Annotated in this window: 54 protein-coding genes, 5 tRNA genes and 1 other annotated feature; of the genes, 42 read left to right on the forward strand and 17 right to left on the reverse strand. The window is 51.3% G+C overall.

Going from position 1 to position 57,393, the window contains the following annotated elements; genetic code table 11:
• The first annotated feature begins 72 nt into the window (after positions 1–72).
• From ACS5WU_RS11835 to ACS5WU_RS11920, 18 genes are all read left to right on the forward strand, one after another.
• On the forward strand, positions 73–855 hold the full coding sequence (locus ACS5WU_RS11835; protein WP_046441927.1) for an SDR family NAD(P)-dependent oxidoreductase: 783 nt from the start codon (positions 73–75) through the stop codon (positions 853–855).
• A 517-nt stretch (positions 856–1,372) separates the two neighbouring features.
• Complete coding sequence (locus ACS5WU_RS11840) at positions 1,373–2,155, forward strand: SDR family NAD(P)-dependent oxidoreductase (RefSeq protein ID WP_059109038.1); 783 nt, start codon at positions 1,373–1,375, stop codon at positions 2,153–2,155.
• Between the two features lie 275 nt (positions 2,156–2,430).
• Positions 2,431–3,516: an autoinducer 2 ABC transporter substrate-binding protein gene (locus ACS5WU_RS11845; RefSeq protein ID WP_046441924.1), complete on the forward strand. Its 1,086-nt coding sequence runs from the start codon at positions 2,431–2,433 to the stop codon at positions 3,514–3,516.
• 86 nt (positions 3,517–3,602) lie between these two features.
• A complete protein-coding gene (locus ACS5WU_RS11850; protein WP_302762013.1) occupies positions 3,603–5,114 on the forward strand; it encodes a sugar ABC transporter ATP-binding protein in 1,512 nt (503 codons plus the stop codon).
• Positions 5,115–5,132: 18 nt separating this feature from the next.
• Positions 5,133–6,152, forward strand: a complete 1,020-nt coding sequence (locus tag ACS5WU_RS11855; RefSeq protein WP_302762011.1) for an ABC transporter permease — start codon at positions 5,133–5,135, stop codon at positions 6,150–6,152.
• A 12-nt stretch (positions 6,153–6,164) separates the two neighbouring features.
• Positions 6,165–7,163 (forward strand): ABC transporter permease, encoded by a 999-nt coding sequence (locus tag ACS5WU_RS11860; RefSeq protein ID WP_302762009.1) that lies wholly within the window; start codon positions 6,165–6,167, stop codon positions 7,161–7,163.
• Positions 7,164–7,330: 167 nt separating this feature from the next.
• Complete coding sequence (locus ACS5WU_RS11865) at positions 7,331–8,389, forward strand: LacI family DNA-binding transcriptional regulator (RefSeq protein ID WP_302762007.1); 1,059 nt, start codon at positions 7,331–7,333, stop codon at positions 8,387–8,389.
• A gap of 133 nt (positions 8,390–8,522) precedes the next feature.
• Positions 8,523–9,548, forward strand: coding sequence for an ABC transporter permease (locus ACS5WU_RS11870; RefSeq protein WP_320606728.1), 1,026 nt, complete (start codon positions 8,523–8,525; stop codon positions 9,546–9,548).
• A gap of 18 nt (positions 9,549–9,566) precedes the next feature.
• Positions 9,567–11,057, forward strand: a complete 1,491-nt coding sequence (locus ACS5WU_RS11875) for a sugar ABC transporter ATP-binding protein (RefSeq protein WP_046441915.1) — start codon at positions 9,567–9,569, stop codon at positions 11,055–11,057.
• A gap of 57 nt (positions 11,058–11,114) precedes the next feature.
• On the forward strand, positions 11,115–12,167 hold the full coding sequence (locus ACS5WU_RS11880) for a substrate-binding domain-containing protein (RefSeq protein ID WP_302761581.1): 1,053 nt from the start codon (positions 11,115–11,117) through the stop codon (positions 12,165–12,167).
• Positions 12,168–12,236: 69 nt separating this feature from the next.
• The gene (locus ACS5WU_RS11885) at positions 12,237–13,631 is read left to right on the forward strand and encodes an L-arabinose isomerase family protein (protein ID WP_046441913.1); all 1,395 of its coding nucleotides are present in this window, start codon (positions 12,237–12,239) and stop codon (positions 13,629–13,631) included.
• A gap of 24 nt (positions 13,632–13,655) precedes the next feature.
• Positions 13,656–14,159, forward strand: a complete 504-nt coding sequence (locus ACS5WU_RS11890) for a secondary thiamine-phosphate synthase enzyme YjbQ (RefSeq protein ID WP_046441911.1) — start codon at positions 13,656–13,658, stop codon at positions 14,157–14,159.
• Between the two features lie 3 nt (positions 14,160–14,162).
• Entirely contained in the window at positions 14,163–14,867 is a 705-nt protein-coding gene (locus ACS5WU_RS11895) for a triose-phosphate isomerase (RefSeq protein ID WP_046441910.1), read from the forward strand.
• On the forward strand, positions 14,864–15,361 hold the full coding sequence (locus ACS5WU_RS11900; protein WP_046441909.1) for a secondary thiamine-phosphate synthase enzyme YjbQ: 498 nt from the start codon (positions 14,864–14,866) through the stop codon (positions 15,359–15,361). The genes ACS5WU_RS11895 and ACS5WU_RS11900 overlap by 4 nt, the downstream gene beginning before the upstream one ends.
• 41 nt (positions 15,362–15,402) lie before the next feature.
• On the forward strand, positions 15,403–16,851 hold the full coding sequence (locus tag ACS5WU_RS11905) for a xylulokinase (protein ID WP_302761578.1): 1,449 nt from the start codon (positions 15,403–15,405) through the stop codon (positions 16,849–16,851).
• 11 nt (positions 16,852–16,862) lie between these two features.
• Positions 16,863–17,888 carry an amidohydrolase family protein gene (locus ACS5WU_RS11910; protein WP_465089174.1) on the forward strand — a complete coding sequence of 342 codons (1,026 nt, stop codon included), beginning with the start codon at positions 16,863–16,865 and terminating at the stop codon, positions 17,886–17,888.
• Positions 17,889–17,903: 15 nt separating this feature from the next.
• Positions 17,904–18,938 carry a DUF4432 family protein gene (locus ACS5WU_RS11915; RefSeq protein ID WP_059109027.1) on the forward strand — a complete coding sequence of 345 codons (1,035 nt, stop codon included), beginning with the start codon at positions 17,904–17,906 and terminating at the stop codon, positions 18,936–18,938.
• A 10-nt stretch (positions 18,939–18,948) separates the two neighbouring features.
• The gene (locus ACS5WU_RS11920) at positions 18,949–19,542 is read left to right on the forward strand and encodes an SIS domain-containing protein (RefSeq protein ID WP_465089175.1); all 594 of its coding nucleotides are present in this window, start codon (positions 18,949–18,951) and stop codon (positions 19,540–19,542) included.
• A gap of 49 nt (positions 19,543–19,591) precedes the next feature.
• Here ACS5WU_RS11920 and ACS5WU_RS11925 read toward each other — a convergent pair whose 3' ends face one another.
• Positions 19,592–19,951 (reverse strand): MmcQ/YjbR family DNA-binding protein, encoded by a 360-nt coding sequence (locus ACS5WU_RS11925; protein WP_046444594.1) that lies wholly within the window; start codon positions 19,949–19,951, stop codon positions 19,592–19,594.
• A gap of 256 nt (positions 19,952–20,207) precedes the next feature.
• On the opposite strand from ACS5WU_RS11925, the gene ACS5WU_RS11930 reads away from it, so the two are divergent.
• Together ACS5WU_RS11930 and ACS5WU_RS11935 are read left to right on the forward strand one after the other, a co-directional pair.
• The gene (locus tag ACS5WU_RS11930) at positions 20,208–21,530 is read left to right on the forward strand and encodes a putative DNA modification/repair radical SAM protein (RefSeq protein ID WP_302759877.1); all 1,323 of its coding nucleotides are present in this window, start codon (positions 20,208–20,210) and stop codon (positions 21,528–21,530) included.
• A gap of 14 nt (positions 21,531–21,544) precedes the next feature.
• Positions 21,545–22,357: a TIGR03915 family putative DNA repair protein gene (locus ACS5WU_RS11935; protein WP_302759878.1), complete on the forward strand. Its 813-nt coding sequence runs from the start codon at positions 21,545–21,547 to the stop codon at positions 22,355–22,357.
• Between the two features lie 2 nt (positions 22,358–22,359).
• Here ACS5WU_RS11935 and ACS5WU_RS11940 read toward each other — a convergent pair whose 3' ends face one another.
• Together ACS5WU_RS11940 and dinB are read right to left on the reverse strand one after the other, a co-directional pair.
• Positions 22,360–23,592, reverse strand: coding sequence for a cation:proton antiporter (locus ACS5WU_RS11940; protein WP_059109023.1), 1,233 nt, complete (start codon positions 23,590–23,592; stop codon positions 22,360–22,362).
• Positions 23,593–23,792: 200 nt separating this feature from the next.
• Positions 23,793–25,037 carry a DNA polymerase IV gene (gene dinB, locus ACS5WU_RS11945; protein WP_302759879.1) on the reverse strand — a complete coding sequence of 415 codons (1,245 nt, stop codon included), beginning with the start codon at positions 25,035–25,037 and terminating at the stop codon, positions 23,793–23,795.
• Between the two features lie 174 nt (positions 25,038–25,211).
• On the opposite strand from dinB, the gene cysK reads away from it, so the two are divergent.
• Both cysK and ACS5WU_RS11955 read left to right on the forward strand, forming a co-directional pair.
• The gene (gene cysK / locus ACS5WU_RS11950) at positions 25,212–26,141 is read left to right on the forward strand and encodes a cysteine synthase A (protein ID WP_046444590.1); all 930 of its coding nucleotides are present in this window, start codon (positions 25,212–25,214) and stop codon (positions 26,139–26,141) included.
• A 246-nt stretch (positions 26,142–26,387) separates the two neighbouring features.
• Positions 26,388–27,638, forward strand: coding sequence for a [Fe-Fe] hydrogenase large subunit C-terminal domain-containing protein (locus ACS5WU_RS11955; RefSeq protein ID WP_302759880.1), 1,251 nt, complete (start codon positions 26,388–26,390; stop codon positions 27,636–27,638).
• 49 nt (positions 27,639–27,687) lie between these two features.
• Here the strand turns inward: ACS5WU_RS11955 and murC are convergent, their stop codons facing one another.
• On the reverse strand, positions 27,688–29,070 hold the full coding sequence (gene murC, locus ACS5WU_RS11960; RefSeq protein ID WP_046444588.1) for a UDP-N-acetylmuramate--L-alanine ligase: 1,383 nt from the start codon (positions 29,068–29,070) through the stop codon (positions 27,688–27,690).
• Between the two features lie 172 nt (positions 29,071–29,242).
• On the opposite strand from murC, the gene ACS5WU_RS11965 reads away from it, so the two are divergent.
• From ACS5WU_RS11965 to ACS5WU_RS11990, 6 genes are all read left to right on the forward strand, one after another.
• Positions 29,243–29,926, forward strand: coding sequence for a M48 family metallopeptidase (locus tag ACS5WU_RS11965; RefSeq protein WP_052740607.1), 684 nt, complete (start codon positions 29,243–29,245; stop codon positions 29,924–29,926).
• Between the two features lie 100 nt (positions 29,927–30,026).
• A tRNA-Leu gene (locus tag ACS5WU_RS11970) sits at positions 30,027–30,110 on the forward strand.
• A gap of 14 nt (positions 30,111–30,124) precedes the next feature.
• Positions 30,125–30,199, forward strand: a tRNA-Gly gene (locus ACS5WU_RS11975).
• 70 nt (positions 30,200–30,269) lie between these two features.
• Positions 30,270–30,343, forward strand: a tRNA-Gly gene (locus ACS5WU_RS11980).
• Between the two features lie 175 nt (positions 30,344–30,518).
• Positions 30,519–30,592 (forward strand) — tRNA-Gly (locus ACS5WU_RS11985).
• 118 nt (positions 30,593–30,710) lie between these two features.
• Positions 30,711–30,787, forward strand: a tRNA-Lys gene (locus ACS5WU_RS11990).
• 179 nt (positions 30,788–30,966) lie between these two features.
• On the opposite strand, the gene ACS5WU_RS11995 is transcribed toward ACS5WU_RS11990, so the two are convergent.
• A complete protein-coding gene (locus ACS5WU_RS11995; protein WP_465089176.1) occupies positions 30,967–31,116 on the reverse strand; it encodes a hypothetical protein in 150 nt (49 codons plus the stop codon).
• 27 nt (positions 31,117–31,143) lie between these two features.
• Positions 31,144–31,821, reverse strand: a complete 678-nt coding sequence (locus ACS5WU_RS12000) for a hypothetical protein (RefSeq protein ID WP_302759882.1) — start codon at positions 31,819–31,821, stop codon at positions 31,144–31,146.
• A 282-nt stretch (positions 31,822–32,103) separates the two neighbouring features.
• Between ACS5WU_RS12000 and ACS5WU_RS12005 the strand changes: the two genes are divergently transcribed.
• The 3 genes from ACS5WU_RS12005 to ACS5WU_RS12015 all read left to right on the forward strand — a co-directional run bounded on the left by ACS5WU_RS12005 (position 32,104) and on the right by ACS5WU_RS12015 (position 34,117).
• On the forward strand, positions 32,104–32,736 hold the full coding sequence (locus tag ACS5WU_RS12005) for a TetR/AcrR family transcriptional regulator (protein ID WP_046444586.1): 633 nt from the start codon (positions 32,104–32,106) through the stop codon (positions 32,734–32,736).
• A gap of 2 nt (positions 32,737–32,738) precedes the next feature.
• Complete coding sequence (locus ACS5WU_RS12010) at positions 32,739–33,824, forward strand: radical SAM/SPASM domain-containing protein (protein WP_302759883.1); 1,086 nt, start codon at positions 32,739–32,741, stop codon at positions 33,822–33,824.
• Between the two features lie 92 nt (positions 33,825–33,916).
• A complete protein-coding gene (locus tag ACS5WU_RS12015) occupies positions 33,917–34,117 on the forward strand; it encodes a hypothetical protein (protein WP_059108439.1) in 201 nt (66 codons plus the stop codon).
• Positions 34,118–34,275: 158 nt separating this feature from the next.
• Here ACS5WU_RS12015 and ACS5WU_RS12020 read toward each other — a convergent pair whose 3' ends face one another.
• Positions 34,276–34,551 (reverse strand): GNAT family N-acetyltransferase, encoded by a 276-nt coding sequence (locus ACS5WU_RS12020; protein WP_046444583.1) that lies wholly within the window; start codon positions 34,549–34,551, stop codon positions 34,276–34,278.
• Between the two features lie 131 nt (positions 34,552–34,682).
• Here ACS5WU_RS12020 and ACS5WU_RS12025 point away from each other — a divergent pair, with 131 nt between their 5' ends.
• Complete coding sequence (locus ACS5WU_RS12025; protein ID WP_046444582.1) at positions 34,683–35,132, forward strand: GatB/YqeY domain-containing protein; 450 nt, start codon at positions 34,683–34,685, stop codon at positions 35,130–35,132.
• A gap of 49 nt (positions 35,133–35,181) precedes the next feature.
• On the opposite strand, the gene ACS5WU_RS12030 is transcribed toward ACS5WU_RS12025, so the two are convergent.
• Complete coding sequence (locus tag ACS5WU_RS12030) at positions 35,182–35,649, reverse strand: hypothetical protein (RefSeq protein ID WP_046444581.1); 468 nt, start codon at positions 35,647–35,649, stop codon at positions 35,182–35,184.
• Positions 35,650–35,711: 62 nt separating this feature from the next.
• Positions 35,712–36,113 carry a DUF2185 domain-containing protein gene (locus ACS5WU_RS12035; protein WP_052740605.1) on the reverse strand — a complete coding sequence of 134 codons (402 nt, stop codon included), beginning with the start codon at positions 36,111–36,113 and terminating at the stop codon, positions 35,712–35,714.
• Positions 36,114–36,295: 182 nt separating this feature from the next.
• Here ACS5WU_RS12035 and ACS5WU_RS12040 point away from each other — a divergent pair, with 182 nt between their 5' ends.
• The 3 genes from ACS5WU_RS12040 to ACS5WU_RS12050 all read left to right on the forward strand — a co-directional run bounded on the left by ACS5WU_RS12040 (position 36,296) and on the right by ACS5WU_RS12050 (position 41,651).
• A complete protein-coding gene (locus tag ACS5WU_RS12040) occupies positions 36,296–36,991 on the forward strand; it encodes a glucosaminidase domain-containing protein (protein ID WP_082103570.1) in 696 nt (231 codons plus the stop codon).
• Positions 36,992–37,286: 295 nt separating this feature from the next.
• A complete protein-coding gene (locus tag ACS5WU_RS12045; RefSeq protein WP_302759884.1) occupies positions 37,287–39,941 on the forward strand; it encodes a calcium-translocating P-type ATPase, PMCA-type in 2,655 nt (884 codons plus the stop codon).
• Positions 39,942–40,259: 318 nt separating this feature from the next.
• A complete protein-coding gene (locus ACS5WU_RS12050; protein WP_302759885.1) occupies positions 40,260–41,651 on the forward strand; it encodes a sensor domain-containing diguanylate cyclase in 1,392 nt (463 codons plus the stop codon).
• A 31-nt stretch (positions 41,652–41,682) separates the two neighbouring features.
• Here ACS5WU_RS12050 and ACS5WU_RS12055 read toward each other — a convergent pair whose 3' ends face one another.
• From ACS5WU_RS12055 to ACS5WU_RS12090, 8 genes are all read right to left on the reverse strand, one after another.
• Positions 41,683–42,309, reverse strand: coding sequence for a CpXC domain-containing protein (locus tag ACS5WU_RS12055; RefSeq protein WP_302759886.1), 627 nt, complete (start codon positions 42,307–42,309; stop codon positions 41,683–41,685).
• A 167-nt stretch (positions 42,310–42,476) separates the two neighbouring features.
• Entirely contained in the window at positions 42,477–42,962 is a 486-nt protein-coding gene (locus tag ACS5WU_RS12060) for a prolyl-tRNA synthetase associated domain-containing protein (protein ID WP_046444576.1), read from the reverse strand.
• Positions 42,963–43,094: 132 nt separating this feature from the next.
• Complete coding sequence (locus ACS5WU_RS12065) at positions 43,095–43,766, reverse strand: ABC transporter ATP-binding protein (RefSeq protein ID WP_302759888.1); 672 nt, start codon at positions 43,764–43,766, stop codon at positions 43,095–43,097.
• Between the two features lie 3 nt (positions 43,767–43,769).
• Positions 43,770–44,387 (reverse strand): hypothetical protein, encoded by a 618-nt coding sequence (locus ACS5WU_RS12070; RefSeq protein WP_302759889.1) that lies wholly within the window; start codon positions 44,385–44,387, stop codon positions 43,770–43,772.
• 26 nt (positions 44,388–44,413) lie between these two features.
• Positions 44,414–45,619: an ABC transporter permease gene (locus ACS5WU_RS12075; protein ID WP_302759890.1), complete on the reverse strand. Its 1,206-nt coding sequence runs from the start codon at positions 45,617–45,619 to the stop codon at positions 44,414–44,416.
• Between the two features lie 4 nt (positions 45,620–45,623).
• Positions 45,624–46,988 carry an RND family efflux transporter gene (locus ACS5WU_RS12080; protein ID WP_302759891.1) on the reverse strand — a complete coding sequence of 455 codons (1,365 nt, stop codon included), beginning with the start codon at positions 46,986–46,988 and terminating at the stop codon, positions 45,624–45,626.
• Positions 46,989–47,183: 195 nt separating this feature from the next.
• Positions 47,184–48,410 (reverse strand): sensor histidine kinase, encoded by a 1,227-nt coding sequence (locus ACS5WU_RS12085; protein ID WP_302759900.1) that lies wholly within the window; start codon positions 48,408–48,410, stop codon positions 47,184–47,186.
• Positions 48,411–48,435: 25 nt separating this feature from the next.
• On the reverse strand, positions 48,436–49,149 hold the full coding sequence (locus tag ACS5WU_RS12090) for a response regulator transcription factor (RefSeq protein ID WP_302759892.1): 714 nt from the start codon (positions 49,147–49,149) through the stop codon (positions 48,436–48,438).
• Between the two features lie 205 nt (positions 49,150–49,354).
• Positions 49,355–49,606, forward strand: a binding site (T-box leader).
• Between the two features lie 351 nt (positions 49,607–49,957).
• On the opposite strand from ACS5WU_RS12090, the gene trpE reads away from it, so the two are divergent.
• From trpE to ACS5WU_RS12125, 7 genes are all read left to right on the forward strand, one after another.
• The gene (gene trpE, locus ACS5WU_RS12095; protein WP_302759893.1) at positions 49,958–51,424 is read left to right on the forward strand and encodes an anthranilate synthase component I; all 1,467 of its coding nucleotides are present in this window, start codon (positions 49,958–49,960) and stop codon (positions 51,422–51,424) included.
• Positions 51,421–53,064 (forward strand): bifunctional anthranilate synthase component II/anthranilate phosphoribosyltransferase, encoded by a 1,644-nt coding sequence (locus ACS5WU_RS12100; RefSeq protein ID WP_059108451.1) that lies wholly within the window; start codon positions 51,421–51,423, stop codon positions 53,062–53,064. Before trpE ends, ACS5WU_RS12100 begins: the two co-directional genes overlap by 4 nt.
• A 38-nt stretch (positions 53,065–53,102) precedes the next feature.
• Positions 53,103–53,882, forward strand: coding sequence for an indole-3-glycerol phosphate synthase TrpC (trpC, locus tag ACS5WU_RS12105; protein ID WP_302759901.1), 780 nt, complete (start codon positions 53,103–53,105; stop codon positions 53,880–53,882).
• The gene (locus ACS5WU_RS12110) at positions 53,879–54,490 is read left to right on the forward strand and encodes a phosphoribosylanthranilate isomerase (protein WP_302759894.1); all 612 of its coding nucleotides are present in this window, start codon (positions 53,879–53,881) and stop codon (positions 54,488–54,490) included. The genes trpC and ACS5WU_RS12110 overlap by 4 nt, the downstream gene beginning before the upstream one ends.
• Positions 54,487–55,674, forward strand: coding sequence for a tryptophan synthase subunit beta (trpB, locus tag ACS5WU_RS12115; protein WP_302759895.1), 1,188 nt, complete (start codon positions 54,487–54,489; stop codon positions 55,672–55,674). Before ACS5WU_RS12110 ends, trpB begins: the two co-directional genes overlap by 4 nt.
• Entirely contained in the window at positions 55,667–56,446 is a 780-nt protein-coding gene (trpA, locus tag ACS5WU_RS12120) for a tryptophan synthase subunit alpha (protein WP_046444567.1), read from the forward strand. The genes trpB and trpA overlap by 8 nt, the downstream gene beginning before the upstream one ends.
• 82 nt (positions 56,447–56,528) lie before the next feature.
• Complete coding sequence (locus ACS5WU_RS12125; RefSeq protein WP_046444566.1) at positions 56,529–57,248, forward strand: SDR family oxidoreductase; 720 nt, start codon at positions 56,529–56,531, stop codon at positions 57,246–57,248.
• The last annotated feature ends 145 nt before the right edge of the window (positions 57,249–57,393 follow it).

Consider the following 57,393-nt stretch of genomic DNA (forward strand, 5'->3'; position numbering starts at 1 on the left):
TACGAAGTTCCCGTGCGAGGAGCCTGTCGCCTGCTGGAAGTATTGAGCGCGGCATGAAAAGGAGAGAGCGAAATGGATTTATTGAAAGGTAAAATAGCGCTCGTGACCGGCGGCGGACAGGGCATCGGACGGGGCATTGCCGTAGAATTTGCGCGTGAGGGCGCGAACGTAGTGGTTGCAGACCTCAATGAAGACAACGCAAAGGATGCCTGCGGGGAGCTGAAGCGCGATTTTGACGTAAAGACGCTTGCCGTAAAAGCGGATGTTTCAAAGGATGAAGACATTGAAACAATGCTGGAAAGGACAGTCGAAGCGTTTGGCAGGCTCGATATACTGGTAAACGCCGCGGGAATCGATATCCCGATGCCTATTTTGGAAATGCCGGTGGATATATGGGATAAAACGATGGACATCAATGTACGCAGTATTTTCCTGGCGACAAAAGGCGCGGTGGAGATCATGCGGAAGCAGGGGGGCGGCGTGATTATCAACCTTGGCTCGTGCTGTTCCAAAACGGGTGAAAAGGACAACAGCGCGTACTGCGCCTCCAAGGGAGCGGTAAAGCTCTTCACGGATTGCTGCTCCAAGGAATTTGCGCAATATGGAATACGTGTGAACGCAATGTGTCCGGCGACCATCGATACGCCGATGATCGAAAATTCTCTTCGGACGCGTGCGGCTGTGGAGGGGAAGGATCCCAAAGCTTTCGAGCAGGAGCTTCTTGATAAAATTCCGCTTGGAAGGCGGGGCAAAGTGACTGAAACAGGCCGCTTGGCTGTGTTTTTAGCCTCGGAGGAATCCTCCTTCATGACAGGACAGGCAATCAACATTACGGGTGGATACGAGGTGCACTGAGCTGGCTTAATCAATGCAATGCAGGGCAGGCCGAAGCAGGTAAAATACGGCCTGCCCTTTGCTGTGTAAAAAGAGAAGAATGATATTTTGGCATTCGAAGATGAAAAAGATTTGCTCCGGGCGATAGTGCTGTGAAATAAATTTCACGATAATCAAAAAAACAAAACGGTCACTGGAAATAAATTTCGGTATTTGAATTTTTGTGCAAAAGCGGTTGACTTTACTCCTGTTATGCTTTATTTTGAGAGGGAAGAACAAAACAACCTTTTCTGTTTCGATTCGTTAAAAGTGAATATGTGTGTGTTGCCGGTTTGCTTGCCGGGAATTTTCTGCGAATGAAAAAGTTTACCTTTTCGTTCAGCTTGTTTTTTGTGGAATGAACGCCAATTCTGGCGTTTTTTTTATGCCTTTTTGTTCGCCCGGAAAGGTAAACTTTTTACATCTGTATTTATCATTTCAAATCATGCGCCCTGCCCATACATAGCGGCAGGAGCGGCATGGAGAACAGGAGGAAAAAATGTTACTGGAAAACAAAGTAGTAGTGGTGACCGGCTCCACAAAAGGGATCGGCAAGGGAATTGCGCTAAAAGTGGCGGAAGAGGGTGGAATCCCTGTGATCAGCGGGTTTGAAGCCGAGCTGTTAAACGACGTCCTGCCCGGGGAATTTTCAAAACTGGGATATCCGGACCTGCTGTACGTGAAGTGCGATGTGACGAAAGCAGACGAGGTAGAGAACCTGATGAAACAGGCGTATGACAAATACGGCAGGATCGACGCGCTCGCCGCGAATGCAGGGATAACGGATATGTGCCATTTTGAAGAGATGACGCCCGAGCGCTGGGACAGGATGATCGGCATTAACCTGCGGGGCGTATTCCTTGCAGACCGTGCGGTATATCCCTATCTCAAAAAGAACGGCGGCGGGAAGATTGTCAACACCGGTTCAGACTGTGCGCTTGAGGGCTGGGAATACCTGAGCTCTTATTCCGCGGCAAAATTTGGCGTGAGGGGACTTACGCAGTCGCTCGCAAAGGAACTTGGACGGGAAAATATCACGGTCAACTGTGTGTGCCCGGGCATCATAGAAACTGATATCTGGGTGCAGACGGATGAGATGCTGGGACAGATATCCGGAAAGAAAAAGGGCGAGGAATGGGATGCTGCCGTCGCCAAAATACCGCTTGGGCGCGGTGGCAGGCCAGAGGACATCGGTAACGGCGTCGTACTGCTGCTTTCCAAATATGCGGATTACATCACGGGTTGCTCGCTCGCGGTTGGCGGGGGAAGCTCAATTCACTAGCAGGTAACGATTTTATGTGATATCGCGCACGTTGCTACAAAGCCTGTTACAAGCATTGCCTTTGGGGACGCGGCGTACAAAGCCTGGAACCCATATATGGCACGCCGCGCTGCTTCCGGGCGCAGAACGAAGAACGAACAGAGGCAACGAGTTACGCCCGAATATCCCGTAATGGGCTTTATCTGCACTTGGGACGGCACATATAATTTCTACTGTTTCCTTAAAATTAAAACTCCAGGAAACGTGAAAAAACCAATGATAAAAGGAGAGGACAAATGAAAAAAATAACGGTAACTCTGATCGCGGTTATGATCGTGGTCGCAATGGTACTCACTGGCTGCGCAGGCAGCGGCACAACGGCAACCCAGGAAACTGCCGGAACGGACGCGTCTTCAGATGCGGGCGCACAGGAAACCGCTTCGCAGGCGGCTTCGGGCGGCGGGGACGAGCAATTCGAAATCGTACTGATTGCCAAGACGGAGGGGATTGCCTGGTTTGACGACATGAGGAAGGGCGTAGAGGAGTTTGGAAAGGACCATCCGAATGTAACGGTTTCACAGATTGCGCCGGAGGGCGGTGATCCTGCAAAGCAGGCTGCGATGATGGAAGACTGCATTGCGCGTGGCGTGGACGCGATCTGCGTCGTGCCAAATGATCCGGAGTCGCTGATACCGGCGATTGAAAAAGCAAAGGAGAACGGCATTATCGTGATCTCCCACGAGGCGCAGGCGCTGGACGGCGTGGTCGACTGGGATATGGAAGCCTTCAACAACGACGACTTTGGCGCGCTCTATGGGGAAAACCTTGCAAAAGCAATGGGCGGAAAGGGTAAATACGCCGGTACGGTTGGCGCGCTTACCATGCAAACACACAACCAGTGGTACAATGCGGCGGTGGAATACATCAAAGAAAACTATCCGGATATGGAGCTCGTTTCCGAACAGCCTTACGAGGACCAGGTGGACGCGACGGTGGCGTATAACGTGGCGCAGGAGCTTTTAAAAGCGCATCCGGATCTCGGGGGATATCTTGGCATGACGGTGGAGGCCGGGATATCGATGGCGAAGCTGCTCGAAGAAACCAACAATACAAATGTGAAGATTTCCTGTCTGGCGATGCCGTCGGCAAGCGGGGACTATATCAAAGACGGCTGGATTACGTCCGGCCAGTGCTGGAGGCCTGCGGACGCAGGGTATGTAGCGCTCAACATCGCCTACAAAATGCTTAACGGTGAGGAAATCAAAGACGGTATCGATCTTGAAAAGGATGGCTACGAGGACTGTAAAATCGAGGGCGGGATCCTGTATGGAAATGCACCGCTGGTATTTACGGCAGATAACATTGACCAGTATTCCTTCTAACTTGTCTTAGTGGTGAGGGGCCGGGAATGGGATACCCCGGCCTTATCCCACACAATACACATCTTATGCTTTGGGAGGTATCAGAAATGAGCTCAGAAATTCTGGCTGCGAACCATATTTGCAAATCCTTTGGCGGCGTGCAAGCGCTGCGGGATGTAAGCCTTTCGGTTTCGCCAGCGGAAATCCATTGCCTTGTCGGGGAAAACGGCTCCGGGAAATCCACTCTTGTCAAGGTGATTTCAGGCGTACATGCGCCGGACAGCGGGGAAATCATACTCAACGGAAACAAATACTCAAAAATGTCTGTCAGGGGATCGATCCGCGAAGGAGTGCAGGTGATCTACCAGGATCTTTCATTATTTGCACACATGAACGTTGCGGAAAATATTGCAACCAATAAACTGATCAGCCAAAACAGGAGGCTGGTGAGTTGGAACGATATCTATCAAATCGCAGAGGAGCAGCTTGCCCGTATCAATGTATCGATGGACCTGAAATCCTCTGTGGAAAAATTATCTATATCCAATATGCAGCTTGTCGCAATTTGCAGGGCGCTGAGCCTTGACGCAAAAATTCTTTTTATGGATGAGCCGACAACGGCGCTGACCAAAAAAGAGGTGGATAAGCTGCTTTCCATTGTAATGGATTTAAAGAAAAACGGGATGTCGGTTGTGTTTATCAGCCATAAGCTGGACGAGGTTATGGAGGTGGCTGATAACGTAACGATTTTCAGGGATGGAAACAAGGTGGGCGACTTTTCCGGGCGGGAGCTTAACGAAAAGAAGCTCAGTTATTATATGACGGGAAGGAACATCGAGTATTCGCGTTATCAAAGGAGTACAAAGGACGACGGGCCGGTGCTCGAGATAAAAGAACTCACACGCAAACCCAACTACGAAAAGATAAGCCTTACAGTCAGAAAAGGCGATATTGTAGGCATTACCGGGCTTTTGGGCTCGGGAAGGACAGAGCTTGCGCTCACGCTCTTTGGGCTGAACCCGCAGGACAGCGGAACGATGCTGCTGAACGGAAAAGAGTACAGGCCGGCTTCGCCCACGCAGGCCGTGGAAGCAGGTGTTTCCATGCTGCCTGAGGATCGGCAGACGCAGGGCGCATATCTTGAGAAAAGCATCAGTGATAATATCTGCGCCGCCGTCCTGAAAAAGATTTCAGGCAGGATGGGGATATTGCAGCGGGGAAAACAGGAAAAGATCGCGCAGGACGCGCTTACAAGGCTCAATGTAAAGGCAAGCGGCATCCATGCAAACGTGGGAGAGCTTTCAGGCGGAAACCAGCAAAAGGTGGTGCTTGGCAAATGGATCGAGACGCAGCCGCAGGTGCTGATCCTCGACTCGCCAACGGTTGGCGTGGATATCGGCTCTAAATCTGAAATTTATGAATATATCCAGCTGCTTGCAAAACAGGGGCTTGCGCTGATTCTCATTTCAGATGAAATTCCGGAGCTGCTTGCAAACTGCAACAGGCTGCTTGTGCTGCGTGAAGGAAAAATTGCAGGGGAACTGTCCAGCAGCGACCTTGAATCAAAAGAAGCTTCGGAAACAATCAGGGGTTATATGTCGGAGGGGAAAAATGCGTGAAATGGGGAGGCGTTATAGATGAATACTGTCAAATCCTGGTTCGGTAAAACACAGTTTTATATTCTGGTTATTATTATTTGTTATTGCGTTGTCGTTGCGTGTACCAATCCTGCGTTTGCAACCGTGCAGAATGCGTTTGACATCGTGCGTTCCTCCGCTGTGATGATGATACTCGCCATGGGCGTGCTGATCGTGCTGATTTCAGGGGGAATCGACGTGTCGTTTGCGATTGTCGCTGTTTTCTCTGCGTATGCTTCAATCATGATGATACGCAGCACGGGTGCGGATCATATCGTGGTGGCATTTTTGGTCGCAATCGGCGTGGGCGCGCTTCTCGGCTTGTTTAACGCCGTAGTAATCCACTTTTTCCGGTTGCCGACCTTTATTACGACGCTTGGCACGCAGAGCATGTTTATTGGATTGATGGCGGTCATGCTTGGCACGGAGGTGATCAATACCCCGCAAATGCCCTCCTGCTTTGTGGCGTTTGGCAAAGCGCAGCTCGTGACGGCGCAGCTGGAGAACGGGCAGCAATACGGGCTTTCCGTTTTTATCATTCCGGTTGTGGTCATTGTTTTCCTTACATGGTTTATCCTGCAGCGGACAACGATAGGCAGGAGTATTGTCGCAGTGGGAAACTCGCAGGAAGCTGCAAAGCGCGCAGGCTACAGCCTGCTGAAAACACACCTGTTTATTTATATACTGGTCGGCGTATTTGCCGCGGTGGCAGGCGTGATCTATGTTTCAGAGGTAGCGTGGGCATCCCCGCTGACAAACAACCTTGTGGGAGGAACAGAGCTGCTTACGATTGCGGCTGTCGTAATTGGAGGCGCGAAGCTTTCCGGCGGCGAAGGCTCGGTGTTTGGAGCGGTTCTGGGAGTACTGCTGATACGGCTGTTTCATACGACGCTGATTTTCCTGGGGCTTACGACCTCGTGGAATCAGCTGTTTACCGGAATCGTACTGCTTGGGTGTATTATCGTTACATCGCTGCACACGCGCCGCACACGCAAGAAGCTGCTGCTTTTTGATGAATGAGGAGGGGAAGAAATGACTGGTAAAAAATCGTTAAAAGGTTTTGTGGCAAAGGATATCAACCTTACCATCCTGATCGTTGCAATCGCCGGGATTATCATTGTGCTGTCAGCAATCCTTGGCAATAAATTTTTATCGCCGATGAACTTTCAGTCTATGGCGTACCAGATACCGGAATTCGGATTCATCGCCCTTGCCATGATGATTTGCATGCTTACGGGAGGAATCGACCTTTCAGTCGTCTCTGTAGCGACTATGTCGAGCGTGCTTGCGGCAATGATAATGACAGGGATTACGGAAAACGGGGGAGACGCGGGTTACGCGATCGGTATGGCTGTATTGGCCGCCCTTGGCGTTTCCCTGCTGTGCGGGCTATTTAACGGCATATTGATTGCAAAGTGCTCGGTTCTTCCGATCCTTGCAACGCTTTCCACAATGATCCTGTATACGGGAATCGCAATGGCAATTACGGATGGCGCGGGGATTACAGGCTTTCCAAAGGAATTCATAAAATTTGGAAGCGCAAAGGTATTCGATATCCCTGTCATCTTTATCCTGTTTCTTGCGGCGGCGGTGCTCATAGCGTTGATGCTGAGGCGTACGAAGCTGGGCAGAAGCCTTTACCTGTATGGAGAAAACAGTACAGTATCGCTTTTTTCAGGAATCAGGAACGAAAGGCTGGTCGTGATTACTTATACGCTATCCGGCCTGCTGTGCGGTATCGCGTCCATCATCATGATGTCGCGGGTAAACTCAGCCCGGGTGGGTTACGGAGACACGTATCAGCTGCAGGCGATCCTTGTGTGCGCGCTTGGCGGCGTCAGCCCGGACGGCGGCAAGGGAAAGGTGATAGGCGTTGTGATCGCTATCCTCGTCTTGCAGATTTTACAAAGCGGGTTTACGCTGCTCAATTTTGCGCCGTTTGTCAAAAGCCTTATCTGGGGAAGCGTACTGATCGTGATTATGATCACCAATTACCTGATCGAAACAAAAAAGGCGGCAGCCGCGGCATAAGCCGTGGCTGAGGAAAGTAAGGGAGGCCGTGCCGATGTGGTGCGGCTTTTTTTGTGAAAAATAAATATTTTTCACAAAAACCTATTGACATAAAGCGTATGAAATGATAAGTTAGATACAAAGTTACCCACGAGTGCAAATTAAATAATTGGATTTGGGATATACCTATGGAAGAGATAAGAAAACCAGCCGCCACGCTTAAGGACGTTGCAATGCGTTCGGGCTATGCGTTGAGAACTGTAAAAAAGGTTATGAACGGCGACAACAGCGTCAGGGATAAAACCCGCGAGGCTGTGCTGGCTGCGGCAAGGGAACTCAATTATAAGAAAAACCGGCTGGCAAGCGCGCTGGTACGGCAGAAAAGCGTAAAAATCGCAATCGTTTATTCCAAGGTATCCAAGGCTTATTTTCCGGAGGTGCAGGAAGGTTTCCGCAACTTTGCGGAAGAATATCAGGATTTTGGGCTTTCCATTGAATTTTTTGAAATACTCGAAAAGGGATGGCGGCACCAGTGCAGCGTTCTTGCAGGGCTGTGCGAAAGGGAGGACATCGACGGCGTTATTATGCAGCCAACCAGCACTACAAAGCTTAATGATATGATACGCGAGTTGACCAGCCACGGTAAGCCGGTAATCACCTTTGGAGCGGACGCTCCGGCGAGCGAGCGCATCTGCTATGTTGGCCCGGACGCTTACAGGGCGGGTCGCATTGGGGGGCAGTTGCTTGCAAATTATATTGGAAAAAAGGGCAATGTATGCGTGGTGATGCAGACAATCGAGCATATGCAGACAATTTACCGTAAGCATGGCTTTACCGATTACCTGCAGGAGCACTGCCCGAAGATCAATATATCTGAGCTTACGATACCGGACGATTCCGACGTATACAGCGAGATGGTAAGCCAGCTTCTGGAAGGGAACCCGGACCTTAACGGGATATTCTGTACAGATGCGAACACCTACCTTGTGGGGGAGCTGATGCGCAAGGCGGGAAGACAGGATATCAAACTCGTGGGCTTTGATTTATCGTATGAGGCCATAGAGCTTATGCGCCAGGAATATGTCGACGTGATCATCGACCAGAAACCAAAGCTGTTTTCTTATGTGGCACTGGAAACGATGTTCAAATATGTTTATAACAACGAGCAACCGGAAAAGAAGATCATTTACACAGATTTATCAATTCTCACAAGCGAATGCTTTAGTCTGACAGGGATACGTTTATAATTGGATAACCTGAAAACAACGCTGATTAAAAATTACCAAAAAATGCACTCGAGCGCAAAATAAGTTTCTGCAGGCAGTACAGACTCAGGCTGCCTAAATTATAAGAAAGGGGAATATGGCACAGGGGATCAGTATGCCATATAAAAAAGGAATCATGAGCAGGCAAGGAGCAGAAAACACATTACAAATTAAAAAAAGCGGCTTTAAAAAATGTATGGAGGCAAGGGAATTTACACTGGCTATCCTGTTGCTGGTGATCATCGTATTGCTCTCTGTTACAACAAGGGATTTTGCCAACCCGGCTAACGTCAGGGTGCTGCTTCTGGGTATGTCGTCGGATCTTATTATCGCCGTACCGATGGGAATATCTCTCATTGCGGGGAATATCGACTTTTCTGTCGGCTCCACGATGGGCCTTGCAAGCGTGCTTGGCGGTATGATCATAAACGCGACGGGAAATGCGTTGGTCGGTATCGTTGCGGCGCTCCTCATTGGCGCGGTGCTTGGCATTATCAATGCGGTCATGATCTGCCATCTCCACGTTACGCCGCTTGTGGCGACGCTGGGCACATGGATGGCCTATAAAGGGCTGCAGAAGGTAATCGCTGCAAATGCCATTGCAAACTTTCCAACGGACTTTTTCACGCTTGGGCGCACGGAGCTTAACCTTTTTGGCGTGAGTATACCAATCAGCATTATCTATATGCTCGCGGTGTTCGTCGTAGGGATATTCGTGCTGAAGAAGGTCAACTTCTTCCATAACGCTTACTTTATAGGAAGCAACAAGGATTCCGCGCGGCTGGCGGGCATCAACATTACGAAATTCACTTATATCTCCTATATGATTACAGGCATCCTTGCGGTGTTTGCCGGAATGGTACTCGTTTCAAGGCTGGGTACAGCCAGCCAGACGATCGGCTCGGGCCTTGAGTTCCGCATTGTAGTAGCGCTTCTTGTGGGCGGGCTTTCGATGGACGGCGGCGAAGGATCGATGATTGGCATTGGAATGGGCGTCCTGCTGATGCAGATCATAAGCAACGCGCTGGTACTGACAGGGATTAATCCAAACTATTCGGAGGTCATCATCGGCGCGATCCTGGTACTGTCGGTAGGAATCGACCAGATCAATAAGAGGCGGCGCGCAAAAGCGCGCGCATAACGGCGGGCGGTGAAAACTATGGCAAATGCAATCGAACTTGTAGATGTAAAAAAAGGATTTGCGGGCGTGCAGGCCCTGAAGGGCGTGAGCTTTGCGATCAAAAAAGGAAGCGTACACGCAATCATCGGCGAGAACGGCGCAGGAAAATCCACGCTGATGAAGATACTTTCCGGCGCGCAATGCGCGGATTCCGGGGAGATATTCGTGGATGGTAAAAAGGCGAACATCGCAAACCCAATCGTAGCGACAGAGCTTGGCATTGGCATCGTGTACCAGGAACTGAGTAACTTCATGCACCTTGACGTGGCAAGCAACGTGCTCTCACACGGGCTTCCACAAAGGCACGGCATGATCAAATACGATGAAATGTACAAAAAAGCGCGGGAAATACTCGACAATATAGGCCTTTCACACATCAGCGAAAAGGACACGATGAGCAACCTGAGCCTTGGCGCGCAGCAGATGTGCGAAATCGCAGGGATTATTTCCAAAAACGCGGATATCGTGATACTCGACGAACCGACCTCGGCGCTTACGGAGACAGAGACAAAGAAGCTCTTTGAGATCATTGCGGATATCAAATCACGCGGGGTAACGGTAATTTATATTTCGCATAAGCTGGACGAGATACTGTACCTTGCAGACGAGATCACCGTACTAAAGGACGGGGAGCACGTAATTACCTTTGAAAAAACGCCGCAGACCACCAAGGAAGAGCTGGTGCGGTACATGGTTGGCCGCGACGTGGAATACGACTATAAGGTCGGGACGAGCGAGATCGGCGAGGTCGTGCTGCGTACGGACAAGCTCAACCGCGGCAAAATGGTGCGGGATATCGACCTTGAGCTGCGGCGCGGGGAGATACTTGGCATCGCAGGGCTGGAAGGCTCGGGCAGGACGGAGCTATTGGAAACGCTGTTTGGGTGTTACCGGGCAGAGAGCGGGGAAGTAGAGATCGAAGGCAAAAAGCGCACGGTCAAAAACCCAATGGAAGCCAAGAAATATAAAATGGCGTATATCACCAAGGAACGCAAAATACTGGGCTTGTTTCTGGGGCTGAGCGTGAATAGCAACATCGCGGCGGCGAGCACAGAACAGTTCAGCAGGCATGGAATGGTGCAATATCAGGACATCAGGGAAAACACGGAAAAGTATGTTGACGCGATGTCCATCAAGATCAGCGACGCCAATCAAAACGTGATGGACCTTTCGGGCGGGAACCAGCAAAAGGTACTGCTCGCCATGTGGATGACCACGAACCCGGACATCATCATGATTGACGAACCAACACGTGGCGTGGACGTGGGCGCGAAGGCAGAAATCCATGCGCTGCTCCGTAAAATGGCGGTGGACGGCAAGGCGATCATACTGGTGTCGTCGGAAATGTCGGAGCTCATCGCATCGTGCGACAAGATCGTATGTATGTTCGAAGGAAAAATAACGGGCATACTCGATAATAGAGAAGCCAGCGAAGAAACGATCATGAAGCTGGTGTCAGGACTTTCTTAGAAAAACGCAAAAAGAACCGTTTTTCCAGGAACCGAAAAATTAAGGGAGGGAACTATTATGAAATTGAAAAAAACCATGAGCATCATCGCAATCTGCCTCATCATGGCAACCCTGTTTATGACCGGCTGCGCCAATGGCGGAGCGGCTGCGTCCAGTGAGGGCGACAGCGGACAGACGGCTACGGCTGCGGGTGCGGCAAGCGGTGAGGGCGAGGAATACGCCGTGATCATGAGCCTCAACCAGCTTGAGTTCTTTGATGCGCTTAAAGGCGGCGTAAACGACGCGTGTGCAGAAATGGGAGCAACGTGGTATTTCGCAGGGCCGCAGGAGGCGCAGCCGGATAAGACGGCAGAGGCGATTGACCAGGCGGTTGCGAAAGGCGTTACTGGCATCATACTGCACGGACAGTTTGAAGAAACAGGCCCGTCGGTAGACGCGGCGATTGCGGCAGGCGTGCCGGTGATCATCGTCAACTCCGACGTAACCTCGGACAGGCTTTCCTTTATCGGCTGCGAGCCGTACAACAACGGCTACAACATGGGTAAGGAGCTTGCGGAGCGCGTTGGCGGAAAAGGGACTGTGATTGTTGCAAATTCGCTTTCACTCGGGCAGAAGTCCGCGGAAGACAACCAGGACGGCTGCCTCGCGGCGTTGGCTGAATATCCGGACATCAAGGTGGTAGAGGTAGACGACAAGGCGGATTCCACGATTGCGCCGACGGCAATCGGCACGGCGCTGCAGGCGAATCCTGATGCAGTGGGCATCGTAGGCGTGGACGCGGTATCCGGCGTGGGCGCGGCAACGGCGGTACGCGAAGCCGGGCTTAGCGGCAAAGTGACGATCGTATGCAGAGACAGGGACGCTGCGACGCTCGAGCTGATCAAGAATGGCGAAATCGCGGCTTCCTTTGCACAGAACTCTTATGTAGAGGGATATATCGCAACAAAGTGGCTGCACGATTATGTGAACGGCAACTTTAAGGTCGTGGAGGATTACCTCGGCGCGGGCATCAATCCCATCCCGCCGAATGTTGACTCCGGCTCGATTATCATTACGAAGGACAATGTAGAACAGTTTGAGAAAAAATACGAATACCAGACGACAGCTTAACACAAAATTTGTATGAGATGGCGCGGGCATACGTATAACAGCAACGTATGCCCGCAATGAGGAAACGTTATGAGGAATACCAGAATAGGACTGCTGCCGCTTTATGTGGAGCTATATGACCGTACGATGCCACAGCTGCGTCCACAGATTGACGAATTCCACAAAAAAGTGGTCGGAGCGCTTGAAGGCGCGCAGCTCACCGTACATACGAGTAATGTATGCAGGACGAAAAAGGAATTTAACGACGCGATACAGGCGTTTACAAAGAAAGATGTTGACGCAATCGTTACGCTGCATCTGGCCTATTCGCCGTCGCTTGAATCGGAGGGCGCGCTCAAAAACGCGCAATGTCCGATTTTGATACTGGATACAACGCCGAGCTATTGCTTTGACCAGTCGACGGATGAAGCACAGATTATGCTCAACCACGGCATACACGGCGTACAGGACATGTGCAACCTTTTAAAACGCAATGATAAGATATACTCGGTTTTTGCCGGGCATATCGAGCATTCGGACGTTATTGACCGCATCAAAAAAGCCGCGGATATGGCAAAGGCCGCGAAGATATTCCAAACGGCAAAGGTGGGTATTATTGGAGAGCCGTTTGAAGGAATGGGCGATTTTCAGGTACGGGACCGGGAGATGCGCGATTGTTTGGGGATCGAAGCCGTGCGATACGACTGGGAAAAGGGCGCGGAGCGCATAGGGCAGGTATCGCAGGAAGAAATCAACGCGGAATTTGAACAGGATAAAAATGTTTTTGAGATAGATAAAACGCTTGCAAGGGACGTTTACGACAGATCGGCAAGAACAGGCCTGGGCGTGAGAAAATGGGTGCGCGACGAAGGACTGTCGGCGTTTACGATCAACTTCCTTGCCACAGCGGGTTCAAGGCCGGGATTACCGGTCATGCCGTTTGTGGAATGCTGTAAGGCAATGGCTGCCGGCATTGGTTATGCCGGGGAGGGCGATGTGATTACGGCAGGGCTGGTCGGCGCGCTTTTGAGTACAAACCCCAACGTGACCTTTTCAGAGATGTTTTGCCCGGACTGGAAGAATGGCAGCGTATTTATGAGTCATATGGGCGAATTCAATTACAACGTCGCATCCGGGAAACCGTTTTTGACGGAAAAGGAATTTGAATTTACGGATGCACAAAACCCTACGGTGGCTTACAGCACCATGAAGGGCGGAGAGGCTGTACTTGTGAACCTTGCGCCTCTCAGAAATGGAAGGTTCCTGCTTTTGGTCAAAAAGGGTGAAATGACACGAATTGACGGGGAAAACAAGCTGGGCGAATCCGTAAACGGCTGGTTTCGGCCGGAAGGAGGGCTTGGACGGTTTTTGGAAGAGTACAGCAAAAACGGCGGAACGCACCATAATGTGATCGTATATGGAGAAACGCCGGAGGCCCTTGGGTATTTTGCGGAATACTGCGGGTTGGAAACAATCATACTATAAAAGAAAAATCAAAGGAGAACCATAATGAAAACTTATCGCGAAAAAATTGAAGTTCAGTCGGACGGCCTGAATCCTACCTTCCACGACGTGACAGAGCAGGTGAAAAAGGCGCTTGCGGCTTCGGGCATCAGGAACGGTACCTGCGTGGTGTATTCGCATCACACGACCTGCTCTGTGATGACGCAGGAATGCTCGCACGACAAAACCTATTTTGGACATGAATACCTTCAGCAGGACCTGTGCAACATCATGGAAAAGCTGATCCCCACCTGCCGCTATGAGGGACAGTATATGCACCCCGGCCCCAAGCACATCGAATTTGCCATGGGCCTTGGTACGGAAGAGGGCGAGTGGACGAGCCTCAACACGGAGGCGCACCTGCGGTCTGTCTTCTTTGGACGTTCGGAGACGATTGTGGTGTGCGACGGCGAGCTGGATTTGGGAGAATTCGGTTACATTTACTTTATTGACTGGGATCAGGTGCGCGCACGCAAAAGAGTAGTGGACATCCAGATTACAGGGGAATAAGGAATGAAGGCAAAGATCAGGACGCCCTTTTTTGAAGTGGGCGTAAAGAATTATATTTACGGCGAGGATGTGTTCCGGCTTGCGAAGGCGGCGGACGAGGCTGGGAAAAAGTATGATATTGACGTGCTGTTCACCGCGCCGTACGTGGATATCCGCAGGATTGCAGAAAATACGGATTTGATCGTAATTGCGCCGTATATGGACACGCTGCGCCCGGGACGGGGCGCGGCGGAGGTGATGCCGGAGGCGGTTGCCGCCGCGGGCGCGCGGGGCGTGGTGATGAACCACTGCGAACGCCCGATGTCCCTTTCGCAGGTGCGCGAAACGATTGAACGGGCGAACGAGCTTGACCTTTTGTCATTCGCGTGCGCGGATTCGATTGCGGAGACAAAAGCGATCGCGCTGCTGCACCCGGACATCATCAACCCGGAGCCAACAGAGCTGATCGGCACCGGTACGGCGAGCGACCTTTCGTATGTGCAGGCTTCCATCGAGGCGGTGAAAGGGATTTATCCTGATATCCTTGTGGAGCAGGCGGCGGGCATCACATCGGCAGAGCAGGTGTATCGCAATATTTACGTAGGCGCAGAGGGCGTAGGCTCAGCGTCAGGCATCGTAAACGCGAAAGATCCGCTGAAAATGGTGGACGACATGATTCGCAATGTGCGTATGGCATGGGAGGACAGGCAAAAGGGAGGAAAGCAATGAAGGTTTTCAGGGAAGCATTTGAGGTAGCGTCCGACGAAAAGGGCGTAAAATTCCATGAGGTAACAAGACAGGTGCGCGATATTCTGAAGCGTTCGCAGATCAAAAACGGTCTTTGCGTCGTATACTCGCACCACACGACCTGCTCTGTAATGACGCAGGAATGTTCGTTTGACGTTGCATATACGGGACTTGAATATTTGCAGCAGGATTTGTGCGATGTATTTGAAAATATAATTCCCACCTGTCGTAAGGAGGGGCAGTATATGCACCCGGGCCCCAGGCTCACCGAATTTGCGGCAGAGCACGGGGAATCGAAGCCGGAGACGCTCAATACCGACGGGCACCTGCGCTCGGTGTTTTTGGGCAGGAGCGAAACCATTGTGCTTATCGACGGTGAAATGGACATGGGCGATTATGGGTTCATTTATTTTGTGGATATGGATCAGACGCGCGGACGCAGACGGACGGTGCAGGTACAGGTTATCGGGGAATAAAGGATACGCCGGGTAAGGCCGGGCAAGCAAGGAGGGAGATCATGCCTGTCATTGGAATTGACGTCGGGACGACAGGGACAAAGGCCATCGCGGTATCTGAAGACGGGACGGTTCTTGCAAAGGGATACAGCGGTTATGCGCTTCTTGGAGAAGGGCGGCAGATTGAGCAGGATGCGGACGAATGGATCCGGGCAAGCGTCTTTGCCGTGAAGGAATGCGTAAAGGCCATGCGCGGCGCGCCGGTGGAAGCGATTTCCCTTTCCACGCAGGGCGGCAGTACGGTTGCCGTGGATGGCAGGCTCCGTCCGCTCGGCATGTCGTGGACGTGGATGGACGGACGTGCGCAGGAAGAGGCGCGGCAATTAGGGAACGCGCCGGGAGAAGAGTATTTCTACAAGACGACAGGATGGAAGCTGAGCCCCGCGTTTGACGCGGCAAAAATTCCACGTATGAAAAAAGAAGGGCAGACGGGCCGGAAGTACCTGACGACGCTCGAATATATGAATTATTTCCTCACCGGCAGGGATGCGGTTGATCCGACCAACGCCGCGATGCGCCAGCTTTTCAGTATACGGGACAACGATTGGGATGATACGATCCTGCAGGCTGCGGGCATAAAAAGAAATGAGCTGCCGGAAATACTTCCGACAGGGGCGTTGCTTGGTGGGCTGCGCAAAGAAGCGGCAGAAAAAATGGGGCTTTTTGAGGGCACGCCCGTTTATAACGGCGGACACGACCAGTACTGCGCTTCGATTGGAGCAGGCGCAACCAGCGCGGGAGATATGCTTCTTTCCACCGGAACCACATGGGTGGTGATGGGTATAGCGCAAAAGCCGCTTTTTACGGATACGTATATTGCGCCGGGCATACATCCCATAAAGGGCCTGTATGGATCGATTGCGTCGCTGGCATGCTCGGGCGCGTCCCTGCAATGGTACAAAAACCAGTTTTTGAACGAGGATTGGGAGGAAATCAACAGGGGCGTGGAGCAGCGCATCGCGCAGGAAAACGATGTGTTTTTCTACCCGTACCTTGCCGGGGCAAATTACCCGGTATGGCAGCCCGCAGCCAAAGGGACTTTTACCGGTTTTGACCTTTCGAGCGATAAATTCGATTTTGCACGGGCGATTATGGAAGGCGTAGCGTTTGGGCTGAAACGGACGCTTGCGGATTTTGAAAAAAACGGCTGCCCGGTGCGCAGCCTGAAGATCATGGGCGGCGCGGCCAAAAGCGGAATATGGAAGCATATCATTGCCGCGGTGGCGGGCGTGCCGATCGAGCAGATGCGCGAAACGGATACCTGCGCGTTGGGCGCGGCGATGATCGCCGCGGTAGGCGCGGGCATTTACCCGGACTATGCAAAAGCGGCGCAGGCAATGGTGCATACGGACCGTGTGGAACCGGCCTGTGCAAAGGAAGCCGCATATTATGAAGGCAAATATAGCAGGTACATGGAAATGTGGAGCTGCATCGAACGCTTTTATCAGTAGAGGAGGGCGGCATGAAATACGCATACTTTGAAAAGAGCGTGCTGGACAAAACGTTTTATGAGGAAAAGATTTTTCCGCGCCTGCCGCGGGAGGTATATGACGTGCATACGCACGTAAACCTCGAGCAGCATGTAAAAGATGTTCCCAAAGAACGGATTATGGACGACTGGGCGTTCCAGTGCGGCTATGTGATGAGCGCGCAGGACGCGCGGTACTATTTTGATACGATGTTCCCGGGAATTGATTATAAAATCAATGCTTTTCCCTTCCCAATCAGGGAGGCGGATATCGAAGCGTCAAACGAATATATTGCACAGTGTATCGGCGAGGGAACTATCCGTTCCGGCTTTTTGTGTATCAAGCCGGAGTATGGAGTGGATTATCTGGAAAAAATGCTGATGGAAAATGGGTTTTCCGGCGTAAAGCCCTATCCGGACATGGTGTCTGGCAAAAAAGGCGCTGAGGTAGGAATTTTTGATTTTATGCCACGCGAGCAATTTGCATTGGCGGAAAAACTGGGCAAGGTCGTGATGATGCACCTTCCGCGCGCGGGACGTATGCCGGATGACCGCAATATCGCAGAGCTCAAAGAGATACGCAGGGACTTCCCAGACCTTAAGCTGTGTATTGCGCATTTCGGGCGTTGCTTTACGCCCTACCATTTCGGTCAGGCAATCGAAAAAATGGGCGAGGATATCCACTGGCTGTATTTTGATACGGCAGCGGTGCTGAATCCCGCGGTTTACGAGCTTGCGCTGAAAAAGTTATCCCCTGAACGTATCCTGTTCGGGACGGACGAGCCGATTTTCCTGTGGCATGGAAAACGGACATGGACCAAAACTGCCTACCAAAACCTTGCGCGAGAGGATTTTGCGTGGAACACGCATACCGAGGGCACGGAGGCAGAGGCGGGATATACGTTTTACGTATACGAACAGGTGAACAACATACTGGATACCATCGATAAACTGGGGCTTGGCGCACAGACAGCCGGACAAATATTCGGCGGGAACGCAAAAAAGCTGCTCGGCGAATGAAACGGGAGAGAAAAGGTGTTTGAACAGGAATCGCGTACGCGCAATTATGGGTGCCGGATACGGCGTTACACACAAAACGGCGTTGAAATGATATCGCTCGAAAACAACAGGATTAAGCTGGTGATCGCGTCCGGGAAGGGCGCTGATATTGTAGAAATACTGCATAAGGAAAAGGACGTCGACTGTATGTGGCATTCCTTCAACGAGCTGCGGCCTATGGGTTACCCAAGCAGCAAAGCGGCGGCGGGAGGAAGCTTTATCGATACCTATGCGGGAGGGTGGCAGGAGCTTTTCCCAACCTATGGAGCGCCTGCGGATTATTATGGAGCCGAAATTGGAGTTCATGGCGAAGCGTGTATTTACCCCTGGGAATGCAGGATCATAGAGGACAGCGCGGAAAAAATCAGCGTTGCCTGCACGGCAAGGATGATACGCTCGCCGTTTTTTCTGGAAAAGGTTTTTACGATGGAACTCGATTCCTATGGGTTCTCGATCAGCCAAAGCGTTACCAATACCGGCTTACTGCCACTTGAATTTATGTGGGGGCACCATCCGGCGTTCGGATTCCCGTTTATTGAGAAAGGCGTTACGATAGAGCTTGCGGGAAGGCCTGATGTGAGTGTGTTGCCGGAAACAATCGGTGAAAACTGCCCGTTTGACGGAGCGGTAAGCGGGAAATGGCCCATGCTGCCCGGCAGGGACGGGAAACCGGTGGATGTAAGCGTGGCTGCCGCGATGTCCGACAAGGTTTATTTCGAATGCGTGGCGAGCGGGCTCGAGGACGGGGAATACAGGATTTTTAATCCGGTAAAGGATATCGGCGTCCGTATGGAGTGGGATAAAGAAGTCTTTCCCTATCTGTGGATATGGGGGATGTACGGCGGGCACCAGAGCGCACCGTGGTTTGGCAGGGCATATACCCTTGCCGTGGAGCCGTGGTCCAGCCTGCCCGGAGATTTCAAGGCCGCGCGGGAAGCTGGACACACGCTAAAGGTCGGCGCAGGGGAATGCAGGGAGACACAGGTGCGGTTTTCTTATTACAGCAAATAGAGGTGCAAAAATGAAACAGGAATCACAGGAATACGCGGTAAAGTCGGTGGAGATTGAGACAAAAGAAGTAAACCGCGTGATAGAAATCGTAAGAACGGCGGAGTTTGGGCAGGCGGTGGATATCCTCAGCAAGGCAGATAAAATCGTAACGTCGGGCAGCGGCGGCACGGGAGTTGCTGCGAAGAAGTTCGCGCATTCGCTTTCGTGTATCGAGCGCAACGGCGTGTTCCTCTCGCCCGCGGAAGGGATGCACGGCGGAATGGGAGTGGTGCAGGAGGGAGACGCAATGGTAGTGGTCTCCAAGGGAGGAAAAACGGCGGAGCTGCTGCCGCTGATCGACGTATGCAAAAAGAAGGGGGCAAAGCTCATTGGAGTGACGCAAAACCCGGATTCGCCGCTTGCAAAGCAGGCGGATGTATTTTTGAAGATGGACGTGCATCACGAAAGCGACCGTTACGACATCATGGCAACGTCGAGCGTAATCGCGCTGGTGGCACTGTTCGACGCGCTGCAGGTGGCGATCATGGAGGAGACGGACTACAAACTGGAACAGTTTGCGCTTATCCATCCGGGCGGCGCCGTGGGCCAGATGCTCAACCAGTAAATAAAAACTGGAAGGCAAATGGGCAGGATAAGCAAAACCGGAACCTGTTTCAGGCTCCGGTTATTTCTGTCTGCTTCTTTTTTGGCAGGGAAGAAAGCGTGACCTCATAGGATTTTTCGATCATATCCCGTACTACATCCTCCGGCACGCAGCCCTCAAGATAAAGGGAATTCCAGTGCGTTTTGTTCATATAATAACCGGGTACAATTTCCTGATATTGACCGCGCAGGAAATCACCGAGCGAGGGTTCGAGTTTCATGGTGAAGATCGGCCTGCCCTGCTTATCGCCGCCTTGCATGGCGAACATCTTGCCGCCCACAAAATAACGGGTTGCCTCCCACTCGGGCTGGTAATCCTTTGTAACGCCTTTTTTACCAAGGCAATATCCATCGATCCATTCGTAATTCATGTTAATCTCCTTTATGCTATGGTGTTTGGGACGTTTCGTTTCGTGCCGGATCGGTCTGCTGCATTCAAAGCCTGCTTTCGAATCAATATCACGTAACATTTTATTCAGTGTAACACGGCTGCGGGCGGTTGTCAGTATTTTTGATTGATGCCGATGCGTTTTCCATTAAATTTTATAAACTGACCGTATTTGTCACTTCGCCATGATATACTTTTTGTAAAACAGGATTCTTTATTTAGCAGCGGGGAAACAAGCGATGGATATTTTTCAAAAACTGGAAATTTTAACGGATTCGGCAAAATACGATGTTGCGTGCACGTCAAGCGGCGTAGACAGGACAGCCACGAAAAATGGAATTGGCAGCGCGACCTCGGGCGGCATCTGCCATAGCTTTGCTGCGGACGGGAGGTGCATTTCCCTGCTGAAGGTGTTGATGACCAATATTTGCGTTTACGACTGCAAGTACTGCGTGAACCGTAAGTCAAACGATGTGCCCCGCAGCATATTTTCCCCGCGCGAGCTGGCGGACCTGACCATACATTTTTACCGCCGTAACTATATCGAAGGTCTTTTCCTGAGCTCCGGCGTTGTGAAAAACGCTGATTACACATGTGAGCTTATGATAGAGTCTTTGCGTATCCTGCGTGAGGAATATCATTTCAGCGGATATATCCATGCAAAAGCGATTCCCGGCGCATCGGACGACCTCCTCGCACGGCTTGGCATGCTGGCAGACCGTATGAGCGTCAATATAGAGATGCCTTCCCAAAACAGCCTGAAGCTCCTCGCACCGGATAAGTCCAAAAGCTCCGTACTGGAGCCGATGGGGTTTATCCGTAACCGTATGCGCGAAAACACAAAGGAGCTCGCCATCTACAGGCATGCGCCAAAATTTGTGCCCGCGGGGCAGAGTACGCAGATGATAGTAGGCGCATCCCCGGAAACGGATTTGCAGATACTAAACCTGACGGAAGGGCTGTACCGGAAATACCAGCTCAAACGGGTGTTTTTCTCCGCATATATCCCGGTGGTGGAAAATTCTCTGCTGCCTTCGATCGATACAAAGCCGCCACTTTTACGCGAGCACAGGCTGTATCAGGCGGACTGGCTGCTGCGGTTTTACGAGTTTACCGCAAGCGAGATACTCGACGAAAAAAATCCGAATTTCAATCCGTTTATCGATCCCAAATGCAACTGGGCGCTTAACCATATGGGAAATTTTCCGCTCGAGGTCAACAGGGCCTCCTATGAGGAGCTTTTGCGCGTGCCGGGCATTGGCGTGCAAAGCGCAAGGCGTATCCTGATCGCGCGGCGTACTGCTTCGCTCACCTTTGAAGGGCTTAAAAAGCTGGGAGTGGTTTTGAAGCGCGCGCGCTATTTTGTAACGTGCAGGGGAAAGATGGACCAGAACGTGCGGATGCGCGGGGAAGAGGTGTTGTGCGCCATGATGTCAAAAAAGTCGCTTGCAATGTACCATGGCAGCGGCTATGACGCAAACGGGAATAAACAGGTATCCTTTTTCGAGCCGCCGAAGGTTTTGCAGGAGGATACCGTAAAGTGCCTGGCCGGGCAGCTATGAGGGAGGTGAGCGGGATGAAAGACGATATGACGGTCAATTATGAATACGACGGCAGCTTTGAGGGCCTTTTATGCTGTGTTTTTGAGAGCTACGACCAAAGGGAAATCCCCGAAGAGATATTTGGGCCGGAAACGCACCAGACAACCCTTTTTCCGGCAAAGATCATCGAAACAGACGCTGTGCGCGCGAGGCGGGTGCTGGCGTCTATCCCCAAAAAGATAGGACGCGAGGCGCTCGATTTTGTGCGGCGGGCGTTTTTGACCTGCCTGCCGCAAAAGGAGCGGTATATCCTGTTGTTTTTGCGTATGGGATACCGGTATGGCGCAAAGGTGATGCGGATGCTGCAGGACGATGTGGTGAACACCCTGTTTAGGGCGGTAAAATTTATTGGCAATGAGACGCACCTGCTGACCGGATTTATTCGTTTTTCTGTTTATGGAGAGGTGCTGGCAGCGCAGATCACTCCGAAAAATTATGTTTTGCCACTGCTGGCCCCCCATTTTCGCGGGCGCTATCCGAATGAAAAATTTTTGATTTATGATAAGACGCACGAGGCGGTACTTATTTACGAGAACGGCAGGATGCAGATCAACTCGGTGGAAAATTTCAGTATGCCGGAGCCGGACGAGGAAGAGCTGCGGTTTCGCAGGCTGTGGAAGATGTTTTACGATACGATTGAAGTGGAAGGGCGGCATAACGAAAAATGCCGCATGACGCATATGCCAAAGCGTTACTGGGAGAACATGACCGAATTTGCGGAGGAGAACAAAAAGAAGCCGCAGAAAACGGCTTCCGGCGAACATAAATTGCTGTACCTGACAAAATAATTTTATCCTCCCGCTTCCACAGAATCATCGAGCTTCGCCGCTTCAAGGCGTTTGGCTTTTTTGGAGTTGAATGAAACCTTGAGCAGGATCGGTGAGATTACTGTGGTGACGACCACGACAATGACAACCGGGCCAAACAGGACAGGGGACATCAGTCCGACCGCCGCGCCCTTATTGGCAACGATGAGGGCAACCTCCCCGCGCGACACCATGCCACAGCCGATCTGCATGGATTCCGGCCCGTTAAAGCCTGTCATTCGCGCGCCCAGCCCGCAGCCGACGATTTTGGTGGCGATGGCGGTCAGAAGGAGTATGATGGCAAATAGAATCAGCATCATATTCATATCGTTGAGCACAACGCTAAGGCCTACGCTCGCAAAGAAAATAGGTGAAAGCAGCGTATAGGAAAGCGTTTCAAAACGGGAGGCGATGTAGTTGGAATGACTGGTATTGGAGAGAAGCAGGCCCGCGATAAACGCGCCGGTGATATCAGCGACGCCAAACCATTCCTCCGCGCAAAAGGACATCAGCAGGCAGATAACAAAGGCCGCAACAACAAAGCGGCGGTGGTCCTGCTTATGCCGGTTGGACCATTTTTTGAACCCGAAATAGATGAGGAAACCAACGCCGATTGCAAAGACGAAGAACAGCACGATTTTAAGCATAACCATGCCGACCTCTACCTTGGGATCCGCAAGGCTTGTAATCACCGTGAGGGCAATGATGCCGAGGATATCGTCAATGACGGCGGCGCCAAGTATCGTACTGCCGACTTTACTGCTCAGCTTGCCCATTTCCTTGAGCGTTTCAACGGTAATGCTGACCGAGGTGGCGGTAAGGATTACGCCGATAAAGATATTCTGTAAAAAACGGTTGGTTTCAAGGTCTGTTTTGATAACCGAGGGATCGTTGAAAACGCCCGCGACGGCAAAGCCTGCAATGAGCGGCACAATAACACCCAAAAGCGCAATGATAAAGGATGCTTTTCCTGTTTTTTTCAGCTGGTGGATATCCGATTCCAGTCCGGCGGTAAACATCAGGACAATGACGCCGATTTCCGAAAGGGTTTTGATGAAGCTGCTGTTATCGATGATTCCGAAAACAGCGGGGCCGAGGATGATTCCGGCGAGCAACGCTCCCACAACCTGGGGCATTTTGAATTTCCTTGTAACCATGCCAAGAACCTTGGTGCTCAGCAAAATAAGCGCAAGGTCTAATAAGAAACGATAATCCATAAAGACACTTCCATTTTGTTCAAAATTTTTATAGCAACGGCAGGGCCGCTAAAAACAATTCCATAAAGTGAATAATATCAACTCGGGACTTCACTAATTATACGCCGTTTGCCGCTAAAATCAAGATTTGATTGTAAAAAAAAGTGTGCCGGGAATGGAAGAAAAAACGGCGCCGGCCGTCACAAACTATTTACCGGAAATCAAGGGTGGGGAAGGTCGTCCTCCTCCTTTTCGAGGGGAACGTCCTGCCTGGAAACAATATCTGTTTTGAGGATAGAACCGTAAGAAACGGCTTTTTTTCCAAACCGTTTGCGGATTTCATCGATTGCCGTCTCGAGTTTTTCGATTTTTTGGGAATCCTGCTGCGGCGCGTCAAAAAAGCTGAATTGACCGCCGGAGCCGCTTTCCGTAAGGCCAGCCGCCGTAAGCGAAAGCAGGCGGATCGGTTTGGATACGTCCCACGATTTGAAAATAATATCGAGCCCGGCATCATAAAGGTCTTTTGTTTGGCGAATGGGGCGGGACAATGTTTTCTGGCGGGAAATTACGCGAAACTGGGGATCCTTAATCTGTACCTGCACAGTCTGGCAATAAAGACCGCAGGAACGCAGGCGCGCGCCAACGCTGTCTGCAAGCATGAGTACGCCGGCCTTGATATCGTCCCTGCCGACGAGATTCCTTTGGAAGGTAATGCCGTTGCCAATGCTTTTGGCTGCTTCGGATTCGCCAATCTCCCGCACAGGCGTATCGTCAAGGCCGTTGGCATATTCCCAGATGAGCTCGCCTGATTTTCCGAGAAGCTTCTCCGCTTCCTCGCGCTTTAATGCAGCAAGCGCGCCGATTGTGCGAACGCCAATACGGTGGAGCGTGTCCGCGGTTCGCTTGCCAACGTAAAGCATGTCCGTAACGGGCAGGGGATGGAGGATGTCGCGAAAGGTTTCGCGGGTGATAACGGTTGTGGCGTCCGGCTTTTTATAATCGCTGCCAAGCTTGGCAAATACCTTGTTAAAGGAGACGCCCACAGAGATGGTAAGTCCAAGCTCGCTGCGGACGCGGGCGCGCAGCTCATCTGCGATTTTTTTGCCCGAGCCGAACAGGTGAAGGCTGCCGGTCACGTCCAGCCACGATTCGTCTATACTGAACGCCTCCACTTTACTGGTATACTGCGCATAAATTTCATTGATCAGCTTATAATACTTGGTATATTCCTCGCGGTGGGGAGATACGAGCACGAGCTCCGGACATTTTTTTTTCGCCTGCCATACGGTCTCGGCAGTTACGATGCCAAACTGTTTTGCCAGTTCGTTTTTGGCGAGAATGATGCCGCGGCGGCTTTTGGGATCGCCGCATACGGCCATAGGGACTTTTTTGAGCTCGGGGCGTGAAATACACTCCACAGACGCATAATATGCGTTGCAGTCGCAGTGCAGTATCGTACGGTCCATAAAAAAACCTCCTTGCCAAAAAAATCTTCTATATCTATTATACATGATTCTATGGACAGGCGAGGTCATGCGTCAAAAAATGTGCATTAAAATTATCCTGCGGGTATATTCCCAAACAGGAGGTTTTGGCATATAATAGGAAGGTGCGGAAAATGTTTACAAAAGGAGAATTCCATGATATACAACAATGTGCTTGAAGCAATGGGGCACACGCCAATGATCCGGCTGAACCGGATGAACGATGAAAACAGCGCGCAGGTGCTGGTGAAATACGAGGGACTTAATATCGGCGGATCGATCAAGACGCGCACAGCGTTCAACATGATCGAAGAAGCCGAAAAACAGGGAAAGCTTACGAAAGACTCGGTGATCGTGGAGCCGACCAGCGGGAACCAGGGGATTGGGCTTGCGCTGGTTGGCGCAGTGAAGGGTTATAAAACTGTGATCGTCATGCCGGATTCGGTCAGCGAGGAACGCCGGAAGCTGGTACGGCATTACGGCGCGCAGGTTATGCTTGTCCATGACGACGGTAATATTGGCGACTGCATCGAGGAATGCTTGCAGACAGCGCTCAAAATGCAGCGGGAGGACTCCAACGTTTTTGTGCCGCAGCAGTTTACGAATCCTGCCAATCCGATGGTACACAGGCATCATACGGCGCTTGAAATCATGGAGCAGGTATCCGGGCCGATTCACGGTTTTTGCTCGGGTGTGGGAACGGGCGGTACGATCAGCGGCATTGGCGAGGTGCTGAGGGCGCAGAACCCTGATATTACAATTTGGGCGGTGGAGCCTGAAAACGCGGCGATCCTTTCCGGCGGAAGCATCGGCACCCATCTGCAAATGGGAATTGGGGACGGGCTCATTCCGGAAAACCTTAACACGGAAATATATGACGACATCTGCATTGTCACGGATGAAGAGGCGATATGCACGGCAAAGGAGCTTGCGAGCATGGAAGGGCTGATGTGCGGCATATCGAGCGGTACCAACGTTGCGGCAGCCCTGAAACTGGCAAAAAAACTGGGCCCGGAAAAAACGGTGGTGACCGTGTTGCCGGACACGGCGGAGCGATATTTCAGTACGCCGCTGTTCGAAGACTGAAATCCGGAGCAAATATAAAAAAACAGCAATGCAAAAGTATTGCTGTTTTTTTGAACAGGGACAAAAGGCCCAAGCGTACCTGTACGCTGATACGGCAGGACAAGGCGCGATTTTCTGAAAAGCGACGCGGCACTACGGGACTGATATGGAAGAAGGCCGACTGCAGGCCGCGCGAGCGACTTGTTTGCAGGGCAGGGTTTGGTATTATTATATAGAAGGAAACAATGGCAAGGGGGTAACGCTGGCATGGCTGAATTTAAAAAAATCTACGACCGGCTTTTCCGTGCTTCGATCCAGGGGAAGACGGAGGAAGAAATCAAAAAGATAAAAGAAGAAAACGAAAATCTGGAAGAGCTTGACTGCCTTTTACATCCGGGCGACTACCCGGTGGTATGGAAATTCGGAAGCTGCGACTGCCCGCCGGAAAAGCAGAAGGGCTGTGCGGATAACTGTGAGTTTGACGCGATCGTGCAGGATGAAAAGGGCGGCGTCAGGATTGATGCGAGCGGATGCGTAGGTTGTGCGAGCTGTATCGATTTCTGCGATGACAAAAAGCTTCAGGCAAGCAAGGATATTTTGCCTGCGCTCGAGGCGGTAAGAAACGGCAGCGGGCCCGCATACGCGCTTGTCGCCCCTGCGTTTTTGGGGCAATTCAGCAACGCGGTAACGCCGGGAAAGCTGCGGGAAGCATTTAAGGCAATCGGTTTTGACGGTATGATCGAGGTTGCGCTGTTTGCCGACATATTGACGCTCAAAGAAGCGCTTGAATTTGATAAAAACATTGTAAAGGAATCGGATTACCAGCTCACAAGCTGCTGCTGCCCGATGTGGATTGCAATGATACGGAAAATATACCGTGAGCTGATGCCGCATGTGCCGGGATCGGTATCGCCTATGATTGCCTGCGGCAGGACGATCAAGCAGCTGCATCCGGACGCGGTGACCGTGTTTATCGGCCCGTGCATCGCCAAGAAATCAGAGGCGCGTGAGAAGGACCTTGCCGGCGCAATCGATTATGTGCTGACCTTTCAGGAGGTGCGGGATATTTTTGAGGCGACAAAAATCGATCCGGAGCAGATGCGGGAGAGCGATAAGGATCATTCGTCGCGTGCGGGCAGGATATATGCTCGTACGGGCGGGGTAAGCGAGGCGGTGCGCGAAACGGTAGAGCGGCTTTCGCCAGCGCGCGAGATCACGCCGCGCACACAGCATGCGGACGGTGTTCCCGCGTGCAAAGCCATGATTAACGACTTGCTGGCTGGAAAGACAACCGCAAATTTCTTTGAGGGCATGGGCTGCGTGGGCGGCTGCGTAGGCGGCCCCAAGGCTGTGATAGACCGGGAGCAGGGCAGGAAGAATGTGGACGAATACGGCAGGGCGGCGACATACCCCACGCCAATCGATAACCCGTATGTGATCGAGCTTTTACACAGGCTGGGTTTTGACACCGTGGAAAGCCTGCTTGAGCACAGCGACATTTTTACAAGGGATTTCTGAACATCAAAAAACCCTCCGGCTTATATAGCCGGAGGGTTTGTAGTTTTGGTCAGTCCTGAAAGAAAATAAGCTGCTGTTTATTGACGTCGCCGGAGCCGAGCGTCATCACGATATCGCCTGGCTGCCAGTTTTTCAGCAGGTAATCCTTGATTTCCTGAAAAGTTGGGATATACATGCACTTGCAGGAATCGGAATTGATTGCGGCGACAACGTCGCGTGCATGAATCCCCTGCGTATCGGTGTCGCGGCCGGGATAGATATCCGGCATAATGACCTCATCCGCATCGCCAAAGCACTGCGCGTATTTATCCTTGAGTGTGCGCGCACGGGTGTAAGAATTACACTGGAATACCACCCACAGCTTGTTGTGGGGCACCAGTGAAGCCGCTTCCAGGCAGGCGGAAATTTCACTGGGATGGTGCGCGTAATCGTGGAAAACGCGAACGCCGTCACGTTCGCCAACGAGCTCGAATCTCCTGCCCGCAAGGCGATAATCCCTGAGCGCTTTTATGGAAATTTCGACGTCCACTCCGAAAACCTCATATGCAAATGCTGCGGCGGCAAGCGCATTGCGCAGGTTGTGCAGGCCCGGAACGGTAAGCTCAAGCTCGCCAAGTTCGTCGCCATGGTAAACTACCGTACCTTTTCCGCAGCCAAGTTCGTTGAACGTGGGCTCCTTCAGGTACCAATCGCTGTTCGGCGCGTCGTTATAGGTAACGATGCGGCAGGGGGCGTGGTCTTTCAGCCGGTATGCAAGCGTATCGGACTGGTTGAGCAAAAGCACGCCGTTTTGGTCCAGCTTTTGGATAAATTCCACAAAGGTATCGAAAATATCATCAATATCGCGGTAGCAATCCAAATGATCGTCGTCGATATTATTGACAAGTGTATGCGTAGGATGCAACGTCAGGAAGCTGCGTACATATTCGCACGCCTCTGTAATGAACGCGTCGTTTGTACCGACGTGTACGCCGCCGGAAAGGAAATCTACCATACCGCCTACGTGGACCGTGCAGTCTTCCTGCGAATTGTGCATGATGAGGGCCAGCATGGAGGTGATCGTTGTTTTCCCGTGGCAACCGGAGATGCACGCCACACGTTTATAATGGTTGGAAATAAGACCGAGGAGTTTGGAACGCTCCAGCATGGGAATGTCATGCGCCGCTGCGTATGCGTATTCCGGATTATAAGGCTTGATTGCCGCAGAATAAACGACAAGGCCGGCACCGTGCACGTTTTTTTCGTCGTGTTCGAGCGAAATGGGGATATTGAGCTTTTCAAGCTGTTTCGTAAAAGCGGATTCCTTGATGTCCGAGCCTGTTATGGTGTAGCCGTTTGAATGCAGTATCTGCGCGAGACCGCTCATCGAGCAGCCGCCGATGCCGATAAAATGGACCGGTTTATCTGTAGGGATATTGGTCTTGTTTTCCATCTATATTCTCCTGAAATAAAATTTTCATTCGTTGTTGTAGCAATTCATTATACCATATGATGCGAATATATTATACTGGATATACAATATTTAATCAACCGGGGGGATACGCAAGAGACAGTGGCCTTTGGGCGCCATCTGTGCTATAATAAACAGGAACGAGAGGTTTTTTATGAAGATTGAATTATCCGATCATAGTGTGATCGACGTTGCTGTGAGCAAAAAAGACATGAAAAATATGCGGCTTCGCGTGTGCAGGGACGGCAGCGTGTGCGTTAGTGCGCCTTATGGAATAAGCGATACCAGAATCCATGATTTTATATATTCCAAACGCGGCTGGATTGAGAGCCATATTAAAAATTTTGTGAAGGACGAGCAGGGAGACCGCATATTGTTTATGGGGAATGAATATGCCATGGAAATCGTGAAGGACAGGCGTACGGGAGTCGCCATCAACCAGGGCAATATGACTATTTTTTGCGGCGATCCCGGCAAATACAAGGATGTGCTTGAAAAATGGTGGGTGCAGCAGGCGATAATGCACCTGCAGGAAATGGTGGACAAATGGTATCCTTTTGTGGGCCAGCCGGATGAGGAAAAGCCTACGATCAAGGTGCGTAAAATGAAAACGTTGTGGGGAAGCTGCACGAGCTCACAGCGTACGATCCGCTTTAATTATTATTTGATGTGCGCGTCTGAAGAAGCAATCGAATATGTGGTGCTGCACGAGCTTGCACACCTGATTTATCCCAATCACGGGGCCGAGTTCAAGGCCTTCCTTACAAAATATATGCAGGACTGGAAGGAACGCAAAAAGCGTCTGGAGCAGGAGTGCGCGGCGATTCCCATGACATGAAAAACTGCAGAAAAAATGTTTTCTTTTTAATAGAACCTATTGACAATAGAGGTGAAAATCTTATATAATAATTCTTGCGCGCAACGGACGCGTGTGATACGCGGGCGTGGCGGAATTGGCAGACGCGCTAGACTTAGGATCTAGTGCCTTAGGCGTGAAGGTTCGAGTCCTTTCGCCCGCACCAATTAATACCGATTTGCGGGAGTGGCTCAGTGGTAGAGCGTCGCCTTGCCAAGGCGAATGTCGCGAGTTCGAATCTCGTCTTCCGCTCCACAAAAGTCGTTCCCATCCTTCCGATGGGAACGCGCCCTTTTAAAGCGGGGGTTACAGGAAGGGAAAAGACGCGGGTGTAGCTCAATGGTAGAGCACTGGCTTCCCAAGCCAGCTACGTGGGTTCGATTCCCATCACCCGCTCCAAAGGAATTTCCCCGGTGGAGGGGAAGCGAACCCGTGAGGGCGCAACAATCCCAAAGTGATTGTTGCGAAGCGAGCAGTACTCCACAGAGGAATACATGATTGCGAGCGCGGTGGGCGTGCCGAAAGGCGCGGACAGCGATTCCCATCACCCGCTCCAAAAATTTTATACCGATTTGCGGGTGTGGCTCAATGGTAGAGCGTCGGCCTTCCAAGCCGAATGCGTGGGTTCGATTCCCATCACCCGCTCCAATAAACGTTCCAGAAGAATTTCTTCGTCGTATGGAATGACGAAGGATCGAACCCCACGTGGGTTCATGCGAGCGCGAGCGAAGTGAAGCGGGAGCTTTCCCATCACCCGCTCCAGTATGGGTTATTAGCTCAGTTGGCTAGAGCACCTGACTCTTAATCAGGGTGTCCGGGGTTCGAGTCCCCGATGACCCACCAATAGAAAAGGCTTTGCAATACGGTTTGTAAAGCCTTTTTTGTTTGCTTTTGTGAAATAGATTGCTTGATTGCCTAAGCGATACCTTCACGCCGTTTTTGTGAGATTGTGGAATGGAAGATAGAAGACATGCTATGTATACCGAAAACAGAGAGATTAAATGTCAGCCAAATTCTACAAATCACCTGCCGTCATCTTCGAGGAACAAATACCGCTGTTGGCCAAGGAAATAACAGGTATACCGCAGGTCATATCCGCCGGCGGGGCTTGCGGCCGGCCTGACGTTGGTAATGCGGTCAATCTCAAAAGTGCGCCCGTCTTCGTAAGGCAATCAAAGAAGATGCCGCGATTCAAGCTTCTAGCGGTCTGATTTCTCGATTGCAAAATCAGGATCGTCCAGATAACAGATATAGCGGGAATTTTGCCGGGCGGCAAACAAAATGGCCTGGTCTGCACGGTTATTTTCCGTATCGACCAGAGACACGCGCGAAGCGCTTGCACCGGAAAGATCAACGCCTGCCATTTCCAGGTTTTCCATGATTTTACCGGAATGCGCTTTGAAATCATATGAATATGGCGTGGTCTCTGCAACGCCTTCATTTGAGATAGCCGGACCATCTGCATAGTATGCGATAACAATATATCCGTTCCTGCCGCTGCCATCAGAGAAGGGAAGGGAGTAGAGCTGTTTATCGTCTGATAATGAAGCAAAATTTTTATCCAGAATATAATACTGCGCCATACAATCATAATTCCATAACGGATTTTCGATACCGGTCTTTTCTTTTACCCACATTGCGAGGAATTTTTTGATGCTTGAATTCTGCATATACTCAAACACCGGCGTGCTTTGCATGGAGTAATAGGATTGGAGGAGTGGCTCCGGGACTGTTTGCGAATCGCCCGGCGCTGCCTGATGGGACTGTGAAGCTTCGTCTGTAATAATAGACGTTTCTTTTCCGGCCGTTCGGCTGCCGCAGGCTGAAAGCAGCAGGACGACGCATAGCAGGAAAACAGATAAAATCCTTTTCAACAAAACAGAGCCCTCCAATCAAATGATATAAGAACAGTATAGCATAGAAATAAATTCCTTTCCGGATATGGTTTTGATTGTCATAATGTTTTAAGAATCGTATTTTGATTACAGCATATTAATTCATGGCGCCGTATGGCCAGGCAGCCGTAAAGGTTTGCCGCATAGCAGTTTCTAACAAAAGCCTGCTGCGCGATCATTTAACAAACCGCAATAAAGTTTGCTTGACAAGCTAGTGAATACTAGCTATACTGAGGCTAGTGATCACTAGCCTTGGAGGATGAAATGGAAAAACGGAATACAAAACAGGCAATACTGGACGAAGCACTGGGATTGTTTTCGGTTCATGGATATGACGGCGTATCTGTAAAGGATATTGCGAATGCCGTAGGAATAAAGGACAGCTCGCTTTACAAACACTTCAAAAGCAAGAATGAAATTTTTGAAACGCTGCTTGACGGCATGAACAAACGCTTTGAGCAGACTGTGACGTTTTACAGGCTTCCGCAGGGCGATATCGAAAAGGTATACAGGCAGTATGGCGAAAACGACTTGGACTGGCTGAAAAAGGCGGTGGACGCGATCTTCCTGTTTTTTGTTGAGGATGCGTACGCGGTTAAATTTTTACACCTCCTTATGATCGAGCAATACAAGAATAACGATGCGGCGAGAATGTTTGAGGAGTGGTTTATAGACGGCGCGTTATCGTTCCAGACGGCCTTGTTTGACAAAATGATGCAGGAGGGGTATTTCAGGAGGGCGAACCCCCGCGCGGTGGCAACACAATTTTACGGGCCAATTTTATTGCTGGTGCTGATGTATAATTCCAAGCCGGAACGGCAGGGAGAAGCGCTCGACCTGCTGCATCGCCACATTGAGGAATTTGCAAACAACTACCACATATCACATGGAGAATAAATATGGATTTGAATCGATTTATGAATCAGGGAATCGCCCAGCTTGTAAAGTCTGCGGGCCGCTATTATCTGAATAACCCAAAGGGAATTGCCTTTTTGGCAAAAATTGCCCCGGAGATCAAAAAGAGCGCGAAGCGAAGGCAAAGAAACGAAGAAACGGGCCTCCATGTACCGCCGCTGATCATCGCAAGTATTGCGTCTCGCTGCAACCTTCATTGCGCCGGGTGCTATTCGCGTGCGACGGGGGCCTGTTCCGAGCATACCGAAGAAGAGATGACAGCCGCGCAGTGGGAAAAAATACTGCGGGAAGCGTCTGGCCTGGGGGTGACGTTTGTGCTGCTGGCAGGTGGGGAACCGCTTATGCGCAGAGATGTGATGGAAGTGGCGGCAAGCTTCCGGAACATGGTTTTCCCGGTCTTTACCAATGCGACGATGATGGATCAGGAATATTTTGCGCTATTTGAGCAAAACAGGAATTTCATCCCTGTTTTTAGCATTGAGGGCGGGAAAGAGATGACGGATAAACGGCGCGGGGAAGGCGCATATGAGGCGGTGCATGATGTGATGTGGCATTTTAAGAAAAAGAAAATGCTGTTTGGGGCGTCCGTGACGGTAACGAAAGAGAATATGGACAGCGTCGTGAACGACGATTATGTGCAAAGCCTGCGAAACGACGGATGCGGCGTATTGTTTTTTGTGGAATACGTGCCTATAGAGGCGGGGACGGAGCACCTGATGCTGGATAAATTCGACATTGAGCATATGCAGGAGAAGGTTGAACGATTCAAACAGGGATTTGACGACATGATATTTGTTTCGTTTCCGGGCGATGAGGAAATGATGGGCGGCTGCCTCGCGTCAGGCCGCGGCTTTTTTCACATCAACGCAAACGGCGGGGCGGAGCCGTGCCCGTTTTCGCCTTATTCAAAGCTGAACCTGAAAACGGATTCTATTGAAACCGTACTGCGTTCCGGATTTTTCGGGGAGCTGCGTAAAATTGCCGCGGACGCGGAACACCACGGCGGATGTACGCTATTTGACCATGAACGGGAAGTGGCGGCGTTGCTGAATGGAGAGCGGGATTTTTGAAAGGAAAGTGTTTGAATTACAGCGTTTCTGTTTTGACAGGCCTCCGGCAACTTATATATAACGCACGATAACATAATGACGGAGATGTAAACATGGAAATTGGTTTTGTAGCGAGCGTTATCATTCTTTTGGCGGGGATTGTACTGATGGGGATCGGCGGTATTGTTTTCAGATGGCGGGCCTTTACAAACCAGCGTGCATGGGAAGGGGCCACGCGTCCGATGCTGATCATTGGCCTCGTGACCTTTGCCATTGGGATTGTGCTTGTTTATGTAACGTATCCATGGCGTTGAGAACTGCCGGTCAAAAAAACGAGAGTCTGATTTTCAGGCTCTTTTTTGTGTTGGAAAACGGTATATCACGCGTTGAGCATAAAGAAAAGGCCGGATGGGAAGAGTACAAAATACCTGTCCGGAGTATGTCGGGCGAATTCGCCTCCTGTTTTTGCTCGCTATCCCACCAGAATATCGCAGTCGTCCGGGTGTTCGTCAAACCAGCGTACTGCGTAGACGCAGCTCACCTCGGCTTTTTTACCTGTCTCACGGATTTGGTCTGTGGCGGCACGCACAAGCTTTGCCGCAACGCCCTGCCCGCGCAGCGAGGGATCGACAAAGGTATGGTCTATGATTACAGTATCGTCCGAAACGGGCGGGAAGGTGATCTCGGCAATCAGGTTACCGTTTTCGTCGTTTGCATAAATGCGGTTTTCTTCATATTCAAAATTCATCGTACGCCTCCCGAAATTTGATTATTATATTGATAACCATTCTATCATACCATATGCAAAATGAAACGACAAAATGATGCGAAAGCGTGATATAATAGTAACAAACGAACTTATTTGAGGAGGCTGCCAGAATGAGCAAGACGCAGGAAGTGCAAAAAGAAATGGTCGAGGCAATGAAGGCGAAGGACGCGCAGCGCAAGGAAACGTTGACGCTGCTTCTTTCAGCGCTGAAAGCAAAGGCAAAGGACAAACGGGAGGACCTCACAGAGGAAGAAGAAAACACGATTATACTGAAGGAAATCAAACAGGCGGAGGAAAGCCTTGCAGGAGCAGAAAAAGCGGGCAGGGAGGACCTTGTGGAAATGAACCGCAGCCGTAAAAAGGTTCTGAGCGAGTTTGCACCAAAGCAAATGGATGAAGCGGAAATTATGGCAATCATAAAGGAAGTACTCCAAAAGCTTGGGATCGAAAAACCAACCGCGCAGGATAAGGGAACGATCATGAAAAACCTGATGCCACTTGTGAAGGGTAAGGCGGACGGCGGGCTTGTGAACAGGCTCGTGGGCGAGGTTATGAAATAAGAATTATTTTTTGAGCAATGTAAAAAGGCTCCCACCGGAGCCTTTTTGTTTATTTTACGGTTGCGAGATGCTTTTTTATGAAAGAGACGATGAAGCTGGCCGCTGCGCCGAGCATCGCAAGGCCAATGCCGGTATACAGCATTCCCAGGACAATATGGGGCAGCAGGCCCGTCATCCTTAAAACAATGCCGAACGTGATCATACAGGCCATAATGATGTAGCCCTTTACGTCAAAAAAAGCAAACGCGCATATCTTTTCCTGCTCAAATGCGTCGATGCGCCCCATGTGTTTGCGAAACAGCCGGAAAAAGATAAATTTAAAAAACAAAAAGAAAACGACAGCGGTGATTAGCAGGGATATCCATGGGAGCTGCGCGTAATTGGAAACGAGCGCAGGAAGGCCGATGGATAAAACGGCTGTGCCTGCAATGCTCCATACAATCCCCGCGAGAAGCGGCAAATATTTTTTTCTGACGCGCGGCGCGTGCGTGCTTAGCGTACCCTGTTTTTGAGTCATCTGTTTGCTCCGGTTTCTTATTTATTACTAAATATAATAGTAACCTTTTTGAAAACGGAATATCAATCCGGTAATGATTCTTCGTCCGCGCCGTCAAAAAAATGCTCTGTAAGCGTAAGTTTTCCGTCTTCATCGCGGCAATATGCCGTAAAAACATCCGCATCCAAAAGGGGAATAACAGCGGGATCGTAATGCGCCATCGTATTGAGCGGAAACGCGCTCATATTGCCGGGCGTATTCATGTAATCCGCATCTTCATCCCCGGCGAGGAATACCCAGCCTGAATCTGCGACGTCAGGAAGGGGCTCGTCCCGGTACATACACCCGATTTCATATCCTTCCACTGAGATTTTATTGCTGACAACGCATCCCAAATCAGGATTTTGAATTAAAATTTCGTCAATATTTTTTAAATCCGGGAAATAGTTTTTTTCCCCTGTTTTTTCGTTCTCTGTAAAAGCCATAAAAAGCCCTCCCTTACTGCTTTTAGGATACATCAAATGATGTGGGGAATCAAGACTGAAAAAGAAGCGTTTTAATAATAGTCATCCCTAAAAATATGTGAATTTATTGTAAAAAAGCTTGCCAATATGGAAAAGTTATACTATAATGCAAAAATAGTCTTTTGGAAAGTTGAAGGTGTTGAATGAATCGAATCATGAGAAGCATTACGGGAACGGTCCTTGCGGTCGTCGCCGTATGCGTTATCGGACTGACAGGAACAACGACAGCAAAAGCGGCGGAAATGCCGCGGGAGGACGCAGCACAGGAAACGGCAGGACAAGCGGAGGTAACGCCCGCTGAAGAACAGGAAGTCAATGAGCTGGCAATGGACGTCTCGGAGATCATTCTGGAACTATCACAGGAAAATGAGCAGCCGCCTTACAAATACGAGTATATGGGTGATTTGACTCAGGTCACAGGGTTTTCAGCAGAAGAGCTGGAAGCGCTGGTAGAAGGAACGGGACTTGAGGGCCTTGGTGCATTCTATGCAGAAAAGGAGCAGACACACGGAATCAACGCATTGTTCCTGATTGCCGTGGCAAAGCTGGAGAGCGGCTTTGGAAAGAGCAGCCTTGCAAGGAACAGCAATAATCTTGGCGGACTTAAGAACGGAAAAGGCGGATATATGAAATTTGACAGCAAGGAAGACTGTATCGAATATCAGGCAACCCTGCTGCGCGACAGATATCTCAGCGAAGGCGGAAAATACTATGCGGGAAAAACCACAAAAGCAGTCAGTAAACGCTACTGCGAGGGTTCCTCGTCATGGTACGGACAGGTGGAAAGCCTGATGGAAAAGGGATACAATAAAATCATAGAGCTGCGCGAAGCGGTTTAGGTAAAAGGCCCGGTAAATTTGCCGGGCCTTTTTTGTTGACAAAAGCACAAGGCGTATGTTACTATTTTTTTACAGTCAAACAAATATTCCGTGGGGGAGTAATTGGCATACGGCACTTTTGTATGCGGCACGTCAACATACTGACCGGAGACGGTCTGGCTTGCCTTAATTAATGAGACTCATGTATTGCTTCGCAAAGGAGCGTGCATGGTCTTTTTTATTGGATTTAAGACCCGGTACGGCTTTTGCGCCGCAACGGGTTTTTTGTTTGTAAAAAACATTGGGAGGTCTGGGAATGAAAGCGTTCATGGAGTCAGGACACGAAACGCTAAAGGAGCTTGGAGTAGACGAAGCCTGCGGATTAAGCGAAGCACAGGTGGAGGAAAATGCGCGCACCTATGGGGGGAACAGCTTTACGAGGGAAAAGCCCTTATCCCTTGGAAAGCGTATTGCACAGGCTGCGGCGGAGCCGATGATCATTATGCTGATCATGGCGGCAGCGATTGCGCTGATTGTTAATATCATCCGCGCCGTGACAGGTGGGGAAGCGGATTTTATCGAATGCGTGGGCATTTTCGTAGCGATTTTCCTGTCGGTTGTGATTACCGTTATTATGGAAGGAAAAAGCGCGAAGGCATTCGAAGCCTTAAACCGGATCAATGAAGGTATCATGGTGAAGGTGGTGCGCGGCGGACAGGTACAGATGATCCTGCAAAAGGATATTGTGGTAGGAGACATCGTGTGTGTGGAAACAGGCGACAAAATTTCTGCGGACGGCAGACTTATTGAAAGCTGCGCCCTGCATGCGGACGAAGCATCGCTCACCGGCGAAAGCGAGCCGGCGGCAAAGGATGCCGACGTTGTGCTAGAAAAAGAGGATACGCCTGTCGCAGAGCGTTTGAATATGCTGTATTCAGGCTGCTTTATTACAAGCGGCAGCGGCAGGATGGTAGTGACTGCCGTGGGCGACAGGACGGAATTTGGGAAGATTGCACGGGAATTATCCGCAACAGAGAAATCGAGCACGCCCCTTCAGGAAAAAATGGCGAAGCTTGGCAAGCTCATTACGCTGCTCGGAGCGATTGCGGCAGGGATTGTATTCCTGATCCAGCTGTTTACGTTCCTTGCGAATGGAACCGCGTCCCTGGACACGATATCTGAAGCCTTTATTACAAGCATCATTCTGATTGTCGCGGCTGTGCCGGAGGGGCTTCCCACGATTGTGGCGGTCTCGCTTGCAATCAACATCATCAAAATGGCAAAGCAGAACGCGCTTGTGAAGAAAATGATCGCCTGCGAAACGGTAGGCTGTATCAACGTGATCTGCTCGGATAAAACAGGCACGCTGACCGAAAACCGTATGACTGTGACCGATATCGGCCTTGAAAGCGGAATGTGCGTACCGGATGAACTCCAAAACGAGCACCTGCTGTTTAACTTCTGTATTAACAGCACGGCAGACATATCGTTGGAAGAGGAACCGATGAAATTTATCGGCAATCCAACGGAATGTGCGCTGCTGGTGGCGGCGCACAAGGCCGGGTGGGACTACAGGAAAATTCGTTGTACAAACGAGCCGGAGTTTTCCTTCCCGTTCAGCTCGGAGACCAAGAATATGACGAGTATTGTCGTGAGGGACGGGGTTAAGACAGCCTATACAAAGGGCAGCCCGGAAAAGATACTCGCGATGTGCGGCATTGACGATTCGTTGAAAAAGGAGATAGAATCGGGAATCACCGGATTCCAGGAGAAGGCCTGCCGGGTGATTGCATTTGCACACAAGGAGATTGGGACGCTGTGCGGTTATGAGGACAACAGGGAAAAGATCGAAAGCGACATGGTCTACGACGGTTTTGTCGCAATTACAGATCCATTACGCGAAGATGTATTTGCCGCGGTGAAGCATTGCAGGAGCGCGGGCATTGATCTTAAGATGCTGACAGGGGATAATATTGTCACTGCGACGGCGATTGCAAACGACCTTGGTATACTGGATAATGGGCATATTGCCGTTGAGGCGGGAAGGCTCGAAAAGGCAACCGACGAGGAGCTTGCGCAAATGCTGCCCGGAATCCGCGTGATTGCCCGCAGTACGCCCGCGGTCAAGATGCGCGTGGTGAACGCGCTTAAAAAAATGGGAAATGTGGTTGCGGTTACGGGGGACGGCATCAACGACGCGCCTGCAATCAAAAATGCGGACGTAGGGATCGCAATGGGGATATCCGGAACGGAGGTTTCCAAGGAGGCCAGCGATATCGTGCTGCTTGACGATTCTTTTTCTACGATTGTAAAAGCGGTGCAATGGGGCCGCGGGATATACGAGAATTTTCAACGGTTTATCCAGTTCCAGTTGACGGTAAACCTGTCCTCTGTCATTGTGGTGCTTTGCTCGATCCTCGTGGGGTTCGCCTCGCCGTTTACCGCATTGCAGCTGTTGTGGATCAACATTATTATGGACGGCCCTCCGGCCCTTACGCTTGGGCTGGAACCGATCCGCGGGGACCTTATGGACAGAAAGCCAACCCGCAGGGATTCGAGTATCGTAACGAGGAGTATGCTTTCGCGGATTCTTTTTAACGGTATTTTTATCTCGATTGTGTTCCTGTGCCAGCATACGTGGAATTTTATGGGGGCTAGCACCGTACAGGAACCCACCGTTCTCTTCACGCTGTTTGTGGTGTTCCAGCTCTTTAACGCGTTTAACAGCCGTGAGCTGGGCGATGGGAGTATGTTCCGCAATATCGGCAACAACAAGCTGATGCTGCTTGTATTCGCGGTAACATTTTCGCTTCAGGTACTGATTACGCAGTTTGGCGGGGCGCTGTTTAATACGGTGCCGCTTCCGCTTGAAATGTGGCTTAAGATTATTGCAATCGCATTTACCGTTATTCTTGCGGCTGAGCTTGCGGGGCTTGTGAAGCGTACGGTAAAAAAACGCAAAAGAGAATAGTTCGAATGGCACGGGATTTGCTGCCCGCACGCCTGCGGGCAGCAAAAATTTAAGGATGGCAACCATAGACGAATGGCGTTTATCCTGTTACAATATAATTCTAAAAAGGTATGATATGGAGCTTGCATTTTTACAGTTTTTTACAGCAAATAAATGAAACGAATCACATAGCGCCGCGAATGCAATTAACGCATGTTGTACGAGGTGAATCGGCCCGAAAAGGCAAGTGGAGTTCTCTTGAGGGTAGCAGTTTCCTGCAAATGTTGCTTACGCATTCATTTGATAAACTGCGATAAAACGGAAGGTCGAAATCCAGCAGTGAAGGAAAAGAATATCACAGGCAGCGCGGCGCAAAGGCCGGCTGTGGTTTTAAAGGGAAAAACGAATATCGATTCAACGGGTATGATCAAAAATTTGCCGGTTGGAGTCTGCCGGATTTTGATGGATGAATTTTTTACCCTGGTTTTTGGCAATGAACGTTTTTACGCTATGTACCAGAGAACGCCTGAGCAAATAGAACGTGAGCTGCAAAACAGCATGATCGGCATGATTATGCCAGAGGATCTGCAGTTGGTCAATAAAACGGTCTGGGACGCAAAAGAGGCGGGACGCGGCGGCTTTCGTTCCGAACACCGGATTTTGTGCAGGGACGGTTCGGTGCGCTGGGCGCTTGTCGAGGGGAATTTTCTTTGTGTGGACGGGCTTGATATAGCGGACTGCATTGTTGTGGATATTACGGATCGCAAAAAGATAGAAGAAGAGCTCCGCATCAATGAAGAACGGTTTCGCCTTGCGCTTGCACAGACTGATAATACGATTTTTGATTATAATATTGAAACGCGTGTGATGATTCATGCGTACCGTTCGGCGGAAATGTATGGAATTCCCAACCATATGGAAAATGTGCCGGATTCGCTGGTGGAAAACAGGACGATCCATCCGGATACCGTGGAGCCGTTTTTGGAGATGTACCGGAAGATACGCGAGGGGGCACACTCTGCGTCGTGCGTTGTCAGGACGCGTCTCGTGAAGGGGCGCTACCTGTGGAGAAAAATCACGCTCACCAACATTTACGACGACGAAGGCAAAGCGGTACGTGCGATTGGAATCCTTGAAGATGTAGAGGAGCAAAAGCGGCGCGAGGAGCTCTTGCGCGACCAGCTGGAGCGCGATACCCTTACGGGCCTTTTCAACAGGGGAGGCATTGAAACGAAAATCCGCTCATTTCTGGCGGAACCGCCGGATCAAACTCCCAAGGCGCTTTTGGTGATTGATATCGACCTGTTTAAAAATGTAAACGACCATTACGGGCATCTTTTTGGAGATCATGTGCTTGCGGAAGCTGCGGGCAGGATATCAAAGCTTTTCCGCAGGGATGATATTGTGGGCCGGATAGGAGGAGACGAGTTTATCGTCTTTGTAAAATCCATCCGGGACGCGCAGGAGACAGAGAAAAGGGCGCGTGCAATCTGCACAGCGCTGTTTGAAAGCGAATTTGAAAACAACGGAATTTATGCAAACGTGACGTGCAGCGTGGGCGCCGCACTGTGGCCGGAGGATGGGGAAAGCTTTGAAGAGCTTTACCAGAAGGCAGATATCGCCCTTTACGAGGCCAAGAAAAAAGGCAGGAACCAGGCCTGCCTGTATGCACATGGTATGGGGGACGAAATGGAGTGGACTCCGTACAGCAGCACAAGGATTGACGGGTAAGAAACAGTAAAGCGCAACCCGCAGGCTGGCTTTAAGATTGCTGCTTTTTACGGAATTGCTCCAGAATCCATTCATTATCTACAAACTGAAAGCATGATGGGCGGTCGATGGCGAGCCGATCCAGCTCGCCGAGCATCTGCTCATAGAGGCCTAAAGGCGTTTTCAGTATAAAATCATTTCCATCCTTTGCGAGCGCAAAAAAGCTGAGTGCATCCTCGCTTGTATCCGCAAGAAGAAGCACGTCCGGATCGTGCGCGTCAAAGCGTTCCGGATTTTGCTGGACGGTCAGTATTTTTAAAAGCTCGATTGCACGGTCGTCCATGCCGCGGTCAAAGATGAGTATTTTTTCACGGAGGCTATGGATCGAACGTACGTCGCGCAGGGTATCCTCGTCTTCGTTGTGGACGGGTGCGGCAGGAAGGTCGTATACCGTAAATTGATCCGGAATAAGCCGGATCATTATTTTTTTATCAGGATCGTGGTAAACGCAGGGATAGGGAAACATCAAATCTGCCCCGCATTCACCGCATTTCACACGAAAAAGGGACAGATCCAGCGCCTGTTGCTTTAGGACAGGATGCTTTTTTACATCGATCACAGGGATACGTTCAAATGAAAATTCGTTTCCGCATTTTGAGCAGGTAACCAGTTCTTCCATAATAAAATTCCTTTGCTGTGTTTTGCGTCAGGTCGTCCCATTGCATTTAAAGCCTGCTTATTGCGTGCGTAAAGGCGTTTTCATACAATAGGCTGACTTGACGCCGGCATCGTGACAATATTCTGAATCCGCTTTCGCCGTCTTGCCGCAGAGCATATAACCGCCGCTTACAGGCTGAGGTAAGCAACACTGTTGCCATGTTCCCTGACAAGAGACTCCAAATCTGAAAAATCAAGGAACAGGGTAGCCGTATTTTCGCATGGATGCACGCCGATGTTTTTTTCGTTCTTGAAATCACTGTCAAAGATCACCTCGACAGCCGCGCTTTTGTCATAAAGTACGCCAAGCGGCGTGACAGAACCTTTGGTGAGGTTTAAATATCTGGCAAGGCGTTCCTCAGATGCAAAGCTAAGCCGCGCGCCAATTTTTTCGCCCAGCTTTTTGAGATCAGCCGTTTTGTCTTTATGGATACACACCAAAAAATGCCGCTTGCCTTTTCCGTCGCGCAAAAACAGGTTTTTACAGACGTTTCCGTGGCTGCACACTCCGAGCCGCTCCATATCCTCAATAGTAAAGGCGGCCTCGTGCTCCACAATTTTATAAGCGACGCCCTTTTCATCGAGCAGGGCGCATACCTCTTCCTTTTTACTCATCGCCTAAAGTTTACCCTTTTCTTTCAATTTGCTACAAATATATCATATTTTCGGAAGAAAATCCAGAAACAAAACATATGAAAAGGGAGCGCCAAAGGCGCTCCCTTACAGATGCAATAGTATCACAGACGCTTATTCGCTGACACGTCCGTCGCTGATTGTTATGATGCGTTTACTCGCCTGTGCCACGGAAATATCATGGCTGATCATGACGATCGTATTTCCCGCGTCATTCAGCTCGCAGAACAGTTTCAGTATTTCCTTTCCGGTTGTGGAGTCAAGGGCGCCGGTTGGCTCGTCGGCAAGGAGCAGGGCGGGCTTTGTAACAAGTGCCCGCGCGATTGCTACGCGTTGCTGCTGTCCGCCCGAAAGTTCGCTCGGACGATGCCTGATCCTGTCTGTAAGCCCTACGAGCCGAATGCTTTCCTCTGCTTCCTCGATTGCCTGCGCGCGTGCGTAGCCGCGCAGCAAAAGAGGCATAATTACATTTTGCAATGAGGTATACTGCGGCACCAGATGGTATTTCTGGAAGATAAAACCGATCTTCCTGTTGCGGAGCAGGGTAAGCTCGTTGTCGCCTTGCTCGTGCACAGCCTCGCCATCCAGAAAATAGGTTCCGGAGTCGAGCGTATCCATACATCCAAGGATATTCATCAGCGTTGATTTACCACTGCCGGACGGACCGAGCACCGTCAGGTACTCGCCCCGTTCTACGCAAAGTGTGATGTCCTTTAAAACATGCAGGCTTTCTTCGCCGACCGTATAAGATTTGTTCACATTCTCAATCGCCAAAAAATGTTCCATTGCCTACTCCATAATGGTGATCGACTCGATAGAACCGTTCTCGCTTTGCATCACCATCAGTACGTTGCCTTCTTTCAAGTCGGACATTTTGATCTCCTTGCCGACAGAGTCGTAAATCTTCAGGCCTGCGGGAATGGTAAGATCTTTTGTTTCGCCCGTGTATTCGAGTTCCAATTTGGGCATGTCCTCCGGATTTACCTGTACGACGTTGCCGTTTGCGTCTTCGGCAAAGAAAATGCTGTTGGCTTCGCCTTCTCCTTCGCTCGCGCCCTCGTCGCCGCCGGTAACGGTGACGCTTTTGCTGTTGCCCACAGACGCTTCATGTTCACCGGTATCCGGCACCGCGCCTTCCGGTATGACCGTCGACGCGTCGCCGCCCTCCGGCTGCTTGGCGAGGTCGAGTGTCAGGTTGTTGCCCACAAGGGATTTGACCTTGCCGTACAGGGGCGTTACAGTCTTGACGCCCGTGCCGTCGGCGCCTTCGGAAGGGGAAGCCTCGCCCTCTGCGGGGGCGCTGTTTTCGGAGGGAACGCTGGAAGCTTCCGGCGCTGCGGGCGCAGAGCATGCTGCGAGGGAGAGAAACAATATGGTTGAGAGGACTGCTATAAGAATCTTTTTCATGTTTTTTGTTTTCCTTTCATGGTTGTTTATTCATAATTCAAAGCGTCGATCGGTTTTAGGCGGGACGCTTTGTATGCGGGGTAAAAACCGAATAGGGTACCCGTCACCACCGCAAACAGCAGCGCGATGACCTGTCCGTCTATCGATGGCAGCACGGGAATGTCGGTGTAGTCCATCAGCGGCATACAGGCATAGGATAAGCCCACGCCCACAAGGCCACCGAACAGGCTGATGATGACGGATTCCAACAGGAACTGCGTCATGATATCCCTTTTGGAGCTGCCGAGCGCCTTTAGAATGCCGATCTCCCTGGTGCGCTCTTTGACCGATACGAAAAGCACGTTCATAATTCCGATGCCGCCGACGATAAACACGATGGTCGCCACGGAGATCAAGAGCACGTTCATGGTGCGGGCGGATTCCATGGCCGCGTCTATACGGCTGCCCGCATCCTCGAGCATATAGGCGCTGCCGTCCTCCAGAATATAGTCGAGCGTGCCCTGCATTTGCTTCATGGCAGCCTGCACATGGCCTATATTATCCGCCATGGCGACGATCTGGGGAATGGTGTAATCGTCCCCCAAAAAGCGCTCGCCCGTAGAAAAGGGGATAAAGATGGTATCGTCCGGATTTACGCCCTGCATGCCGTCGCCTTTGCGTTCCAAAACGCCGATGATTTTGTATTGCTGCTCGCCGACCTTGATGGATTTGCCGATTGCGTCCTCCGGGCCTTTGAAATACTTTTGCGCCAGTCCGTCGCCGATGACGGCTACGCGGGCCTCGTTTTCTACGTCTGCGTCGGAGATGTTTACGCCCTGCGCGACAGCAAGGCTATTGATCTTTTCATAATTTTCGAGCACGCCCGTTATTTGCGAGGATGCTTTTTGGCCATTAATGACGGCTTCGGCATAATAGCTGGCGCGCAGGGTGATATCCTGCAAATAGCTGTTTTCGTCAAGCATTTGCTGCATATTTTCAAGCGTCAGCTTGGGGATTGCGGACATATCCATATCCGAACCAAACATCTTGCCGTAATCAGGATTGACATAGATGGTTTCTGCGGAAAGGCCTTTGAACTGTCCGGCGATTTCTGCTTCGCCGCCTTTGCCGATGGCAATGACCATAACGATGGTGACCGCGCCCACAATGATCCCAAGGGACGTTAACAGCACCTTGAATTTGTTCTGCATCAGGTTGATCCACACGATGCGCAGCGTTTCAATCAGTCTCATAATGTCAACCTTCCACGACAACGGTGTCGCCCTCGGAAAGGCCGCCGGTGATCTCGCTTACCTTGCCGTCTGAAAATCCCGTTTGGATTTCCACGTCGCGCAGGGTACCGTCGTCGTTTTTCATCTTAACGTATTGTTTGCCCTCGTGGACAAAGATAGCCTTGTTGGAAAGCTGCAATACGTCTTTTTGCTGCTTTAAGACGATGGTTGCGTTGGCGCTCATGCCGTCCAGCATTTCCGCCTCGTTTGGATCGACGGTAATTGTGACGTTATAGGAAATGGGATTGCTGTCCTTGATCGGGACAAGGTTGCGCGAGAGAACCTTGCCGGTGAATTTCTGGTCGCCGAACGCATCCAGCGTAAATTCCACAGCCTGCCCCTCCTCGATTTTGCCGATATCAGACTGTGAGATGGGAACAACGACTGTTTTCGCATTGGGATCGCCGATGACGGCGACAGGGGATTCAGGCTTTGTCTCAGCACCCGCCGCCGCGTCGAGGGAAAGGACAACGCCGTCCGTACTTGCGTAAAGGTAGGGATCGTCCTTGATTTGTTGCAGTTGGTCGACCTTCTTTTGCGCGGCGTCCACATCGAGCTGGGCGAGGTCAATGGCGCTGCTGAGGCTGCCGGAATTGGCGCCGGCGATCTTTTTGTCGATCGCCTCATTTTTGGCCTGCGCTTCCTCCTGCCTGCTTTTTGCGTCTTCCAGGGAAGAGCGGTTTTGCTGCGCGCTTTCAAGCTCCTGTCTGGCAGCTTCAAGCTCTGTTAAGAGGGCTTCGTGTCTGGCATTGAGCTCTGCGGACTGCGGATCGCCCTCAGGAAGGGCGGCTATCTGTGCGTCGAGCTCACCGACCTGTGCGGTCAGAGAATCGACCTTTTGCTGGAGAGAATCGACTGCGTTTTTGGCCTGCGTGAGCTGACCATCCGCTTCCGCGCTGCCTGCGTCCTGTGAGGCTGCCTCTTTTTGTGCATTGAGTTCGCCCAGCGTTTTTGCGCTTTTTGCCTGCTTCAAAGCAATGCGGGCTTTTTCAAGCTCGCTTTGCGCAGCTTCTACGGCTTCGTTTAATTTTTTCTCGTCCGCCACGGCAAGCTTGTCGCCCGCTTTGACAGTCTGCCCGGCCTTTACTAGGGCTTCGCCTATGGTGACGACGTCGCTGAAATTCTGTGGCGTGGAGTCGTAATGCAGCACGCCCTGTCCGCTGACGCCGGCGGTGATATCGCCGCGGGTAACGGGATATTCGCGTAGTATGGTCTCCGGCAGGTCGCTGCCGGCGGCGTTCGTTACGCCGAAGTAACTGGCGATACTGATCCCGGCGATGACGATTGCCAGTGCAACGATCATTTTTTTAGATGGTTTCTTTACTTTCATGCTATCCTCCAAAAGCTTTTCTTTGCTTATCATACAGCAGGGAGGATTAAGAAATGGTTAAGGGAAGGAGGCGAATCGTAAACAAATCATGTCCGTGAATACCGTCGCGCAGGGGAAACGCATCGCAATCCGCATACAAAAAAAGCACCCGGACAATTCCGGATGCTTTTAGCGTTTATTTGGCTGAAAAAGACTTTATTTCTGTTTTTCACACAGTATGGGAAGCGTAACAGTAAATATACTGCCGCCTTTTTCTACGGAGGATACGTCCACCGTGCCGCCGTGCCTGTCGATAATATCCTTCGCGATTGCAAGCCCAAGTCCTGCGCCGCCCGCCTTGCGCGAACGTGAATGATCCGCGCGGTAGAAGGGCTTGAAGATGTGTTTTTGCTTTTCCTCAGGGATACCGATACCGCTGTCCGCAACCTTGATGATATAACGATGTCCGTCCTGCGCCATGGATACGTCGATGCTGCCGCCGTCTACATTATATTTGATGGCGTTTTCGATCAGGTTGGAAAACGCGCGGGTAAGCATAACGCAGTTGCCCTTTGTGGTATGGTTACAGCCGGTTATATCGACGGACAGGTTTTTTTCCGCGATGCGCGGCTTTAACTGTCCGATAATATCATGAAACATATCGTCAAAGAATATGGTGTCGTTGAAATCATAATCGCGCTGCGCGGACATGGTAAAGAGGTCGTCCACCAGACGGATCATTCGGCCGGTTTGCTTTTTCACAACCTCGATTGTCTCTTTGTATTCCGAGGAGGTTGGATCATCGTCAAGCTGCAATACATCGATGTTGGTCTTGATTGCAGCAAGGGGCGTCTTTAGTTCGTGGGCAGCATCCGATGAAAATCGCTTTTGGTCGGAAAAGGCTTTGTCGAGCCGCTCAAGCATGGTGTTAAACGAACGTGCCAGCTGCCCGATCTCGTCGTTCCGGTCAGACTCCGCCACGCGTTCCGACAGCTCGTTTTCGGTGATGCCCTGTATCTCTTTGCTCAGCTCCCTTACAGGCGCAAGCGCCCGCCCCAGTAGAAAATAAGTGAGCAGGCCGCCTCCTGCGATTACGCCGAGCATAATAAACAGGCTCGTGTTATTAAACCGCGAAGCGGAATCGGTGATCATTGATACGCTTTGGTCGAAGTCCATGGTGGATTCGTCCTGCGGATGATAGGCGCCGCCCGGAAAAGCGGCTTCAATGGAAGTAGAAGACGATATAGTCGCCTCGGGGGACGCCTCCTGTGATTGGCCGTCCGGCTGGACTGGAAAGTCCTGGTCTTTTATCGCAGTGCTGTATGAGATATAAGGGACGACAAAAGAAAGATTCGCATTGTACATGGACGACAATGTGAAAACAATCGCAACGCAAGTGAGCAGCAGGATTGTAAACAGTGTGAGCCGCATCCGCAGCGACATTTTTTTCAATCTTGGTTCCTCCGTTTCAAAATTTATTCCGGTTCAGTTTGGAAGCGATATCCTGCACGGGCTTCCTGATGCAGTAGCCCGCGCCGCGCAGATTTGTAATCAGCTCTTTATCGGTATGCGCCGCCAGCTTTTTGCGGAGCGCGCTGATGTGCACCTTGATGGCATTGGAAAACAGGTCGTTGTCACTCGCCCATATGTGCTCGATGAGCTCTTCGGCGCTGATGGCCTTGCCGCGGTTTAAAAGCAGGTATTCCAATATGGCATATTCTTTTGGGGTGAGGTCAACCGGTTCGTCCGCGTCGGTAGAAAGCCGGTGCGCGCATGTATCCAGCCGGAACCTGTCAAAAGACAGCACGACATTGTTTTGTGTGAAGCTGCGGCGCAAAAGGGAACGAACCCGCGCCTCCAGCTCGCCGAAATCAAACGGCTTCACAAGGTAATCATTCGCGCCAAGATCCAGTCCCTCAATGCGCTGGCCGTAATCGCTGCGCGCGGAAAGGATCAGCACCTTTTGCTTCAGGTCATACTCGCGTACTTTCTCTAAAATTTCCAGCCCGTCCATGCCGGGCAGGTTGAGGTCGAGGATAATAAGGTCGTAATTGTTGATGAACGCAAGCTCCAGCCCGTCCGGTCCGTCCGTCGCAATATCCACAACATAATCCTTTTTGCGAAATCCTGCGGCAAGCGCGTTTGCAAGATCCTCTTCGTCTTCTATAATCAATAACTTCATTTCAATCGTTCCTTTGCTGTTTATGATAATCATACACCTATATAACAGGTAACACCAATATAGCAAACGTAACGTTAAGAAAAGGTTAACTTTTGAGGATTCGCGGAAAAAACAGGTTTACAGGCTGCGCAGCTGCTTAAGAATAAAGAGTGAGAAAACTATTGACAGGAAAAAATGAGGGATTTATAATAAATCTAAATCAATAGGAAATCCGTAGAACAGAAGTAAGTAGCTGGCAACACGGTGTCAAGAGAGCGGGCGGTTGGTGTGATGCCCGTACATACGCTGACAGTGAATGGATCTGTGAGGAGCAGGGGGAAAGGCTTTAAGCCGAGTATACTTCGCCGTAATTCCTGCGTTAAAGGAAAGGATATAAGCGCTTTGCGCCGTATCTGGAAACGAGCGGATTTTTATTAATCCGGAATTTGGGTGGTACCACGAGCTTTTCGTCCCTTAGAGGGAGGAGAAGCTTTTTTTATTGGAAAAACGCCCGGACAGCCTGTACCAGGATATTGCCTGACGAGTTCTTCCGGAGGGTGCTCACTGTTGTTGCTCTCTGCTTCGCATCCGCAAGCAGAGCGGCGTACGGAACAATAAAAGCGTTCCTGAGATCGCCAGGAATCAATTCGTTTTGCGAGGCGGAAACCGGCGCAAAACATCCTCTGGCAATGAGAGTCCGCGAGAGAAGCACAGTTTCTTTTGCGAAGCACCGAAGGTGCGCTATGCGGTGCGGGGAAGGCAATGCCTGTGCAGGCCGCCGCACAATTTTGCGAACAGACCGACCAAACAGAAAAGGAGAACGAAACCAATGCTATATCCCGACAGAAAAGAAACAGAAGCATATTTGGACGAATACGACGTCGTGCCGGTTTTTTATGAAATACTCTCGGACAGCTGTACGCCGATCAATATTTTTCACTCGCTGAAACAGGACGAGGAAAATTGCTTTATATTGGAAAGTGTGGATAATTCGCAGCAATGGGGGCGTTATTCCTTTATCGGAATCCATCCAAAAATGGAGATCAGGATCAAAAACGGCAGGGCGGTCACGCGTGAGGGAAAAGAGGAACGGGAGACTGAGATTAAAAATCCGATCACGTTTTTGTCGGGCATCATGGACCGCTACAAATCGCCGGTTTTCCCAAACAGGCCGAAAATGACGGGCGGCCTGATCGGGTATTTTGGCTATGATACAGTGCGTTATATGGAAAAAACGCTGGTGAACCCGCCGGAAGACGACCTCGATATGCCGGACTGCCACCTGATGATGTATGACGAAATCGTGGCGTTCGACCATCTCTCCAATAAAGCGGTGATTATCCTTAACATCTATAAGGACGGCGACATTGCACGGCAGTATGAAGCATGCGGGCAGCGTGCTGAGCAGATTGCAAAAAAGATCAATTCCTTCATGCCTGTGCAGCGCACGCCGCACAAGGGAGAGATCAGCGTATGCTCCAATATATCAAAAGAGCGGTACATGGAAAACGTGAAGACCGCAAAGGAATATATCCGCAACGGCGATATCTTCCAGGTGGTGCTCTCACAGCGGTTTGAAGTGGAAAATCCGCCGGATCCGTTTGACGTATACCGTGTGCTGCGCGCGGCGAACCCGTCGCCTTACCTGTTTTATTTCAAGCTGAAGGATTACAGCATCGCGGGCGCGTCGCCGGAAATGCTGGTGAACGTAACAAAGGGCATTGTGACGACCAAACCGCTTGCGGGAACCATCGTGCGCGGGAAGACGGAGGAAGAGGACGAGAGACTTGAGCAGGTGCTCCTTTCCGATCCCAAGGAGCGCGCGGAGCACACGATGCTTGTGGATCTTGGCAGGAACGACGTGGGAAAGGTCAGCAAATTCGGTACGGTGGAAGTGACAAAATTTATGCAGGTGGAAAAATATTCCAAGGTGATGCACATTATGAGCGACGTAAAGGGAATACTGCGCGAGGATCTCACCGCGGTGGACGCGCTGATGTCTGTACTGCCGGCCGGCACGCTTTCCGGTGCGCCCAAAGTGCGCGCGATGGAGATTATTGACGAGCTTGAAAACAAAAGGCGCGGGCTTTACGGCGGCACGGTAGGGTACCTCGGCTTTGACGGCAACATCGATACCTGCATTGCAATCCGTACGATTCTGTTCAAAAATAATAAGGCTTACGTACAGGCGGGCGCAGGCATTGTGGCGGATTCCGAACCGGAAAAGGAATTCAGGGAGACGGAGAATAAAGCGCTTGGCGCGGTGAACGCAATCAGGGAGGCGGCGGAATTATGATATTATTGATCGATAACTACGATTCCTTTACCTATAATTTATACCAGGGCATCGGCCAGTTGTACGCTGATGTGAAGGTTGTACGCAACGACGAGATTACGCTGGATGAGATTGAAGCGCTGAAGCCGGAGGCGATCGTGATATCGCCCGGGCCGGGCTATCCGGATTCTGCGGGGATATCGGCCCCGGCGGTGCGGGCTTTCAGCGGAAGGGTGCCGATCCTCGGCGTGTGCCTTGGGCATCAGGCCATTGCGCAGGCGTTTGGCGGGAAAATTGTGCACGCAAAGCAGCTGATGCACGGGAAGGCGAGCATGGTGCGTATTACGGAACACAACCCGCTTTACTACGGTATGCCGGATGAAATAGAGGTGGCGCGCTACCACTCGCTGATCGCGCAGGAGCCGCTGCCGGAAAGCCTTGTCGTTACGGCGAGGGATGAAGCGGGGCAGGTGATGGGGATACGGCACAACGAGCATCCAACCTACGGCGTACAGTTCCACCCGGAGTCGATCCTTACCAAATGCGGCGAAAAGCTGATAGAGAATTTTCTTTCGCGCGTTGCCGGAATGAAGATCACACCGCTTGATTATGACGAGGAGCTTCTCCCGCCCGAGCAGCGTAATATTTTGAAACCGTATATTTTTAAGGTGATCGAAGGCGCGAACCTCTCGCAGGAGGAAGCTTACGAGGCGATGGACTGCATCATGAGCGGCGGGGCGACGGACGCGCAGATCGGCTCGTTTATTACAGCCCTGCGTATGAAAGGGGAGACCACGGACGAGATTACGGGCTTTGCCCGCGTAATGCGGAATAAGGCTGCGGTAATGCCGCACAGCGCGGTGGCGATCGATATCGTAGGTACGGGCGGAGACCTTGCAAATACGTTTAATATTTCCACCACGGCGGCGTTTGTGGTAGCTGGCTGCGGGCTTCCGGTGGCAAAGCACGGGAACAGGAGCGTATCCAGCAAAAGCGGCAGCGCGGATGTGCTGGAGGCCCTGGGAGTAAAAATCGGTATGACGCCGGGGCAGGCAAGCGAGTGCCTTGAAACGTGCGGGCTGTCCTTCCTGTTCGCGCAGAAGTTCCATGGCTCCATGAAGTTTGCCGCCATGCCGCGCAAGCAGATCGGCGTACGCAGCGTGTTCAATATCTTAGGGCCGCTCGCGAATCCTGCGTTTACACAGTATATGCTGATCGGCGTATACGACGAAGCGCTCATGGAGCCAATGGCGATGGTGCTGCGTAATCTTGGGGTAAAAGGGGCGATGGTCGTGCACGGAAACGACGGGCTTGACGAAGTCACAATTTCAGATAAAACAAAAATTTGTGAGATAAAAGACGCGAAACTGATTAAATATGAATTGGATCCGCGCGATTACGGAATGGAGCTTACAGACCTTTCGGAGGTCGTCGGCGGGACTGCAAAGGAAAACGCGCAGATCACCCTTGATGTGCTCAGCGGAAAAGACAGGGGCGCACGCAGGAACATTGTCCTGCTCAATGCGGCGTGCGCGCTTGTAGTCGCGGGCGTAGCGGAAAATGCAGGCGATGGGATCGAAAAAGCGGCAATGTCGATTGACAGCGGCGCAGCGCTTGAAAAGCTCGAGGAACTTAAGCGCATGACGAACCAGTTTGAATGAATCGCGGAAAACGCGGAACGGAAAGCGAGGAAACCAATATGATACTGGATGATATTTTGGAATACCGGAAGAAACAGCTTGCCTATGAGAAAGAGGTTCTGGGTGAAAAACAGATTATGGACAAAGCGGCGGAGGACGAGCGCATTCCTTACGACTTTGCAGCCGCTTTGCAGAAAAAGGGCCTGTCTGTGATTGCCGAGGTCAAAAAGGCGTCGCCTTCAAAGGGTGTAATCCGCGAAGACTTCACGCCGGTCGGAATTGCGCAGGAATATGAGAAGGCGGGCGCGGACGCGCTCTCCGTGCTGACGGAAGAGCACTACTTTAAAGGAAGCAGCCAGTATTTGCAGGCGATCCGCAGCAAGGTGCGTATTCCCATCCTGCGTAAGGATTTCATCATCGACGAGTACCAGTTGTACGAATCCCTGGTGATCGGCGCGGACGCGGTGTTGCTGATTGCGGCAATACTGGACGAATTTACCATCACGCGTTTTTTGCGTATTGCCGATACGCTTGGCCTGCAATGCCTCGTGGAGGCGCACAACAAAGAAGAACTGCAAAAGGCGGTGGACGCAGGCGGCAGGATTATCGGCATCAATAACCGCGACCTTAAAACCTTCGATGTGGATCTGCACACCACGCAGGAGCTCGCAAAGCTTGTGCCGGAGGGGCGGATCATCGTATCGGAAAGTGGAATTGTAACGAATAATGATATGAAGGAAGCCGCATCCTACGGCGCGGACGCGGTGCTCATTGGTGAAACGCTGATGCGCAGCGCGGATATCGGGCAGGAACTGAAAGCCCTGCGGCAGGGCGTATGAAGGTAAAGCTTTGCGGCCTTCGCCGGGAGGCTGATATCATGTACGCAAACCGCTACCTGCCGGACTATGCGGGGTTTGTTTTTGCGAAAAGCCCCCGGCAGGTAAGCGGGAAACAGGCGGCGGCCCTCATAGGAAAGCTGGACAGCCGTATTCGCAGCGTGGGCGTTTTTGTTAACGAGCCTTTGGACAGTCTCGAAGAGACTGCCCGGGTTGCGGGCCTTGACGTATTGCAGCTTCATGGGGACGAGGATGCGGCTTATGTAGCCCGTGCAAAAGAACTCGGGTATGAGGTTTGGAAGGCGGTGCGCGTGCGAAGCGGCGGGGATATCCAAAGGGCACAAACGCTCGGCGCAGACCTGCTGCTGCTTGACAGCTTTTCAAAAGAGGCCTACGGGGGAACGGGAAAAAAAGCCGATTGGGACGTGATTGCGCGCGTGGAATTAACGCAGCCGTTTTTTCTGGCGGGCGGGCTTAACAGCGCTAATATCAGCGAGGCGCTGCAAAAGGTAACGCCGCTGGGATTGGATATTTCGGGCGGTATCGAAACAAACGGTTTTAAGGACGAAGCAAAGATCAGGGAAATCATGGGGGTACTGGGAAGGTTATGAGTGGAAAAGGAAGATTCGGAAAGCACGGCGGGCAATATCTGCCGGAGACGCTGATGAACGCAATTATAGAGCTGGAAGAGGCTTACAATTACTATAAGGACGACAAGGAATTCCAGGGCGAGCTTGCGGATTTATTGAAAAATTACGCGGGGCGGCCGTCCCTGCTGTATTTTGCACGGCGTATGACGCAGGATCTCGGCGGGGCGAAAATCTATTTGAAGCGCGAGGATTTAAACCACACCGGTTCCCATAAGATCAATAACGTTTTGGGGCAGGTACTGCTCGCAAAGAAAATGGGAAAAACGCGCGTCATTGCGGAGACGGGAGCGGGACAGCACGGGGTGGCAACCGCTACCGCGGCGGCGCTCATGGGCATGGAATGCGAGGTGTTCATGGGCAGGGAGGACACAAAGCGGCAGGCGCTCAATGTTTACCGTATGGAGCTTCTGGGTGCGAAAGTGCATCCGGTGACAAGCGGGACAATGACGCTCAAGGACGCGGTCAACGAGACGCTCCGCGAATGGACTTCCCGGATACTTGACACGCATTATGTGCTTGGATCGGTTATGGGGCCGCATCCCTTTCCCACGATTGTACGGGATTTCCAAAGCGTGATCGGCAAAGAGGTCAGGCAGGAAATACTGGAGCGCGAAGGAAAGCTTCCGGATGTGCTTCTTGCCTGCGTGGGCGGCGGAAGCAACGCAATGGGACTGTTTTACGACTTCATCGGGGAGGAAGGCGTAAAGCTTATCGGCTGCGAGGCGGCCGGATGCGGTGCAGATACGGATCAGAATGCCGCGACAATCGCAAACGGCACGCCTGGCATTTTCCACGGAATGAAATCATACTTCTGCCAGGATGAATACGGGCAGATCGCTCCCGTTTATTCGATTTCAGCGGGGCTCGATTATCCCGGCATTGGGCCGGAGCATGCGTACCTGCATGATACGGGAAGGGCGCAGTACGTTCCAGTGACGGACGACGAGGCCGTCGAGGCGTTTGAGTACCTTTCGCGTACGGAGGGGATTATCCCGGCCATCGAGAGCGCACACGCCGTCGCATATGCGAAAAAGCTCGCGCCGGAGATGGAAAAGGACAAGGTTATCGTGGTCAATCTTTCCGGCAGGGGAGATAAGGACGTGGCGGCAATCGCAAGATACCGGGGGGTGGATATCCATGACTAAAACAAGACAGGCGTTTGCAGACGGCAAGGCGTTTATTCCGTTTTTGACGGCGGGGGATCCCAATTTGGATATTACGGAAACACTGATACTGGAAATGGCGGCACAGGGCGCTGATCTTATTGAGATCGGCATCCCGTTTTCCGATCCGGTAGCGGAAGGCCCGGTGATTCAGAATGCAGACGAACGTTCGCTTTCCGCGGGGACTACGACAGATTTGATTTTTGATATGGTGGAGCGCGTGCGTCAGCGTACAGACGTGCCGCTTGCGTTTATGACGTATATCAATCCGGTCTTTACCTATGGCTCAGACCGGTTCGTAAAACGAAGCGCACAGCTTGGCGTGGACGCGCTCATTGTCCCGGATATGCCGTTTGAGGAAAAGGGGGAGCTGCAGCCTTACTGTACCGAATACGGCGTTGACCTCGTTTCGCTTATTGCACCGACCTCGAAGGAACGCATCAGGATGATTGCAGAGGAAGCCGAGGGCTTTTTATATTGTGTCTCCTCGCTGGGCGTGACGGGCGTACGCAGTGCGATTACAACAGACGTGGGGGAAATGATCTCGCTCGTGCGTGAGGTGAGCGATATACCGTGTGCGATCGGCTTTGGGATATCCACGCCGGAGCAGGCGGCGGATATGGCGGCCCGTGCGGACGGGGCGATTGTGGGCAGCGCGATCGTAAGGCTTGTGGCGGAGCACGGAAAGGCGTGCGGCCCGTATGTTTCACGGTATGTAAAAGAAATGGCGGATGCGGTACATAACGCAAAATAAGACAGCAAGATCGTCCATGACTTTTTCATGAAAACGTGATATAGTAAGGATAGAAATCAAAAAAGGGACGAGGAGGATCGTTATGAAAAAATTAGTGGTAATTACGGGAGCAAGCTCGGGAATCGGCAGAGAATTTGCTAAGAGATTCTCGGGAATGGGGCATCCGGTGCTTTTACTGGCAAGGCGCCTTAAGAATATGGAAGAGTTGAATTTGCCGGATTCCATTTGCAGGTCTGTGGATGTAACGGACAAATATGCGATGGAAAAGGCAATCAGGGAAGCAGAGGAGAAATACGGCAAGACAGACTGCCTCATCAACTGCGCGGGCATTATGCTTCTTGGCAGCCCGGTGAAGCAAAGCTACGAGGAATGGGACAGGATGATCGACGTAAATGTAAAGGGTATCCTCACAGGCACGCATGTCGTGCTGCCGGATATGGTAGGGCGTAACGAGGGAACGATTATCAACATCAGCTCTGTGGCGGGAAGAAAGACATTTGACAGCCACTCGGTATACTGCGGCACGAAGTTCGCGGTGCACGCCATTACGGAGGCGATGCGCAAGGAAGTCTCGGGCAGCAACGTCAGGATTTCCGTGATCGCGCCGGCAATTACAGAAACAGAGCTGCTGACGCATACCACAGACGAGCAGATCGTTGCGGATTACAACGAGACGAAAAAGCAGATCGAGCGTGGAATGGATGTTTCCCAGGTGGCGGACTGCGCGGAATTTATTTACAATATGCCGCAGGAGGTTTGCATCCGCGAGATCGTTCTTGCAAAGACCAAACAGGCGGATTAAAACGCAGGGCAATAAGAAAAGCAGGGCAAGGGGCCGGCAGGCGGAGTCAGTATCCGTCAGCCGGCCTTTTTATGTGCAGGGCGGGGCTGTACCGACTGTCGCTTTGCCCCGCACGAGCGCGACCTTCGGTGCTTCGCGAAAGAAG

This window comes from Christensenella sp. KGMB01412, assembly GCF_055522415.1.

Bases quoted from the DNA above. Each gene is read 5' to 3' on its own strand.
- ACS5WU_RS11905 (WP_302761578.1), top strand. From the start codon at position 15,403: ATGCCTGTCATTGGAATTGACGTCGGGACGACAGGGACAAAGGCCATC.
- ACS5WU_RS11930 (WP_302759877.1), top strand. From the start codon at position 20,208: ATGGATATTTTTCAAAAACTGGAAATTTTAACGGATTCGGCAAAATAC.
- ACS5WU_RS11890 (WP_046441911.1), top strand. From the start codon at position 13,656: ATGAAAACTTATCGCGAAAAAATTGAAGTTCAGTCGGACGGCCTGAAT.
- ACS5WU_RS11910 (WP_465089174.1), top strand. From the start codon at position 16,863: ATGAAATACGCATACTTTGAAAAGAGCGTGCTGGACAAAACGTTTTAT.
- ACS5WU_RS12070 (WP_302759889.1), bottom strand. From the start codon at position 44,387: ATGAAAAAGATTCTTATAGCAGTCCTCTCAACCATATTGTTTCTCTCC.
- ACS5WU_RS11955 (WP_302759880.1), top strand. From the start codon at position 26,388: ATGGCTGAATTTAAAAAAATCTACGACCGGCTTTTCCGTGCTTCGATC.
- ACS5WU_RS11835 (WP_046441927.1), top strand. From the start codon at position 73: ATGGATTTATTGAAAGGTAAAATAGCGCTCGTGACCGGCGGCGGACAG.
- ACS5WU_RS12060 (WP_046444576.1), bottom strand. From the start codon at position 42,962: ATGAGTAAAAAGGAAGAGGTATGCGCCCTGCTCGATGAAAAGGGCGTC.
- trpE (WP_302759893.1), top strand. From the start codon at position 49,958: ATGCTATATCCCGACAGAAAAGAAACAGAAGCATATTTGGACGAATAC.
- ACS5WU_RS11880 (WP_302761581.1), top strand. From the start codon at position 11,115: ATGAAATTGAAAAAAACCATGAGCATCATCGCAATCTGCCTCATCATG.
- ACS5WU_RS12030 (WP_046444581.1), bottom strand. From the start codon at position 35,649: ATGACTCAAAAACAGGGTACGCTAAGCACGCACGCGCCGCGCGTCAGA.
- ACS5WU_RS12065 (WP_302759888.1), bottom strand. From the start codon at position 43,766: ATGGAACATTTTTTGGCGATTGAGAATGTGAACAAATCTTATACGGTC.
- ACS5WU_RS12045 (WP_302759884.1), top strand. From the start codon at position 37,287: ATGAAAGCGTTCATGGAGTCAGGACACGAAACGCTAAAGGAGCTTGGA.
- ACS5WU_RS12055 (WP_302759886.1), bottom strand. From the start codon at position 42,309: ATGGAAGAACTGGTTACCTGCTCAAAATGCGGAAACGAATTTTCATTT.
- trpC (WP_302759901.1), top strand. From the start codon at position 53,103: ATGATACTGGATGATATTTTGGAATACCGGAAGAAACAGCTTGCCTAT.
- cysK (WP_046444590.1), top strand. From the start codon at position 25,212: ATGATATACAACAATGTGCTTGAAGCAATGGGGCACACGCCAATGATC.
- murC (WP_046444588.1), bottom strand. From the start codon at position 29,070: ATGGAAAACAAGACCAATATCCCTACAGATAAACCGGTCCATTTTATC.
- ACS5WU_RS12125 (WP_046444566.1), top strand. From the start codon at position 56,529: ATGAAAAAATTAGTGGTAATTACGGGAGCAAGCTCGGGAATCGGCAGA.
- ACS5WU_RS12035 (WP_052740605.1), bottom strand. From the start codon at position 36,113: ATGGCTTTTACAGAGAACGAAAAAACAGGGGAAAAAAACTATTTCCCG.
- ACS5WU_RS11855 (WP_302762011.1), top strand. From the start codon at position 5,133: ATGAATACTGTCAAATCCTGGTTCGGTAAAACACAGTTTTATATTCTG.
- ACS5WU_RS12015 (WP_059108439.1), top strand. From the start codon at position 33,917: ATGGAAATTGGTTTTGTAGCGAGCGTTATCATTCTTTTGGCGGGGATT.
- ACS5WU_RS12025 (WP_046444582.1), top strand. From the start codon at position 34,683: ATGAGCAAGACGCAGGAAGTGCAAAAAGAAATGGTCGAGGCAATGAAG.
- ACS5WU_RS12100 (WP_059108451.1), top strand. From the start codon at position 51,421: ATGATATTATTGATCGATAACTACGATTCCTTTACCTATAATTTATAC.
- ACS5WU_RS11920 (WP_465089175.1), top strand. From the start codon at position 18,949: ATGAAACAGGAATCACAGGAATACGCGGTAAAGTCGGTGGAGATTGAG.
- ACS5WU_RS12085 (WP_302759900.1), bottom strand. From the start codon at position 48,410: ATGTCGCTGCGGATGCGGCTCACACTGTTTACAATCCTGCTGCTCACT.
- ACS5WU_RS11850 (WP_302762013.1), top strand. From the start codon at position 3,603: ATGAGCTCAGAAATTCTGGCTGCGAACCATATTTGCAAATCCTTTGGC.
- ACS5WU_RS11900 (WP_046441909.1), top strand. From the start codon at position 14,864: ATGAAGGTTTTCAGGGAAGCATTTGAGGTAGCGTCCGACGAAAAGGGC.
- trpB (WP_302759895.1), top strand. From the start codon at position 54,487: ATGAGTGGAAAAGGAAGATTCGGAAAGCACGGCGGGCAATATCTGCCG.
- ACS5WU_RS11875 (WP_046441915.1), top strand. From the start codon at position 9,567: ATGGCAAATGCAATCGAACTTGTAGATGTAAAAAAAGGATTTGCGGGC.
- ACS5WU_RS11840 (WP_059109038.1), top strand. From the start codon at position 1,373: ATGTTACTGGAAAACAAAGTAGTAGTGGTGACCGGCTCCACAAAAGGG.
- ACS5WU_RS11845 (WP_046441924.1), top strand. From the start codon at position 2,431: ATGAAAAAAATAACGGTAACTCTGATCGCGGTTATGATCGTGGTCGCA.
- ACS5WU_RS12080 (WP_302759891.1), bottom strand. From the start codon at position 46,988: ATGAAAGTAAAGAAACCATCTAAAAAAATGATCGTTGCACTGGCAATC.
- ACS5WU_RS12005 (WP_046444586.1), top strand. From the start codon at position 32,104: ATGGAAAAACGGAATACAAAACAGGCAATACTGGACGAAGCACTGGGA.
- ACS5WU_RS11870 (WP_320606728.1), top strand. From the start codon at position 8,523: ATGCCATATAAAAAAGGAATCATGAGCAGGCAAGGAGCAGAAAACACA.
- ACS5WU_RS12010 (WP_302759883.1), top strand. From the start codon at position 32,739: ATGGATTTGAATCGATTTATGAATCAGGGAATCGCCCAGCTTGTAAAG.
- ACS5WU_RS12075 (WP_302759890.1), bottom strand. From the start codon at position 45,619: ATGAGACTGATTGAAACGCTGCGCATCGTGTGGATCAACCTGATGCAG.
- dinB (WP_302759879.1), bottom strand. From the start codon at position 25,037: ATGGACCGTACGATACTGCACTGCGACTGCAACGCATATTATGCGTCT.
- ACS5WU_RS12040 (WP_082103570.1), top strand. From the start codon at position 36,296: ATGAATCGAATCATGAGAAGCATTACGGGAACGGTCCTTGCGGTCGTC.
- ACS5WU_RS11860 (WP_302762009.1), top strand. From the start codon at position 6,165: ATGACTGGTAAAAAATCGTTAAAAGGTTTTGTGGCAAAGGATATCAAC.
- ACS5WU_RS11895 (WP_046441910.1), top strand. From the start codon at position 14,163: ATGAAGGCAAAGATCAGGACGCCCTTTTTTGAAGTGGGCGTAAAGAAT.
- ACS5WU_RS11965 (WP_052740607.1), top strand. From the start codon at position 29,243: ATGAAGATTGAATTATCCGATCATAGTGTGATCGACGTTGCTGTGAGC.
- ACS5WU_RS12110 (WP_302759894.1), top strand. From the start codon at position 53,879: ATGAAGGTAAAGCTTTGCGGCCTTCGCCGGGAGGCTGATATCATGTAC.
- ACS5WU_RS12020 (WP_046444583.1), bottom strand. From the start codon at position 34,551: ATGAATTTTGAATATGAAGAAAACCGCATTTATGCAAACGACGAAAAC.
- ACS5WU_RS11925 (WP_046444594.1), bottom strand. From the start codon at position 19,951: ATGAATTACGAATGGATCGATGGATATTGCCTTGGTAAAAAAGGCGTT.
- ACS5WU_RS11940 (WP_059109023.1), bottom strand. From the start codon at position 23,592: ATGGATTATCGTTTCTTATTAGACCTTGCGCTTATTTTGCTGAGCACC.
- ACS5WU_RS11865 (WP_302762007.1), top strand. From the start codon at position 7,331: ATGGAAGAGATAAGAAAACCAGCCGCCACGCTTAAGGACGTTGCAATG.
- ACS5WU_RS12090 (WP_302759892.1), bottom strand. From the start codon at position 49,149: ATGAAGTTATTGATTATAGAAGACGAAGAGGATCTTGCAAACGCGCTT.
- ACS5WU_RS11885 (WP_046441913.1), top strand. From the start codon at position 12,237: ATGAGGAATACCAGAATAGGACTGCTGCCGCTTTATGTGGAGCTATAT.
- trpA (WP_046444567.1), top strand. From the start codon at position 55,667: ATGACTAAAACAAGACAGGCGTTTGCAGACGGCAAGGCGTTTATTCCG.
- ACS5WU_RS11935 (WP_302759878.1), top strand. From the start codon at position 21,545: ATGAAAGACGATATGACGGTCAATTATGAATACGACGGCAGCTTTGAG.